Source organism: Rummeliibacillus sp. BSL5 (assembly GCF_052928305.1).
This window is the reverse complement of record NZ_JAVGCV010000006.1, coordinates 57,672-98,629: the sequence shown is the minus strand read 5'-3', so window position 1 is coordinate 98,629 and position 40,958 is coordinate 57,672. Positions and strand designations below refer to the sequence as shown.

The following is a 40,958-nucleotide window of genomic DNA, read 5'->3' as shown; positions in this document are numbered from 1 at the left end:
GACTTGCATGTATTAGGCACGCCGCCAGCGTTCGTCCTGAGCCAGGATCAAACTCTCCATAAAAGTGTTTGATTGCTCAAAATTTCACTAGCGCATCATCTTTACGATGATGACTTTAAAACTAACAATTGTTAGTAGTTTAAATGATTAACATCTTGCTTGTTCAGTTTTCAAGGTTCATGTTGCGTCGTCATCTTAACGACTTAATTAGTATATAATACTATTAAAAGATTGTCAACGCTTTTTTAGAATTATTTTTTCAATATAATTAATTGCTTTTTAGAGGCAACTTAAATAGAATACGCCAAATAGATATCAAAGTCAACACCTTTTTTAAAAAGGTAATTAATCTCTGTTCACTGAATAAGAATGTGTAACTCGATCTAAAGAATTGGATTTAGCCAAGTGTTTTATAGACATGGCCATACAAAAAGAACTGCAATCAAACTTAGTATAGTTTAATTGCAGTACTATGTTTTTCAATAGCTATGTTTATTTAATTAGATTCATTAATTATTTAAAATTAAACGTTCAATATATATATTTCTATTTTTAGATAGATCAACAATTTGTTCTGTTTCATACAACTTAATGACAGGCCTTACTGGTGACGTTTTATTAGCAAAGATAATGGTCCCTTCTTCACCATTTGATAATTCTACACTTGTACCAAGAGAAAGATTTGCTACACAAGTATTAAGAGCCTGTACAACTTCTATATTAAACTTTCCAAAGTCATTTTCTCGGATCATTTCTAACACTTTGAATGGAGATTCTTTGGAACGGTAAATTCTTTCACATGTCATTGCATGGAAAACATCTGCAACCGCAATGATATGGGAGTGAATTAATACCTTACTACCTTTTTCTCCTTTTGGATAGCCGCTGCCATCTAACCTCTCATGATGTTGGTAGATCGCTAGTTTCATTTCTTTCTTTAAGGTAGATATATGATTTACCATCTGAAGACTGTAATATGGGTGCTCTTGAATTTCCTTAAACTCATATTCTGACAGTGGACCATTCTTTTCACGAATTTTTTTATTAATTTTTGCCATACCAGCATCCGCTACTGCCGCTGCAATTGCTATTTGTGTGATATCTCCTTTAGAGTAATTCATTTTTTGAGCAATAACCGCACTAATTAAACTAATTGCAATTGAATGATGGTAAAAATAGTCCTTTGTTGTCGAATATTCATTTAGGATAAATATCTTTTCTTTATTCAATAATACTTCATCAATTAATGGCAATATGCTTTCACGAACTTTTGAAATATTTACATTGCTACCAGCATCCCAATTTAAAAATTCCTGTTTAAATTTTGCTACTGATTCATTGTATTTTCTTTCAAAGGAGTTTTTAAACGTTTCTTTTATGGTTTCAATGGATGATGACACACTTTGAACTTGCTGTGCTTTATCTGCTTCTTTTATATCAACGATAGGTATCTTTTCAATCTGAAAAGCCTTTAATACTGGAAAGTGTTCTCCTGTAATCTTTGTATTTTTGTATAGAATAGGATATTGTGTGTTAGCCATAATATCTTTAGCAACCATAGCGCCTAACTGTAGATCAGACAACTTAACTAATTGGTAATCCACTTGTAACCCCCCCTTGCATTCAAATGAGTTTCTCTCCTGTTTCTTATGAAGAAATTGAATCTATAGTTATTTTATCTCAATTTTTTTGTCCAAGGTAAACTTTTTTATAATTTTCCATAAAAAAAGCCCCAGATTATTTCCGGGACCTTTTTCTCTTATTCTATTGTTCCATCAGCAGGAGATTCAGTTGAATCAGTTGAATCAGTATTTTCTTCCTCTTCGCTGATTACCTCCGCTTCAATTGCTTCTTCTTTCTTAACTTTCGCCACTGTTGCTACATGTTCATCTTCCGCTAGGCGGATTAAACGAACACCTTGTGTGCTACGACCAGTAACCGAGATATCCTCAATATCCATCCGTATCAGCATACCATTTACTGTGATAAGCATAACATCTTCTGATCCATCAACTGCCTTAACAGCAACAAGAGGACCGTTCTTATCAGTGATTTGGCATGTTTTGATACCAATGCCTCCTCGGTTTTGTAAGCGATACTCTACTTCAGGTGTACGTTTTCCATAACCTTTTTCAGTAACAACGAGGATTTCTTGATTTGGTTCAATAATCTCCATACCTACTACATAGTCATCGTCTCTTAAACGAATGCCACGTACGCCCGTAGCGGTACGGCCCATTGACCGAATATCATTTTCATTAAAGCGAACGAGCATACCTGTATGAGTACCAATAATGATTTCTTGTTGTCCATTTGTAAGTCGGACTGATATCAGTTCATCGTCTTCTTTTAAGGAAATTGCAATTAAACCGTTTGTTCTTATATTCGCAAAGTTGGATAGCGGTGTACGTTTCGCCACTCCAGTACGTGTGGTAAAGATAAAGTAAGCATCTTCTTCGTATGAAGCCACACGAATGACAGCCGTTACCTTTTCACCCTTATCTACATTCAGTAAGTTAACAATAGGAAGCCCTTTTGCTGTACGACCAAACTCAGGGATTTCATAACCTTTTGCTTTAAATACCTTCCCTTTTGAAGTAAAGAAAAGAATGGTGTCATGTGTTGATGTGTATAGAAGATGTTCTACAAAGTCATCTTCATGCGTTCCCATACCTTGTACGCCTCTGCCGCCTCGGCGTTGACTTCTATATGTGTTAGCTGGTAGGCGTTTAATATATCCATTATGTGTAAGGGTAATAACTGAGTTTTCACGAGGAATTAAATCTTCGTCCTCAATCATTTCCATGCCACCCGCTGTAATATCTGTACGACGAGCATCATTGAAGCGTTCTTTAATCTCAAGAAGCTCATCATGAATAATTTTTCTTATTTTTGATTCATCTGCCAAAATATCTTTGAGCTCTTGAATTAATTGAAGCAATTCTTGGTACTCTGCTTCAATCTTGTCACGCTCCAAACCTGTCAAACGTTGCAAGCGCATATCTAAAATAGCTTGAGATTGGCGTTCACTCAAATTAAAGCGTTCCATTAAGCCATTTTTCGCATCTTCAGCTGTTTGAGAAGCTCTAATCAAACTAATAATCTCATCGATATGATCAAGAGCAATACGCAAACCTTCTAAAATGTGAGCACGTTTTTCAGCTTTGCTTAATTCAAATTTAGTTCGCCTAGTAATAACGATCTTTTGATGTTCCAAGTAATGGAATAAAGCTTCTTTTAAGCTTAAAACTTTTGGCTGCCCACCAACAAGAGCCAACATGTTAATACCGAAGCTAGTTTGCATAGCAGTTTGTTTATATAAATTGTTTAGGACTACATTTGCATTGGCATCTTTTCGTACATCAATGGTAACCCTCATACCATTTCGATCTGATTCATCGCGAATGTTGGTAATGCCATCAATCCGTTTATCTCGTACTAATTCTGCAATTTTTTCAATTAAACGGGCTTTATTGACTTGGTAAGGAAGTTCATTAATTACGATAACTTCTTTTCCGCTAGACTTTGTTTCAATTTCCACGCGTGAACGAATGACAATTGAACCGCGCCCTGTTTCATATGCACGGCGAATGCCGCTTCTACCCAAAATCAAACCACCAGTAGGGAAATCAGGACCTGGAATAATCTCCATCAACTCTTCCGTTGTAATGGCTGGATTATCAGAAATAGCCAAAACGCCGTCAATTACTTCACCCAATTGGTGTGGGGGAATATTTGTAGCCATACCAACAGCGATCCCCGAAGCCCCATTCACTAGCAGGTTTGGATAGCGAGCAGGCAATACAACCGGCTCTTTTTCATTGCCGTCATAGTTGTTTGTATAATCAATTGTATCTTTATTGATATCTCTAAGCATTTCCATGGCGATTTTAGACATGCGGGATTCCGTATATCGCATCGCCGCAGCCCCATCTCCATCGACAGAACCAAAGTTACCGTGGCCGTCAACAAGCATATACCGGTAGCTAAAATCCTGTGCCATGCGGACCATTGCTTCGTAAATAGAAGAGTCACCATGTGGATGGTATTTCCCCATTACATCCCCTACTATACGAGCTGACTTCTTATATGGCTTATCCGAAGTACTTCCCAATTCCTGCATTCCATATAGGATACGTCGTTGAACTGGTTTTAGGCCATCTCGAACATCAGGCAATGCCCGGGAAACAATTACACTCATCGCATAATCTAAAAATGAGGTTTTGATTGTTTTTGTTATATTAACTCCTTTAACGCCAGAGTTATTTGTTTCAGCCAAAGTGTGGAACCCCCTTCAAAAGGAACTAAATATCTAAGTTTTCTACATAAACAGCATTTTCATGAATAAATTGGCGTCTTGGTTCTACATTATCGCCCATTAATTGCTCAAAAGTACGATCTGCTTCAATCGCATCGTCCAATTCGACTTGCAATAAAACACGATTATCCGGGTCCATTGTAGTATCCCACAATTGCTCCGCATCCATTTCACCAAGACCTTTGTAACGTTGGATACCAGGCTTTGGTTGGCTTGGTAAACGCTCTAAAATTTCCTGTAATTCTTTATCGCTATAGCAATATTCGACATGCTTACCTTGCTGTATTTTGAATAGCGGCGGCTGTGCAATGTACACATAGCCTGCTTCGATTAACGGCCGCATAAAACGGAAGAAGAATGTCAATAATAACGTTCGTATATGAGCGCCATCGACATCGGCATCCGTCATGATAACAATTTTATGATAACGTGCCTTCTCTAAATTGAACTCTTCACCAATACCTGTACCGACAGCTGTGATCATGGCACGGATTTCTTCATTCGACAAAATGCGATCTAGACGGGCTTTTTCGACATTTAAGATTTTACCGCGAAGTGGAAGGATAGCTTGGAAGTGACGGTCACGCCCAGACTTCGCTGAACCGCCGGCAGAGTCACCTTCAACGATGTATACTTCACACTCTTCAGGATGGCGAGAAGAACAATCAGCCAACTTCCCTGGCAAACTTGAAATCTCTAACGCAGATTTACGACGTGTCATCTCTCTAGCTTTCTTTGCTGCAACACGTGCACGTGATGCAATTAAACCTTTATCGACTATTGTTCTAGCAACTGTTGGGTTTTCTAATAAAAAGCGTTCAAAGCGTTCGGAGAACAGAGAATTCGTAATGGAACTAACCTCTGAATTACCAAGCTTTGTTTTTGTTTGACCTTCAAATTGTGGGTCTGGATGCTTTATAGAAACAATTGCTACAAGACCTTCACGTACGTCTTCTCCGGATAAATTTGCATCAGAATCCTTAAGCAGGTTATTCTTTCGGGCATAGTCATTGATCACACGCGTCAACGCTGTTTTAAAGCCCGATTCATGAGTCCCACCCTCATACGTATTGATATTATTTGCGAATGACAAAATAGTAGAGGCAAAACCTGAATTATACTGCATGGCAATTTCAATGGAAATTCCATCTTTTTCGCCTTTTAAATCAATCGCTTCATGCAATGGCTCTTTATTTTCATTAAGCTGTTCTACATAAGATTTAATACCACCTTCATAGTGATAGACATCTTTACGAATTTCTTCATTTCGCTCATCCATAATTATAATCGTAATACCGCGGTTTAAATAAGCTAATTCGCGGATACGGTGTGCTAGAATGTCATATTCATAAACAGTGGTTTCTTTAAAAATGGTTGGATCTGCTTTAAAACGGGTAGTAGTACCATTATGGTCCGTATCACCAATGATGGTAAGCGGCTGGATTGTTCTGCCGCGTTCAAATTTAATTTCATGGATGTGTCCGTCACGGTGTACTTGCACGTCTGTTTCAATCGAAAGCGCATTTACAACAGATGCACCTACTCCGTGCAAACCTCCTGATACTTTATATCCGCCGCCGCCGAATTTACCACCAGCATGCAAAACAGTCATGATAACTTCTACTGCCGGCTTGCCGACCTTCTCTTGAGTATCAACAGGGATGCCTCGTCCGTTATCTTCTACTCTGATCCAGTTGTCCTTTTCAATCGCAACAGTGATTTCAGTACAATAACCAGCTAATGCTTCGTCAATACTGTTGTCGACGATTTCCCATACAAGATGGTGCAGCCCCTTGGAACTTGTCGAACCAATATACATACCCGGACGTTTACGTACTGCTTCTAGTCCCTCTAATACTTGTATCTGGTCTGCATCATAAGCTGCAGGGCTTTTATCTTCAATCGCCATTATTGTTCCACCTACTCTTTCATGGCATTAGTATGCATTATTTGTAAATTTCTTAAACCTTGAAATTTGCGGCTTAAAGCGCAGAATACCTGGCTTTCAACGCAATTAATTAGCAAGGTCAGATTCCCATATTAATAAAATCCGCAAATACTAAGATCACTCAGTATCCACGGAGCCTTGTTTCACATGAAACATTTCTGACTCGCGAATGGTTTCATGTTCTATGCCTTCCACACTTGTCGTTGTGACAAATGTTTGGACTTCACCTTTTATCGTGTTAAGCAAATGAGATTGCCGATAATCATCTAATTCTGAAAGAACGTCATCAAGCAAAAGAATAGGCGTATCATTCACTTCTTGTTTGATCAACTCTATTTCTGCTAGCTTTAATGACAGTGCAGTCGTTCTTTGTTGTCCTTGAGAACCATATGTTTGGACATCATAGCCATTCACAATGAATTGCAAATCGTCACGATGTGGACCAACCAATGTTACGCCTCTTTCCAACTCTCTTTGAGACTGTTCCTTTATTTTTGCAGCCAAGTGATCTGCCATTTGTTCAGCAGACCAATCTACATCCATACCGCTGACAGGGCGATAACGAATCTCCATATTTTCAAGTTCTCGTGAAATTGAATAATGAATTGGCCCTGCCCAGGCTTGAAGTAATTCCATAAAGTGGAATCTTTTTTGGATTACTTTGACTGCTGCTTCAATATACTGCTCTGTATAAACATCAAACATTACATCATTAAATGTTTTTTTCCCTTGATTTTGTTTAAGTAAATGATTCCGCTGTTTTAATAGCTTCTGAAAGGTTAACAGATCATGCAAGTAGACTGGGGAAATCTGGCCAATCTCCATATCTAAAAAACGCCTTCTCGCCTGAGGACTACCTTTTACTACGTTTAAATCTTCCGGAGCAAACATAACAACATTCATTTGCCCTATATAATCGCTTAATCGGCTCTGCTCCAAATGATTTACTCTGGCTTTTTTACCTTTCTTGGAAATAGTTAATTCCATTGGCAAGCGACCATATCTATTTTGGATGTCCCCTTCTATTTTAGCATATTCTTGCCCCCACCGTATCAATTCTTTCTCACTTGACGTACGATGCGATTTTGCCATAGCTAGGACATAGATTGATTCCATTACATTTGTCTTCCCTTGTGCATTTTCGCCAATAAACACATTGATTTTTGGAGAAAAGGACAAATCAAGAGATTCGTAATTACGATAGTCTTTAAGCTTTAAATGCTCAATATGCATGCTACTCCTCGCTTTGTGGCTCTACAAGGTTAAATCTCCCGCAACCAGGTATATTAATCAGGTCGCCAGCATAGAGTTTACGGCCACGTCTGCGATCTACTTCACCGTTCACATATACATCATTTTCTTGTAAAAACCATTTAGCCATTCCGCCTGAGCTAATAGCATCGGCTATTTTCAAAAACTGTCCAAGTGTAACAAATTCACTTTCTAAAATGATATTCTTCACTTCACTTCATCCTATCTGCTCTTATCTTATTCTATTTTACCGAACTTTTGTTCATAAGTAAAAAGGATAGTCGTGCATTTGACTATCCTTTTCGTACAAAAAGACATTTTTAGTACCAGGTACTAAAATATTTGGGAAATAATTTTTAGCGGAAGCTATAGTAAAAAAATATTAGTATGTGCGGACAGGTAAAATTAGTTGCAATATCGCATCATCATGAATTGAACGGATAGTGAAAGGTCGCATAGCACCCGTAAATTGAATTACAACTTCTTGACCGTCAATAGCTTTTAAAGCATCCATCATATACTTCGCACTAAAAGAAATTTTAAGTTCTTCCCCTTCAAAAGAGTCGATTTGAATTTCTTCTTCCACCTTACCAATTTCAGGTGAATTGGATGAAATCTCTACTGTGCCAGTATCAATTGTTGAGAAGCGTACAACGTTATTCCGATCTTCTCTTGCAAGAAGTGAAGCACGATCAATACCTTGCAATAAAGCTTTCCCATTAATTGTAACAATAGTAGATGATTCTTCCGGAATAAGGCGTGATGTATCCGGATAGTTACCTTCCAACAATCTAGAGAAAAATAAAACATCAGGAGTTTTGAATAAAACTTGCTGATTTGTCATAAAGATATCTACAGGGTGTGGTGAATCACTAAGGATTTTACTTAATTCAGTTAAGCTTTTCCCTGGAATGACAACATTCATTTCTTCAGACGGCAATTGTTCAAGCGTTACTTTCCTTTGAGCTAGACGATGGCTATCTGTTGCAATACAGACTAAACTGTTGTCTTTAATTTCCCACTTTACACCTGTCAACACGGGACGACTTTCAGTGGTTGATACAGCAAATACAGTTTCGCGAATAATCGTTTTCAATAAATCAGCAGGTAGTGTAATTTGACGATCCGCTGAAATATCAGGCAACAAAGGATATTCAGATGCATCCGAGCCAATAAGGTGGAAATCCGATTTACCAGATTGGATACGTGTTTGTAATTGTTCACTAACCTCTACTACTACTTCGTTTGTTGGCAGCTTACGGATAATTTCGTTAAACATCCGTGCTTGTAGAACAATTGAACCTGGTTCTTTTACTTGGACGATTTCTTTTCCATCTTCTTCAACAGGAATAAAGGTTTGGATTGTGATGTCTGCATCACTACCTGTTAAAGTCACTCCTTCAGAAGAAATATCAATTTTGATTCCAGTTAAAATTGGAATGGTTGTTTTTGAACTTACAGCTTTCATTACATCATTCAATCCATCTAACAAACGGTCCCTCATGATACTAAATTTCATTGTTACAAACCTCGCTTATATATTATTTATTATTTATTAAATATTAATAGATATAGTAATAGGGCCTGTGGATTTGTGGATAAGCCCTCTCTAGCCAAATAAAATCAGTCTATCCACATGTAGATAGACTGTGTATAAGTTTGTTGTTAACATTTCGTGTTATCCACAAATAGATTACTTGCCTAGCATACTTTTTATTTGTTTAATATCTTGCTGTAAACCCTGATCACTTTTCAAAAGAGTAGAGATTTTTTCATGCGCATGGATAACGGTCGTATGGTCTCGACCGCCAAACTCATCGCCAATCTTAGGAAGTGAACAATCTGTCATTTCACGCGATAAGTACATAGCGACTTGTCTTGGAAATGCAATTGACTTTGTCCGCTTTTTAGCAGAAAAATCTTCGAGTTTAATGTGAAAATGCTCACCAACAGCTTTTTGAATGTCGAGAATAGTCAACGTGCGTGGAGAGGCATTCGGTATGATATTTTTTAATGCTTGTGCAGCCAATTCTGCAGTGATGTCCTCATTAACGAGTGAGGAATAAGCGACAACACGAATAAGCGCGCCCTCTAGCTCGCGTATGTTGGAATCTATTTGGTTAGCAATATAAAGCATCACTTCGTTTGGTATATCAAGATTATCTGCTTTAGCCTTTTTTCGTAATATAGCGATCCTCGTTTCAAGATCTGGCGGAGCAATATCAGTAATTAAACCCCACTCAAAGCGTGAACGCAAGCGGTCTTCCAGCGTTGGGATTTCTTTAGGCGGACGGTCGCTGGAGATAACAATTTGTTTAAATTCTTCGTGTAACGTGTTGAATGTATGGAAAAATTCCTCTTGTGTTGATTCTTTTCCAGCCAAAAATTGAATATCGTCAATTAGAAGGACATCAACACTTCGGTATTTATTGCGAAATTCCTCTGCTCGGTTATCACGAATTGAATTAATAAATTCATTTGTAAATTTTTCAGATGACAAGTATACAACTTTCGCTTTTGGATTATGCTCTAATACATAATGGCCAATCGCATGCATCAGGTGAGTTTTTCCTAGCCCCACTCCCCCATAGATAAATAATGGATTATAAGCTTTGGCCGGCGCCTCTGCTACGGCCAAGGATGCAGCGTGTGCAAAGCGGTTGCCCGAACCAATTACAAATGTATCAAATGTGTTTTTTAAATTCAGCATTCCAGAAGGTGTTTCGGATTGCTCTTTTGAATTCCCTGAAATGGGTGGTGTCGGGATATCAAAGTTCTCTGAGTTCGAATCTTGCTGAACAACAAAGCGAATATGCAAATCTTTCCCTGTCAGTTCAGCTAAAATAGCCGCTATTAGGTGTACGTAGTGATTTTCAAGCCACTCGCGGCCGAATGAATTGGGCGCTGAGATTGTCACAGTATCACCGTTATAAGCCAATAGTTTCGTTGACTTCAACCAAGTTTCAAAGCTCGGTTTGGATATTTTTTGTTTCGCTTCAGAGAGTACTTTGTCCCATAATTCTTCAATATGTTCCAAGGCGCTTCTCCTTTTCTAAAATACTGGTCTATGATATTTTTCATTTTTTCAAGATAGTAGTTTTCTATGAGTTAAAAATAATAACGAATTAAGTAGATTAATGACATATTAATCACAGTAAACACATCCTGTGGATAAACACTGTCCTGATAGCGTGGATATCATTATCCACAGGTTATTAACATTTGTGGATAAAATCTGACGCTATAAATTTATCGACAGAATGAAGCACAACAATTGTAGCAAGAAAAATGTTGTCTGACAAGTGTTTCTAAGATGTTATCCACACAATGTATAATTATGCATAACACTTTATCCACACGGTTTGAACTTGTGAAAAAGTTGTCAGTAAGTGTTGTGGATAAAATTTAGCGAAAAAAATATGTTCACAGGGTTGTTTGAGAGAAGAGGGATAGAACTGTGGATAAATTTAAGCAGAGAAATAAAACAGATGAGATTAAGTATTTACAGAAGACAGTTGACAAAGTTGGCTGCTAATAGCTATAATATGCAAGACTGTCTGTAGTATTGAATTAATAGACTTTCATCAGGAGGTGTCATATAATGAAACGCACATACCAACCAAAAAAACGTAAGCATAGTAAAGTACATGGCTTCCGCGCACGTATGGCTACTAAAAACGGTCGTAAAGTGATCGCTGCTCGTCGCCGTAAAGGAAGAAAAGTATTATCAGCATAACCATGAGTCCACTGAATAAACTCAGTGGTCTTTTTTTCTTTTATTATACGTAGGAGAAGAAAAAGAGGAATAAGCAGGTGAAAAATGAAAAAACGCCGCAGAATTAAAAAGAATGAAGACTTTCAAAAGGTATTCAAAAAAGGAAAGTCATTCGCCAATCGGCAGTTTGTCGTTTACTTCCTTGAAAAGGAAAAGCAAACTGAGTTTAGGATTGGTTTATCCATTAATAAAAAAGTAGCAAAGGCAGTCACAAGAAACCAAATTAAACGTTATGTCCGCCAAAGTTTTTTAGAACTAGATGGTGAATTGCAGCAGCATATGGACTACGTCATTATCGCCAGGAACCCGGCGGCCGATTTAGATTTTCATGAAACAAAGAAAAGCCTAATGCATGTATTAAAAATTGCAAAGGTAATGAAGAGAAGCAGTAGAGACCAAAAGAAACCGCATGGTAGAATAAAGTAAATCATTCAATTTTGCAGGGATTTCTGCTAATGGCCACATGGCGAAGAGCTATGTTAGTGAGCTTTTAGCACATCAAACAAAGCCTGCGAAGAGGAGGAGCCCAGATATGAAACAGATTACGCAAACAGGCGCAACTGTAGAGGAAGCACTTTTGCTTGCCTTGCATGAGCTTAACCTTACCCGTAAACAAGTAGATGTTGAAATTCTCCAAGAAGCAAAAAAAGGTTTTTTAGGTTTTGGTTCTAAAAAGGCGCAGATCCGAGTCACAGAAAAGCAAGCACAAAAACCCTTTGCTGTACAAGAGGCTGCAGAACCGCTTCAAGAAAAAGCAGAGCTGGTTGAGAATCTTGAGAATAGTCAATCTGAAGTGGCAGAACCGCAGATTGGCAGTAGTTTAAGTACTATTGAAGAAAATCTCGAAATGCAAACAACCAGCGAAAATGCAGAAGTACCGTTTGAACGCAATGATTATGAACTAGCTATTTCTAAAGTAGAAGAATATCTATCCGATATTTCTAAGCAGCTTTCCATCTCTGATCTCCATATAGAGACAGTACAACAAGGCAAAGTGATACAATTTAATTTATCAACCAACTCAGCTGCATTGCTTATTGGTAAAAGAGGTAACACATTAAATGCTCTACAGGAATTGGCACAATTAGTTGCCCACCAGTATGTCAAACGCTTCATTATGGTGAAACTGGATGTAGGGAATTACCGTGAAAAAAGAAAGCAATCATTAGAAGTATTGGCGAACAAAATGGCCGATAAAGCAGTCTATACAGGCAAAAGGGTAGAACTAGAGCCAATGCCTTCAAATGAGCGTAAAATTATACACCATATTTTGGCAGACCGTTTAGACGTTGAAACCTACTCAAAAGGCGAAGACACCAAGAGACATTTAGTCATTGAACCTATACGAGCTTAACTTAAGGATTGTGAAAGAGTCCTTCTCCCCAGACGAGAAGGACTTATTTTTTTGCACTTTTATGGTAAGATTAAGTGCTAGAATAGAAAAATAAAATTATCCACATGTGGATAATTTTTATCGGGCATAATCAACGAACTGTTCAACTAATACGCTGTGGAAAAAAATCCACAGATTAAAGTTTTATTATATAGGAGGTTTGTTCACTAATGGAATTTGATACTATTGCAGCGATTTCGACTCCGATGGGAGAAGGAGCGATCGCCATTGTTCGATTAAGCGGTGACCAAGCGGTAGAAATTGCAGACCGGATTTTCAGTTTGCCAAGCGGTAAAAAGTTATCCTCAAAAAAATCCCATACCATTCATTATGGGCATTTAAAAGAGGTAGAGACGGGTGAGGTAGTAGAAGAAGTTATGGTCTCGCTCATGAGGGGGCCAAAAACCTTTACACGTGAAGATGTAGTAGAAATTAATTGCCATGGGGGATTAGTCTCAGTCAATCGAGTCTTGCAACTTGTTCTACGTAATGGTGCAAGAATGGCAGAACCAGGCGAGTTTACAAAACGGGCATTTTTAAATGGCCGTATCGACTTATCGCAAGCAGAAGCTGTGATGGATTTAATTCGTGCTAAAACAGACAGAGCGATGAACGTAGCGCTAAATCAAATGGATGGTAAATTATCACGATTAATTAACCAATTAAGACAAGCATTGATTGAGGTATTAGCACAGGTAGAAGTAAATATCGATTATCCCGAATACGATGATGTAGAAGAAATGACCATTCCACTAATGTTAGAAAAGGCCACATGGGTAAAGAGCGAAGTCGAGAAACTTCTTCAAACTTCGTCACAAGGAAAAATTTTGCGTGAGGGTTTATCGACCGTTATATTAGGGCGTCCAAATGTGGGAAAATCTTCTCTCTTAAATAGTTTAGTACAAGAAAATAAAGCTATTGTCACTGATGTTGCAGGAACAACACGTGATATTATAGAAGAATACGTCAATGTACGCGGCGTTCCATTACGCTTGGTAGATACAGCAGGGATACGTGAAACAGAAGATATTGTCGAACGTATCGGAGTAGAAAGGTCGAGACAAGTTTTAAAAGAGGCAGATCTTATATTGCTCGTTGTCAACTACCATGAGGAATTGACCGAAGAAGATAGACGTTTATTTGATACTATTCAAAACATGGATTATATTGTTGTAGTCAATAAAACAGATTTGACTCAAAAAATAGATATAGATGAAGTAAAACAACTTGCAGGAGAAAGAAGAGTTGTGACGACTTCATTGTTGCAAGAAGAGGGTGTAGCAGAACTAGAGGAAGCAATTGCAGCACTATTCTTCGAAGGTTCTGTTGAAGCAAATGACTTAACGTATGTATCGAATGCTCGCCATATTGCATTGTTGCATCAAGCACTTGATCGTATTCAAGATGCGATTACTGCAGCAGAAGCAGGCGTGCCTGTCGATATGATTCAAATAGATGTAACACGAGCATGGGAGATTCTCGGCGAAATTGTCGGGGATACGGTGCAAGATAGCCTAATTAATCAGCTTTTCTCTCAATTCTGCTTAGGAAAATAACGCCATAGCAAATACGACAGAGAAAGCATCAAACTAATTCTTACTATAGAAAGGAAGTAACGAGCATGCCAACAAATTATGAAGCAGGCACGTTCGATGTTATCGTCATAGGCGCCGGTCATGCAGGTGTTGAAGCAGCATACGCTTCCGCTCGCATGGGCGCTAAAACATTAGTATTAACGATCAACTTAGATATGATTGCCTTTATGCCATGCAACCCATCAGTAGGAGGACCGGCAAAAGGTATTGTTGTCCGTGAAATCGACGCAATGGGCGGAGCAATGGGCAAAGTAATTGATAAAACGCATATTCAAATGCGTATGCTTAATACCGGTAAAGGTCCTGCTGTTCGTGCATTACGTGCACAAGCAGACAAAGTCTTATACCAACAAGAAATGAAAAAGCTATTAGAGGAACAAGAAAATTTGACAATTCACCAAGCTATGGTTGATGAACTGATTATTGAAGATGATGAAGTAAAGGGTGTTATTACACAAGTAGGTGGAATTTATCGCGCTTCGACTGTCATTATTACAACAGGAACTTTCTTGCGCGGTGAAATCATCATTGGCGACTTAAAATACTCTAGCGGACCAAACAACCAACAACCATCTATCAAACTTGCGGATAACTTGCGAGAAATTGGTTTTGAAATGGTACGATTTAAAACAGGTACGCCACCGCGTGTGAACAGCAAGACCATTGATTACAGCAAAACGGAAATCCAACCTGGAGATCCTGAACCACGTGCATTCAGCTATGAAACGACAGAATTCATAACAGATCAAATTCCATGCTGGTTAACTTATACAAGTCCGGAAACGCATCAAATCATTAATGATAATTTAGAACAATCACCAATGTTTACTGGCGTGATTACGGGGACAGGCCCACGTTATTGTCCGTCAATTGAAACGAAGATTGTACGCTTCAATGACAAACCACGCCACCAATTGTTCTTGGAGCCAGAAGGACGCAATACACAAGAAGTCTATGTACAAGGACTATCAACAAGCTTACCTGAACATATCCAACGCAAAATGCTTGAAACCATACCAGGGCTTGAAAAAGCAGAAATGATGCGCGCTGGTTATGCGATTGAATATGATGCAATTGTACCAACACAATTATGGCCAACGCTTGAAACAAAGCGCATCCAAAATCTGTACACTGCTGGCCAAATTAACGGTACATCTGGATATGAGGAAGCAGCAGGTCAAGGTTTAATGGCCGGCATTAATGCAGCTGCAAAAGCTCTTGATAAGGAAGAAATGATTCTAGGCCGCGCAGATGCTTATATTGGCGTGCTTATAGACGACTTAGTGACAAAAGGGACAAATGAACCTTATCGCCTTCTTACATCACGCGCGGAATATAGATTGCTGCTTCGCCATGATAATGCTGACATTCGTTTATCAGAACGTGCTTATCAAGCAGGTCTTATCTCTCAAGAACGCTATGAACGCTTCTTAGTTAAAAAAGAACAAGTGGAGAATGAGATTGCAAGATTGCACGATATCATTATAAAACCAAATGAGCAAACTCAAGCTGCTCTTGCAGAAATAGGCAGCAGTCCATTAAAAGATGGCATCCGAGGAACAGATTTATTAAAACGTCCTGAAGCAAATTATGCATTCGTTTCAGCCTTTGCACCATCTGAAGTGGAACTGAATGAAGAAGTAAAAGAACAAGTTGAAATTCAAGTGAAATATGAAGGATATATTGAGAAAGCTCTTCAACAAGTCGAAAAGCTGAAGAAAATGGAAGGCAAGAAGATTCCTGAGAATATCGATTATGATGCTATTTCAGGGATTGCAACAGAAGCAAAAGAAAAACTTAAAGAAGTTCGTCCGCTTTCAGTTGCCCAAGCTTCACGGATTTCAGGAGTAAATCCTGCTGATATATCAATTTTACTAGTGTATATAGAACATGGTAAGATAGCAAAAGTATAGATAATAAATCCTAGACATGCATGCCTACTTGGCAGTGCATGTCTACTATTAATTAGATGAGAGCCTTCGCAGCACTATGAAAGGGGAATAACATGAACGAAGAACAGTTTATGCAATCATTAAAAGAGCAAGGAATAGAGTTATCAGAGAAGCAAGTACAACAATTCCATTTATATTTTGAAACATTAGTCGAATGGAACGAAAAAATGAATTTAACTGCGATCACTGATCAACCTTCTGTTTATTTAAAGCATTTTTATGACTCGATTAGTGCTGCTTTTTATATAAACTTTAACGATATCGAATCACTCTGCGATGTAGGAGCCGGTGCTGGGTTTCCGAGTATCCCGATTAAAATTTGCTTCCCACATTTAAAGGTGACGATTGTTGATTCATTAAATAAGAGAATTCAATTTTTACATCACTTAAGCGATGTATTAGAATTAGAAAATATGCAATTCGTTCATTCTCGCGCTGAGGACTTTGGACAAATGGGGCAATACCGTGAAAAGTTTGATCTAGTAACTGCACGCGCAGTCGCACGGCTATCTGTATTGTCAGAGTTGTGCGCACCACTTGTAAAGAATGATGGCATCTTTGTTGCGATGAAAGCTGCCAGTGGTGAGGAAGAATTAACGGATGCTAAAAAGGCAATTCAAGTACTTGGCACTAAATTGATGGATCAATATAAATTTTCACTCCCAATAGAAAATAGCGAACGTACAATATATGTATTCAAAAAGATAAAAAGCACACCAAAAAAATATCCACGTAAGGCCGGTATGCCTAATAAATCTCCAATTCACTAGAAATGTTTCACATGAAACGAAAAAGGAATCTATCGTTTTTGATTAAAAGACACTATAATATAATTGGACATACTTACTTTTTGTATAATGTTAGAAAATATATATAGATAGATAGTCGCCTCTATTCTTCATCCATAATGGATTAAAGAAGGAAATATTGCTAAAAGGTGGTGCCAAGGGATGAAAAGTGCTTTTTCACGTTTTTTTGGAAGTGGTGAGAAAGTAGAAAACACCTCAAAAACCGAGGGTAGGGATAAAGAGACAGTTTCCAATATCCCCATTGATAAGATTAGCCCCAATCGATATCAACCCCGCACAATTTTTGATGATGCCAAGATTGAGGAATTAGCCCGGACAATTCATACGCATGGGGTAATTCAACCAATAGTTGTTCGTAAATACGAAGAAGATAAATATGAGATTATCGCCGGCGAACGACGCTACCGCGCGATGAAATCATTAAACTGGTTAGAAGTGCCTGCTATTATTCGCGATATGAATGACAAGGAAACTGCTTCGGTTGCTTTAATTGAAAACTTGCAGCGAGAAGAACTGACTTCTATTGAAGAAGCTCAGGCTTACCAAAGACTTTTGGAGCTTCATGAGCTAACGCAGGAAGCGCTTGCTCAAAGATTAGGTAAAGGGCAATCAACGATTGCCAATAAACTGCGCCTATTAAAGCTGCCTCATTCGATTCAAGAGGCCATTTTAAAACGAGACATTTCCGAAAGGCATGCAAGAGCACTGGTGCCCATTAAAGATGAAGAATTGCAGCTTCAATTATTGGAAGAAATAATTGAAAAAGGATATAACGTGAGGCAGTTGGAACAAAGAATTATTGAAATTGCCAATCCGGTTGAAAAGGTAAAAAAACCTAAACCAAAACGTAAAGCGATTAGCAAAGATATCCGAATCGCCCTTAATACAATTCGACAATCTTTAACAATGGTAAATAAAACGGGGATTTCCGTGGAAACGGAAGAAGAAGAACACGACGAATTTTATCAAATTACTGTAAAGATACCAAAAAAGAAGAAATAGCCCATCTAAAACTCTTACTCTAGCAATAGAATAAGGGTTTTTGATTATTTAAGCCTTCTTTTACATTGTGAACTCAAACAATAGATTGCAGCCAAGTCCGCTGATAACAGCATATTCCCTTAAAAATTTGCTATAAAAAATCCAGATAATGATTAACTGAGCCTTTTAAATTTTTGCATTTTACTCTTTTAAATTGGAGCCGAACACGTATTTTTTTGATAGAATGTAGAAAAAGGTATGTTTGTTACACTCAATATGTTATTGAAAGCAGGTGCACCATGGGAAGAACAATAGCAATTGCAAATCAAAAAGGCGGCGTTGGCAAAACAACAACATCTGTAAATTTAAGCGCGTGCCTTGCTGAATTAGGAAAAAAGGTATTATTAATCGATATGGATCCGCAAGGAAATGCAACAAGTGGTGTAGGAGTCAATAAAGGGGAAGTAGAAAAGTGCATTTACGACGTACTTATTGATGATGAACCTATACATGAAGCTATTACCCAAACAAAAATGGAAAATCTCTATGTTGTACCAGCTACGATAGCGCTTGCTGGGGCAGAAATTGAGTTGGTTTCTACAATCTCTAGAGAAGTGCGTTTAAAGCATGCCATCGATCAACTGAAAAAAGAATATGATTTTATTATTATAGATTGTCCACCTTCATTAGGTTTATTAACAATTAACTCACTTACAGCAGCAGATGCTATCTTAATCCCCGTGCAATGTGAATACTATGCGCTTGAAGGTTTAAGCCAGTTGTTGTCTACTATACGTTTAGTCCAAAAGCATTTGAATAACAATCTTGTCATTGATGGAGTTTTGTTGACAATGCTAGATGCCCGTACGAATTTGGGGCTTCAAGTAATTGAAGAAGTAAAAAAGTATTTTCAAGACAAAGTATACAAAACAATCGTGCCAAGGAATGTACGTTTAAGTGAAGCTCCGAGCCATGGTGAACCTATCATTATATATGATCGCAAATCACGTGGAGCTGAAGTTTATATGGAGTTGGCGAGAGAGGTGATTAAGAATGGCTAAAGGATTAGGCAAAGGTTTGGGCGCGCTTTTTCAAGAACAAGATTTATCTGAAAGAGATCAAGTAACGCAAATCTCTATCAAAGATATCAGAGCAAATCCTTTTCAGCCTCGTAAGATATTTGATCAATCCGCATTAGAGGAGCTAGCTCAATCAATAAAGGAACATGGTATTCTACAGCCGATTATAGTAAGGAAGAAAAGAGTTAAATATGAAATTGTTGTAGGCGAACGACGCTTCCGCGCAGCTCAATTGGCAGGACTGGTAGAAGTGCCTGCTGTTATCCGTGAGTTAGACGATGCACAAATGATGGAGTTGGCCATTTTAGAGAATCTTCAACGAGAAGATTTATCGCCAATTGAAGAAGCAGAAGCGTACCAAAGTTTATTGGAGGCTCTAAAGCTGACACAAGATCAATTGTCTCAACGATTGGGAAAAAGCCGTCCTCATATTGCCAATCATATACGATTGCTGTCACTACCAAAAGATATTCAGCAATATATCAATGATGGGGCCCTAACAATGGGACATGGAAGAACGTTATTAGGATTGAAAAATAAAAAGCAAATACCTCTTGTGGCAGAAAAGGTCATAAAGCAACATCTTAATGTCCGCCAATTGGAAGAGCTTGTTCAATCTCTTAATGAGGATGTTTCACGTGAAACAAAAAATAAAGGAAAGAAAGATATATTCCTAGAAGAAAAAGAATCGCAGTTACGGGATTATTTTGGCACGAATGTTTTAATCAAAAAAACAAAAAATAAAGGTAAAATTGAAATTGAGTTCTTCTCAGAAGATGATTTAGAACGCATATTAGAATTACTAGAGGATTGAGAGGATGTTCATTGGTATTATTAGGTACATTAGTGGATGCGCTATTAATCATCATAGGAACGATCATTGGTAGGTTCCTGCAAGGCATCCCTGATAAAATGAAAGAAGCTGTCATGCAAGTAATAGGGCTATCGGTAATACTGATGGGCATTCAAATGGGAATTAAAAGTAACAACTTTATTATTGTTATTGTTAGTCTTGTTATTGGCACGTTATTGGGCGAGTGGATTGACCTAGACTTGCAGTTAAATCGATTCGGAAGATGGATCGAAAGCAAAATCAGCAAAAAAGGCGATAATGGAGATATCGCCCAAGCATTTATAACAAGTACATTAATCTTCGCGATAGGCTCTATGTCTATCTTAGGGGCACTCGACAGTGGATTAAGAAACGACCATTCTGTTCTAGTTACAAAGGGAATTATTGACGGATTTACTGCGATATTCCTAGCATCTACGTTAGGTATCGGTGTGATTTTGGGTGCTGTGTCAGTCTTTATATACGAAGGAGTCATCGCCGTATTTGCTGGCCAAATTAGCCGCTTTGTACCCGCTGACGTTTTAGATACATTTGTTCAACAGCTCACAGCTACTGGGGGAGCTATGATTATAGCCATTGGATTAAGCATGATGGGACTTGCTAAAATTCGCATTGCCAATATGCTTCCGGCTATTTTAATTGTGGCTCTCATAGTGACGCTGATGCACTTTTTTTAATGAATGGCGATGCCATGCAAGATACAAGGCACGGGCAATTCGATTGCTCATTTCATAGGTGATATTGAGTCTTGTTGTTTGCAATATAGTGTGTTCCATGAAGCCGCCAAAGTTGACGATTCCCTTAATTGAGACGTCTCCTATTGGTGGCAATTCTTTTTTTACAGCCTTTCCAGGAAGCAAAGGTCCAGGTTGGAAAAGAATTTCGCCGATTCGTTTTTGATCACCAAGGCATGCATCAATTGCTACTACAAAAGGTGGTACCTTGTGATTTTCAAATGAATCTACTGTTTGGGATAAATTCAGTGCGTGAAGCGGTTCTTCTAATGAACCAATGATTTTGTAAGGAAATGATACAAAGTTTGACAGGATACTGCCGGTTAAAGGGCCTAATGCATCTCCTGTAGAACGATCAGATCCGATACAGCAAAATACGAGATTTTCATGATGGAATGGTATATGCTCTAATAGAAATGAACTTAACCGCCAAGTGGCGCCAGAGTCTTCATAATGCAATGCGTATGAGAATGCCGAATTAGATATAGGGAGTGTCATAGGTAATCTCACTTTCTCTTTTTTCAGCAGTATACGTATATTCGAAACTTTTTATACTAAAGGAGACATATAATTGAATATACAAAAATTGTTTAGTCATCCCTCAGAGGAGATAACCAAATTTTTTCATAATGAAAAGCTTTGGACAAGCTTGGGAATAGGTGCTATTCAAATTGTTACAATTGCCCTTTTATCCATGATTATTGTAAGGATTGCTAAAATAGCCATAACTAAGTTTTTCAACCTACGTATAAATGGTCCGATTGCTTTAAATCCTACGGCAGAGCGGAGATATAGAACTATTTTACGACTGCTGCAAAGCATCATCTCATATGCTGTATACTTTTCAGCCATTATTTCTATTCTTTCCGTCATGCAGATTAAAGTAGCCGGTTTGTTGGCAGGCGCAGGGATTGTCGGTTTAGCAGTAGGGTTTGGCGCACAGAGCTTGGTAAAGGATGTTATCACCGGATTCTTCATTATATTTGAGGACCAATTCGGCGTCGGCGACTATATCAAAATTTCAGCTGTTGAGGGTACTGTGATTGAAATTGGACTGCGAACAACCAAAATTAAGGGGGGCGCAGGTGAAATCAATATTATACCGAACGGGACTATTTCAGAGGTTGTGAATTATTCTATCAATAATTCAGTGGCTGTAATTGATGTCAGCATTGCTTATAATAATGATATAGCCAAGGCGGAAAGTTTAATAGAAGAATACTTGAGCAAACTGCCTTCCAATCACGAAGAGATTGTGGTTGAGCCCACGCTGCTAGGGGTCCAAAATGTAGCAGGTGGCGAAGTGACTTTGCGAATTACAGTAGAAACGTTACCAATGCAACATTTTGCTGTATCCCGAATGATTCGAAGAGATATTAAAGAAATATTTGATACGCACCATATAGAAATTCCTTTCCCTAAAATGATGGTTTATGAAAGGAATATGAATAGAACGGAGGAAGGTGAGTAAAAGTGGAAAAAAAGCTATACGAGATGAATGATATAGTAGAAATGAAAAAACAGCATCCTTGCGGGACAAATAGATGGAAGATTATCCGAATGGGCGCAGATATTCGGGTGAAGTGTGAAGGTTGTCAGCACAGCGTTATGATTCCACGGCGTGAATTTGAGAAAAAGATGAAAAAGGTATTAGTTCAGGCGAATCCAACAGAAGCCTATGAAAATTAGACATTTGATAAATGAATATCTATAATAGACAGGTTGAATATGAATTTTTGAACGTATAGGGAAAGGTAGTGGGAAAATGGCTTTAACAGCAGGGATTGTAGGATTGCCAAACGTAGGAAAATCCACTTTATTTAATGCGATTACAAAAGCAGGAGCACTTGCAGCAAACTATCCATTCGCAACGATTGACCCGAACGTAGGGATTGTAGAAGTGCCAGATGCGCGTCTGGATGAATTAACAAAACTAGTCCAACCAAAGAAAACAGTACCCACAGCATTTGAATTCACTGATATAGCGGGTATTGTAAAAGGTGCCAGCAAAGGCGAAGGTCTAGGAAATAAATTCTTGGCACATATCCGCGAAGTGGATGCAATTACGCAAGTAGTTCGCTGTTTCGAAGATGAAAATATTACGCATGTTGCTGGAAAAGTAGATCCTATCAGCGATATTGAAGTAATTAATCTAGAGCTTATTCTTGCTGACTTAGAATCGGTTGATAAACGATATGCAAAAGTAGAAAAATTAGCTCGCCAAAAAGATAAAGAAGCAATGGTGGAAGCGCCGGTTTTAGAAAAAGTTAAAGAAGCTTTCGCAAACGAAAAACCTGCACGTTCAGTTGATTTATCGGATGAGGAATTAAAAATCATCAAAAGTTTAAATTTACTAACGCTAAAACCAATGCTTTACGTAGCTAACGTTTCAGAAGATGAAGTAGCGGATGTAAGCAACAATCAATACGTACAAACAGTACGTGATTATGCTGCAAAAGAAGGTGCAGAGGTAATCGTTGTTTGTGCGAAAATTGAAGAAGAAATTGCTGTGTTGGATGATGAAGAAAAAGCTATGTTTTTAGAAGAACTAGGCATTGAAGAATCTGGTCTAGATCAGTTAATCAAAGCTTCTTATAGCTTGCTAGGCCTAGCCACTTACTTTACAGCAGGTGTCCAAGAAGTAAGAGCTTGGACTTTCCGCAAAGGTATGAAAGCTCCTCAATGTGCGGGCGTCATCCACTCAGACTTCGAGCGTGGATTTATCCGTGCAGAAACTGTTTCTTACGATGATTTAATGCAATACGGTTCTATGAGTGCAGCAAAAGAAGCTGGCCGTGTCCGTCTTGAAGGAAAAGAGTATGTTGTACAAGATGGCGACATTATGCTATTCCGCTTTAATGTATAGTTGATAATTAGAACCATGTGATGCATTAGGCATCACATGGTTTTTTATTTACTTAATCTATGAAGACATGAAATATACACAATAATTCTACTCAATAGTTGTCCAAAGCAATCTCTTGTGGTACAATATATTGATGTGAGTAGTAAATATTACTAACTCCTTGCCAAGTGACATTCATTTGGCCAAAGTCCATAAGGAGGTGCTTATAAATGAGAGCATATGAATTAATGTACATTATCCGTCCAAACATCGAAGAAGAAGCTAAAAAGGCTTTAGTTGAACGTTTCGACGAAATCCTAACTTCTAACGGAGCAGAAATCATCGAATCAAAAGATTGGGGCAAACGCCGTCTTGCTTATGAAATCGAAGACTTCCGTGAAGGTTACTATCAAATTGTAAAAGCTAACGCTGATACAAAAGCGATCGACGAATACACTCGTTTAGCTAACATCAGCGAAGATATCATTCGCCATATCGCAGTTCGCGAAGAAGAAAAATAATTAATTATAAATAAAAAAGCAGAGAAGGGGGTTGAATTCTGATGATTAACCGCGTCGTATTAGTCGGAAGGCTAACAAAAGATCCGGAACTTCGCTACACACCAAATGGTGTAGCAGTTGCTCGTTTTACATTAGCTGTGAATAGAACATTTTCTAATCAACAAGGTGAAAAGCAAGCCGACTTCATCAACTGTGTTGTTTGGCGTAAACAAGCTGAAAATACTGCAAACTTCTTGCATAAAGGAAGCCTTGCAGGGATTGAAGGCCGCATCCAAACAGGCAGTTTTGAAGGTCAAGACGGCAAGCGTGTATACACAACAGAAGTGGTGGCAGATAGTGTCCAATTCTTAGAACCACGAAGTGCAACTGGAGATCGTCCGGCACCAAGCCAATCGTATGGCGGTCAACCGTCTTACGGTGGTGGCAGCCAATATGGCAGTGCTTCTCAAGAAGGGAATTATCAACAGCCATCATATCAACAGAATCACTCACCTAATCAGCAAAACTATACACGTGTAGATGAAGATCCATTTGCGCCAATGAATAACAATGGCGGAGGGAAAGTCGACGTAACAGAAGACGACCTTCCATTCTAGCAAGAGATTACCACACGTTAATACAAAATGATTATGAGGAGGGACTACACAATGGCACCACGTAGAGGAGGCCGCAAACGCCGTAAAGTTTGCTATTTCACTTCTAATAACATCAAACACATCGATTATAAAGATGTTGATTTGCTAAAAAAATTCATCTCTGAGCGCGGAAAAATTCTTCCACGCCGTGTGACTGGTACAAGCGCTAAATACCAACGTAAACTTACATCAGCAATTAAAGTTGCTCGTGTAATGGCTTTACTACCATTCACTGCAGAAGATAAATAATAAATGTTAAAAGACTAGCTTATGCTAGTCTTTTTTTATCGATATAAAGCTTAATTTCTTTATTTGTTTAAGCCGTCTAAGTAGTGCTAGCAAGCCGCTAAAAAATCTTTTGGTTATTATTTATCCAGTTGGGGAACAAGAGGATTCTTACATTTTTTATAAGTGTAATGATTGCTGTTTCAATTAAGGTTGGTGGAGAGCTAGATACCCCTTGTGCTTTTGTTTGCAACCACGAAACATGGTACAATAGTAAGATGAAATAGTAGATTGTCTATAAGAAAAGGAAGGTTATAAATGCCGGAAAACAAGACAAGAAGATTGACACAGGGCGCAATGATGATTGCGTTGTTTACAATATTATTAGCTATTTCAACCTACGTGCCTCTCATCAATATTGTAACAGTTTGGTTCGTGCCACTGCCTTTAGCATGGTATGCAGCAAAGTACGAAAGTAAATTTTCGTTGGCAGCTATTGCAATCAGTATTATTCTGTCCCTTTTAATTGGCGGCCTCTTAGCGCTTCCACAAGCTATTTTATTTGGCATTGTTGCTTTTATAGTGGGATATGGCATACGCAAACAGAAGAGCAAGGGATTCTTATTTTTATCAACTTCTTTAGCATCGTTAGTTGTAATTTCCGTTGAATATGTGATTGCTGTACGCTTTTTTCATATGGATTTTATAAAACAAATGATTGAAACTGCAAGAAAAAGCTATGAAAAATCAAATGAATTGACTAAGGCAATGACTGGACAAGCACCGCTTTCCAGTGAACAGATCGAAACGATGATTAATACAATACAGATAAGCATGCCTACACTAATCATCTTGTGCGTATTTGCATTTGCTTGGTTAATGATTTCGGTTCAGCTACCTTTATTGCGTAGATTGGGCTTAAATGCACCCAAATTTAAGCCGTTCAAAGACTTGCGTTTACCTCGAGCTATGTTATGGTATTATCTTGCTGTCTTAGCAATAACATTGTTTATCAAGCCAGCAGAAGGAACATTTCTTTATGTCATAGTACTGAATCTATCCTTTCTTCTAACCATTTTGTTTTTGATTCAAGGAATATCCTTTATCCATTTCATCATAAATCAAAAAGGTTGGCCGAAGTGGACAGCAGTTGTCGCTACAATCTTGGCTTTTCCGTTGAGTTCATTTGTCACTTTGATAGGAATTGCTGATTTAGGCTTTCAACTGCGCGAGCTAATAAGTGACATGACAAGAAAATAAGGAGTTGGGATTTATGGGTTCTCTTTTTAGAAAAAGACCAATACGTTATCCTCTTTTAATGCTGTCGCTGCTTGGCTTAGCAAGTATAGTTATTTGCTTAATGTGGAATGCATTGATTGGCATCCTTTATGGTTTAATCCTTATCCTTGTTTTTATCCTTGCTTGGAAGGCTGAAATGGATACCTATAAGGAAACAGAAAAGCATATTGAGATGCTTTCATACCGCTTGAAAAAAGTGGGCGAAGAGGCGTTGCTTGAGATGCCAATCGGGATTGTACTGGTTGGGGATGAGTATGAGATAGAATGGTGCAACCCGTATATGCACGAAATTTTAAATAAAGAGTCATTGATCGGAGAAGATTTGTTTTCCTTATCAGATGATTTTTATACATTAATCAAGCATGAGGACTCTAACGAATTAAATTTAACGTTAAATGAACGCAAATACAGGGCTTATTATAGATCAGAGGAAAAACTAATTTACTTCTTTGATATTACGGAACAAGTAGAAATCGAAGAGTTATATAATGAAGACCGCACAGTGATCGCCATCCTTTTTGTTGATAACTATGACGAAATTACACAAGGGATGGATGACCAAACGCGTAGCCAGACAAATTCTCTTGTGACTTCGCTAGTTAATAACTGGAGCAATGCGAACGGTATTTTCCTGAAAAGAATTGCTGCGGATCGTTTTATAGCTATATTGAATGAGTCCATTTTACAAGAACTAGAAAAAAAACGTTTTTCAATTCTTGATGATATACGAGAAATTACAGCTCAGCAAAATTTGTCGTTAACGTTAAGTATTGGAGTAGGGGCAAGCTCGACATCACTTATAGAATTAGGAGAGTTAGCGCAGTCCAGTTTAGACCTAGTTTTAGGTCGCGGTGGCGACCAGGTAGCAATTAAAGAAGCGAATGGTAAAGTAAGATTCTATGGCGGTAAGACGAATCCCGTTGAAAAACGCACGAGAGTCCGTGCAAGGGTTATTTCGCATGCTTTGCGTGATTTAATCCAAGGTAGTGACCAAATTTTCGTTATGGGTCACAAGATGCCCGATATGGATGCGATTGGCGCGGCTATTGGTGTGAGAAAGATGGCCGATATGAACGGGGTTAAAGGATATGTTGTCGTTGATTTTGACAATATAGACAATAGCATTAATCGTCTTATGCAGTTGGTAAAAGAGAAATCAGACTTATATAACCGTTTTATTACACCAGAGCTTGCGATTGATAAAATGACAGAGAAGTCTCTGCTTATTATAGTGGATACACATAAGCCAAGCATGACGATAGAGGCAAAGCTATTAAACAAAACAGACAAAGTCGTTGTGATTGACCATCACCGTCGGGGTGAAGAATTTGTTAAAAGTCCGATGCTAGTCTACATGGAGCCATATGCATCTTCTACTGCAGAGCTAGTGACCGAATTACTAGAATATCAGCCGAAAGATGATAAAATATCTATGTTGGAGGCGACAGCCTTATTAGCTGGCATTATAGTCGATACCAAGAGCTTTACATTGCGTACAGGTGCCAGAACTTTTGAGGCAGCTTCGTACTTGCGTACGAATGGGGCAGATACGGTACTCGTCCAACGATTATTAAAAGAAGATATTACAACCTATATTGAACGCTCCAAAATCGTGCAGACAGCAGAGTTTTACCATGAGGGATTGGCAATTGCTCGTGGTGATGATGATCAAATCTATAACTCTGTATTAATTGCGCAGACAGCGGATATTTTGTTGACGATGAAAGACATTTCAGCCTCATTCGTTATTGCACATCGTAGTGATGGCAGAATTGGCATTAGCGCCCGCTCGTTAGGTGAAATGAATGTTCAGCTAGTAATGGAAGAACTCGGTGGAGGCGGACATCTGACAAACGCAGCATGCCAATTAGAAGCAGATACGATTGATGAAGCAATTGAACGACTAAAAGTAGCTATAGATAAAGTAATAGAAGGGGGAAAAGAATCATGAAAGTGATCTTTTTAAAAGATGTAAAAGGGCAAGGAAAAAAAGGTGAAACAAAAGAGGTGTCAGATGGTTATGCACGTAACGTACTTTTGAAGCAAAAAAGTGCTGTTGAAGCAACTCCAGCTGCACTAGCTCAATTGAATGCACAAAATAAACGTGCTGCCCTTGATGCAGCCCAAGAATTAGAAGACGCAAAAGCATTAAAGGAAAAATTAGAGGGCTTAACAGTTGAATTAACAGCTAAACCAGGAAAAGATGGCCGATTATTTGGTTCTATTACGTCTAAACAAATTGTAGAACAGCTACAAAAAGACTTTGGCATCAAAATCGATAAAAGAAAAATGGAAATGAAAGATGCGATTCGTACATTAGGCGTAACGAAAGTTCCTGTTAAGCTTCATCATGAAGTATCTGCTGCATTGAAAGTACATGTTGCAGAACAAGAATAAGGGAGAGACAGTATGAACGATCCACAATTGGACCGTATCCCACCGCACAATCAAGAAGCTGAACAATCCGTAATTGGCGCTATTTTTCTTGAGCCGCAAGCTTTGATTACTGCTTCAGAAGTACTGTTACCGGAAGATTTTTATCGTACGGCACACCAAATGATTTTCCAAACAATGTTGCGCTTAAGCGACCAAGGAAAAGCGATTGATGTTATTACGGTAACGGAAGAGTTATCTTCGCATAATGAGCTTGAGGATATTGGCGGTATTTCTTATATTACGGAAATTGCGAATGCTGTCCCAACAGCAGCCAATGTCAGCTACTACGCTCATATCGTTTCAGAAAAGGCGTTGCTTCGCCGTTTAATACGCGTGGCAACCAAAATAGTCGAAGATGGCTATACACGTGAAGATGAAGTAGACGCACTTCTTGCTGAAGCAGAGAGCAAAGTTATGGAAGTAGCCAATCGAAAGAATGCCGGTGACTTCAAACATGTCAAAGACGTGCTTGTTGAGACATATGCCAATGTGGAGAAACTTCAAAATCGCCAAGGTGATATCACGGGAATCCCAACAGGTTTCCGTGATTTAGACCGTCTAACAGCAGGATTCCAGCGAGGAGATTTAATCATCGTTGCTGCGCGTCCTTCAGTAGGAAAAACCGCCTTTGCATTGAATGTGGCACAAGCTGTCGGTACCTTAACCGAGGAGAATGTTGCCATTTTCTCTTTGGAAATGGGTGCTGAACAGCTTGTCATGCGTATGCTGTGTGCAGAGGGTAATATCGACGCACAAGTCTTACGAACAGGCGCTCTCAATTCAGAAGACTGGCGAAAGCTTACGATGGCGACAGGTACATTATCCAGAGCAGGCATCTATATCGATGATGCAGCTGGTGTACGTGTAAGTGAAATACGTGCCAAATGTCGTCGTCTTAAACAAGAACAAGGGCTTGGCATGATTTTGATCGACTACTTACAATTGATTCAAGGCAGCGGTGGAGCAGGTCAAAATAGACAACAAGAAGTATCAGAAATATCTCGTTCACTAAAAGCATTGGCACGTGAGTTGGAAGTGCCTGTTATTGCGCTATCCCAATTATCTCGTGGTGTTGAACAGCGACAAGATAAACGTCCAATGATGAGTGACTTACGGGAGTCTGGAAGTATTGAGCAGGATGCGGATATCGTAGCATTCCTATACCGTGAAGATTATTATGATAAAGAGACAGAAGACGCCAATACAATTGAAATTATCGTTGCCAAACAGCGTAATGGCCCGACAGATACGGTGAAGTTGGCATTTAAAAAAGAATACAATAAATTTGTTAGCGTAGATTGGACAGCAGACGTACCTGCTGGCTTTTAGTTGTGAGAGCATTACATTTAATGCTCTTTTTTTTATTGCCAGAATGAGTAGCTAGTCTTGGAGCAAGAAAAGGAAGGAATTCTATGCAAAACGGAACTAACAATCTATTGAGGTAATATTACCCAAAGTCTATAACTTTACTATTAAAAAAACGAACATTGTAGTCTGACTTCTATTACATGTTCGTATATTTTAGCCATCTTGTATTGACTTGGCCTATTTTCGTTGTTACAATAAGTCTGTTTGAATCAGGGTGCAATGAATGTGCCTGACGGAGGTGCTGATTATGACATCAGTTGTAGTAGTAGGAACACAATGGGGAGACGAAGGAAAAGGGAAAATTACCGACTTCTTATCGAAAGAAGCTGAAGCCATCGCCCGCTATTCTGGTGGTGATAATGCAGGCCATACAATCCAATTTGAAGGGGAAACATATAAATTGCATTTAATCCCTTCAGGCATTTTTTATAAAGAAAAAATGTCCATTATGGGGAATGGCATGGTAATCAACCCCAAATCACTTGTTGAAGAATTAAAAGGGCTACAAGAAAGAGGCGTAAGCACAGAGAATTTACGCATCTCTAATCGCGCTCACGTTATTCTGCCGTATCATATTTACCAAGATAAAGTAGATGAGGAAGCCCGCGGTGACCAAAAAATTGGAACAACCTGCAAAGGAATTGGCCCATGTTATATAGATAAGGTACAGCGAATTGGTATCCGTATCGCAGATCTACTAGATAAAAAAGTATTCGAAGAGAAGTTACGTACAAACTTAGAAATGAAAAACCGTCTTTTTGAAAAATTCTATGGTGTAGAACCTTTGAAATTTGAAGATATTTTTGAAGCGTTTTACCAATATGGTCAAGAAATTGCTCAGTATGTAACAGATACATCTAAGATTCTTAGCGATGTGCTAGAAGAGGGCAATAAGGTACTATTTGAGGGTGCGCAAGGCGTTATGCTGGATGTAGACCATGGCACATATCCATATGTCACTTCATCCAATCCAGTTGCTGGTGGCGTTGCAACAGGTGCTGGCGTAGGTCCGTCACAAGTAAACCGTGTGATCGGTGTAAGTAAAGCTTATACTTCACGCGTAGGAGATGGCCCGTTCCCAACTGAACTATTTGATGAAATTGGCCAACAAATTCGTGAAGTTGGACGAGAATATGGTACAACAACAGGCCGTCCACGCCGAGTAGGCTGGTTTGACTCCGTAGTTGTCCGCCATTCTCGCCGCGTATCAGGTATTACAGATTTAGCATTAAACTCAATCGATGTGTTAACTGGTCTTGAAACTGTAAAGATCTGTACAGCGTATGAATATAATGGTGAAATTATTACAGAATACCCTGCAACTCTTCACGCAATTGAAGGCTGCAAACCAATCTACGAAGAGCTTCCTGGATGGACAGAAGATGTCACAGGATGCAAAACGCTAGATGAATTACCTGAGAACGCAAGAAACTATGTAAAACGTGTAAGTGAGCTAACTGGTATCCGCATTGCAACATTCTCAGTGGGACCAGATCGTGATCAAACTAATGTACTGCTTAATGTGTGGGACGCGTAATTCTAACCCAATCATATAAAAGTCAAAAGGCAATCCCATCTTTTCGAGGGATTGCCTTTTATTAATGGATATCTTTCTTCTTAAAACGTCCTCCACGCACTTCAGCAATATTGCCAATTGCAAGAAAGGCATGTTCGTCAAGTTCGCTAACAATCGTTGTGAGCTTTGATTCTTCTAAACGCGTGATCACTGTAAATATTACTTTCTTCGTGTCTCCTGTATAAGCGCCCTCGCCATTTAGATAGGTAACGCCACGGCCCAAACGGTCAATAATTGCTTGCCCGATTTCATCGTATTCATCGCTGATAATATAGACAGCCTTCGATTCGTCGAGACCCTGAATGGTAATATCAATCATTTTGTAAGCAATAAAGTAAGCTAGCCCTGAATACATAGCTTGTTCCCATGTGAATACAAATCCGGCTACTGTGAAGATAATGAGGTTAAAGAACATGATGATTTCGCCTACGGAGAATGGGAGTTTTTTATTGAAAAGTATAGCTAATACCTCTGTACCATCAAGTGAACCGCCTGATCGAATGACAAGGCCGACTCCGATACCAAGGATAATTCCTCCGAAAACAGTGGATAGCAGCAAATCTTGGGTAACGGGTTTTACATGTTCCAAGAGAAGTGTTGCGACAGATAAAGTAGTAATACCGAGTGCAGTTGATAATGCGAATGTTTTCCCAATTTGCTTATAACCGAGGAAAATAAAAGGGATATTAAGGAGGAAAATAAATACGCCTAGTGGCAGATGAGTTAAATGGGAAATAATTATAGAAACGCCGACAATGCCTCCGTCTAAAATGTTGTTGGGAACGAGGAATAGGCTAAGTGCAATAGCAGTTATGCATGCACCAATGATGACCATAATAGTTCTTTGTGCCAGCCTCTTTTTAGACTGTGTTTTCTTCAGTTTATTTACTTCTACGCCCTTTGGCAAAACCGGCTGCTGTTTCTGTCGGTTTGCATCACTCATAAAATCTCTCCAATCTTTTTGTAGAATAATAGTTTAACAAGACTTACAAATAGCAAGATCCTTGGCGAAGAATTGGCTAATCGTAATTTTAAGCCATAGACCTATTCATCCGTAAAGCCCAATTAGTTCCACTAATAACCAAATGAGATAAATTATCATCCTTTTAGCAAAGCGTCACCCTATATCTCTATAATATCGGAAAATTCGGGTTTTAAGAAGTGAAAAGCATGGCTTTGTTAAAACTTTTAAAAAGAAATGCATATTATAGGAGAAATGTAGGGGATAAAATAAGCCCTTATGACCGTTCTAAATCTCAATGAAAATAGCTGAAGTATGGTAAAATTAAATAGGACATATAGTCGATGTGTCGATTCATAGCGAAATTATTCCCCAGGAAATGTCGAAGGGGGTTTTTAAAGATGCAACGCAAACTTAAGAATGGTAGAGTATTGATAGAATAGAAAAAGACCGGAGTAAGGAAGGGGAATATATATTGGATAAGACGATTTTAGTAGTGGACGATGAAAAGCCAATCGCAGATATATTGCAATTTAACTTAATTAAGGAAGGCTATAAAGTTGTCTGTGCATATGATGGAGATGAAGCATTAAAAAAGGTAGAGGAAATTAAACCTGATTTAATGCTTTTAGATATTATGTTGCCAAAAAGAGATGGTATGGAAGTATGTCGTGAAGTACGAAAAAAATATGACCTGCCAATTATTATGCTGACAGCGAAAGATTCAGAGATTGATAAGGTACTAGGTTTAGAGCTTGGTGCTGATGATTATGTGACTAAACCTTTTAGCACACGAGAATTGATTGCAAGAGTGAAAGCAAATATGCGTAGACACCAAACTGTGGCAGTAGCTGAAGAAGCAGTTGAAGAGAACAATGATATCGTAGTAGGATCGCTTGTCATTCAGCCAGATGCATACCTTGTATTAAAAAGAGATGAAGCAATTGAATTAACACACCGTGAGTTTGAGTTGCTTCATTACTTGGCTAAGCATATCGGACAAGTTATGACGCGCGAGCACTTACTACAAACTGTTTGGGGCTATGATTACTTTGGAGACGTCCGCACAGTAGATGTGACCATTCGTCGACTTCGTGAAAAAATTGAAGATAACCCGAGTCATCCAGCATGGATTGTCACTCGCCGAGGCGTTGGCTATTATTTAAGAAATCCTGAACAGGAGTAAAAGAACATGCAAAAGGTCCGTTTTTTTAAATCAGTCCAAGTTAAACTAGTACTGATTTATGTATTACTCATCCTTATTGCAATGCAAATTATAGGGCTTTATTTTGCAAAGGAATTGGAACAAAACTTAAAAAAGAGCTTTGAAACTTCAGTTACTGACCGTTTGACACTTGTTAACTTTAGCGTTAAAGAAGAATTGTTAAAGGAACGAACGGATAGTGATCCAACGCTTGAACAAAGCTTAAAAAGTATTGTAGATTTATCCTCCGATGATATTAAAGAAATTAGAGTTATAGATCCGCGTTACCGAATCCTTGCTTCCTCTGATAAGAGCAATCAGTCTATTGTCGGTCAACGAGAAATGGATTCACTTGTAAGGCAATCTATCACAACACAAACGCGCTATGCCAAAATTGCATTAGATGAAAAGACACGCAAAAGAATTTGGGTAGTGGCCACTCCAATCATGTCAAATGGAAAGGCTAATGGCAAAGAAATTGGAACCGTTTATGTAAAGGCAAACATTGAACGGATTTTTGAGCAAATGAATGATATTAACCAAATCCTTGCAGCCGGAACTGCATTAGCTTTAGCCATAACAATTGTGCTTGGAATTTTCATTGCCAGAACTATTACAAAGCCAATTTCCGATATGCGAAGACAAGCGCAAGCAATGGCCAGAGGAAATTTCTCAAGGAAGGTTAAAGTATATGGCAACGATGAAATAGGTCAATTAGCTATTGCCTTCAATCATTTGACCAATCGTCTTCAAGAAGCGCAGTCAACTACTGAAGGTGAGAGAAGAAAGCTTGCCTCCATCCTTACGAATATGACGGATGGCGTTATTGCGACTGATCGGAAAGGGAAAATTATATTAATCAACTCACCAGCTGAAAAACTGTTAAATAGCGGTCATAATGAGTTAATGGGAAGACCATTGGTTTCCGTATTAGGTTTGGAGAAACAATATACATTTGAGGATTTAATCCACATGAAGGATGCAATCAACCTTGATTTTAGTTTCTCAGAGCGTCCATATATTTGGCGTGCTAATTTCTCTGTAATACAGAAGGAAACTGGCTTTGTGAACGGTTTGATTACAGTTCTGCATGATATTACAGAACAAGAAAAGATTGATATGGAACGGCGCGAGTTTGTGTCTAATGTATCTCATGAATTGCGTACGCCACTTACAACGATGCGAAGTTACTTAGAAGCATTGACAGAAGGAGCTTGGCAAAATAAAGAGATTGCCCCGCACTTTTTGCATGTCACACAAACTGAGACGGAGCGGATGATTCGTCTGGTAACAGACTTATTGCAGCTTTCCCATATGGATAGCAGAGAATATGAGATTAACGCTGACATTGTGGACTTTAATCGATTCTTCAACAGCATTATTGACCGTTTTGAAATGGCAAAATCGAAGAACGTTGAATTTATACGATTATTGCCTTCTGTTTCATACTATGTAGAAATCGATACAGATAAGATTACTCAAGTTATTGATAATATTATCTCCAATGCATTGAAATATTCGCCCGATGGCGGCAATATTCGCTTTGGCATGAAAGCAAATGACGGTATTTTAACTGTCATGATTTCAGATGATGGAATGGGTATTCCGAAAGATAATGTTGACCGTATCTTTGACCGTTTTTATCGTGTAGATAGGGCACGGGCACGATCTATGGGTGGAACAGGGCTTGGCCTTGCTATTTCTCGGGAAATGATTGTAGCGCATGGCGGGAAAATATGGGCAGAGAGTGAAGAGGGAGTAGGTACAACCATTTTCTTCACATTGCCATATGAAGAGGATGAGGCAGGTGAGTGGGATTGAAATATATCGAGCAGATTAAATCACTTTTACTCTTCGTCTTAGTCTTTTTAAGCATTACGTTGACGTTTTCCATTTGGACATACAAACCAGACTATGACCCACTTGAAAAACAAAAACCGCCGCTGAATGTTTCTTTTGAAAAGAAACAACAGCTGGCTGATGTCGTTAAACCATATCGTATGGTCTTCCACGAGAAGGATACGTGGCGCGGCACAGATCGGTATGAAGAAATGAAAAACATGCTAAATCGAATGCATCGTTGGCGTATCTCTAATATGACTTTAGTAAGCAAAAATGCGAATGCCTATAAGGTGAATCAATTAATGAGAGATGCAGATAACTTCACGCTATTTTTCCCTGCTGAAGTGCCCTATGCCATCTTCCAAAATATTTTGCCGACCGTCGATGAACAGCCTAAAAATCTTTCATTTAATAAAATGATTTTAGATTGGGAGCGCATAGACGACTCAGATGAACTTATTGTTTTCTTCGCCAATACTGCTAATGGTCAGCTTTACAAAGCAAAGGTACATGTAGATAGCCAAGATGACTTTTATAAATATATTATAGACAAATCTCATTCTTTTGAACGTTATATTGCGTACGCAAGGGAAAGAGGAAATACACTGTATTTACCTGCACAAGAGGAGAAGGTTATGCAGTATACGTATTTAAGCTCTTCTTCCTCTATTGATAAGTTTAAAAATGCATTATTTACAATGCCTAAAAGAGTTAAAAGCAGTATTGATGATACAAACTTTAAAGAGAATTATACGGATGGCGTTTCCATGATGACGGTTAATACAAGTAAAAAAACATTGGATTACGTTGATGCCAATGCTGTAGACAACTTAGAAAAGACAAATAAATCTAGCCTTATCTTGAATACATTCAATTTTATTAATGAACATGGTGGATGGACAGGCGATTTCCGCTATGAAGATGTTGATACTTCAAACAACAAAATTATGTATCAGCTATATGTGAAAGACTATATGGTATATACTGACGCATCTGTCACCTCTACAGCGATTGAGACTGTATGGGGAGAAACACGGATTGCTCGTTATATACGTCCTTATTACAAGCTTGTCTCTGTCCCTGAAAACGAAACCGTTATGATAGAGAGTGGCGAAAGAGCCATTGAGGAAATAAGCAAACAAGATGGTGTCGATATAAATGATGTGGAAGAAATAAGGCCGGGTTATTATTTATCTACGAATGAACGCCCAAATGTCTTTATACTCAAGCCTACTTGGTTTTACTTTATCAATGGCAAGTGGAAGTCTCTACCTCTAGTGCCGAGTGCAGGAGGTGAGCAAGTTGGATTGGAATAAAGCCAAAACCATCTTTATCATTGTATTTTCTATTTTAAATATATTTTTGTACTATATGTACGTAAATCGTTATAATGAAGCGCAAAGTGTTCCTGTTATTGGCGATACAGATTTTTCTACACGCTTAAAAGATGAAAACATAACGATTAAAAACAAGCCTGCTGCAACGATTAACGTCTCCTATATTTCAGGCAAAATTAAGAAGTTTAATATGTTGGAGCTTGCCCAATTGAAAAATCAAAAGCTCCATATCGGTAATAATGACACAGAAATTGTATCAAAGATTACCAAGCCGATGCCTTTGACAAGTTTATCAGCTAATAATATAACACAATTTGTTGAGAAGAATGTTTATAAAGGAAGATCGTATAGGCTTTGGAAGATAGACAAGTTGAACAAAGTAGCAACATTCTTCCAAGTTTCAGATAATCGAACGATTTATTACAATCAGAATGCAGCTGTAAAAGTACATTGGAATGACGCAAATGAAATCACAAACTATGAACAGAGGATGTTTGATTCACTGAAAAGCTTTGGCGAAAAAGGAACGTTGATTGAACCAGAAAAAGCTATTAAAGCTATTCTAAACAAAGGCTATTTAATGCCGAACTCTACAATTACAAAAATAGAGCTTGGCTATTCAACACTTGTACCTTTAACGCAAATCCAAGTGCTGGCACCAACATGGTATATCCATGTAGAATTGCCAAAGGATAAAAAAGGGATTAAGAATGAAGTGGATTACTTTGTAAACGCGGATGGGACAATCGTAGATATCGAACATAACGCCAAAGAAAGGGAATTACAGCAACAGTAAGGAGTTTTAGCCATGCAGTTTAGTGTGTTAGCTAGTGGCAGTACTGGCAACTCCATCTTTGTAGAGAGCGGCGAACATTCATTAATCGTCGATGCTGGGTTGACTGGCAAAAAGATGGAACAGCTTTTTGAAAAAGTAGGCCGTGATATAAAAAGTTTAAACGGGATATTGGTTACACATGAGCATTCTGACCATATTAAAGGTGTGGGTGTGCTGGCAAGAAAATATCAAATCCCTGTATTTGCAAATGAAAAAACATGGAAGGCAATGGATGGGCTAGTTGGCACAATTCCAACAGACCTTCGTTTTCAATTTGATATGGAAACGGTCAAAACCTTTGGCTCATTAAATGTTGAGTCCTTCGCTGTTTCACATGATGCAAGTGATCCTATGTTTTATTGCTTCCATGATGGTCAAAGAAAGCTAGTGGTCATCACAGATACAGGCTATGTTAGCGATCGGATGAAAGGCATTATAAGAAGTGCTGATTCATTTGTTTTTGAAAGCAACCATGATGTTGGCATGCTGCAGATGGGACGATATCCTTGGTCCGTCAAACGCCGAATTTTGAGCGACTTAGGGCACGTTAGCAATGAGGATGCAGCTGTTGCAATGAGTGAAGTGATAGATCAGAAGCCAACGCGCATCTATTTATCACACTTAAGTAAAGACAATAATATGAAAGATTTAGCACGTATGAGCGTTTCTCAAACATTGCAATCATGTGGCATTATGCCTGGTGAATTCGTCCAATTGTATGATACGGATGCGAATGAACCAACAGAACTGGTCACAGTCTAAATATATAGAAATCCCCCTTTATGAAATGGCTCTGTCCGTTATATTGATAACGAACGAGATTAGAGTCAGTTTAATAAAAGGGGATTTTTTTATGCCGAAATGGGGAAGTTAAGATTAGGAAAACTTTGAGGTGATTTTAAACTTGTTTTCATCTTATTTTAATGTTGGTCAGATATTGTATTACTAACGAAGCAGATAATTGAAGAAAGGGTGAAATATATGGGATATTACGATCAAGATGAAACAAAAACACGTAGAAAAGATGGCAGCAAGGCAGGCTATTTTTTGAGCGGAATTATCGGTGTCATTGTAGGAGCACTTCTTGTATGGCTCTTATTGCCGTCCATGGTGGATTACCTGCCGAATAATAATAGTGCGAGAGTATCGAGCAGCGGCAGTTCCACAGCCAATAAAACATCCACTCCACAGGTGTCTACAGAGGTTTCCACGAATGTAACAGATACTGTTGCAAAAACAAAGGATGCAGTCGTGGGCATTACAAATATTCAACAGACGCAAACTGACTTATGGGGCGACTTACCATTCCAAGATGGTGGCGGCATCACTGGAGGTAATGACAAAAACGATCAGGATTCCAGTGAGCCAGTTGGTAGTGGTTCTGGTGTCATTTATAAAAAAGTAGGTAACAAAGCATATATCGTCACCAATAACCATGTTGTTGAAGGAGCTAAAACGTTAGAAGTTACATTTTCAGACGGCTCTAAAGAACAAGCTAAGCTAGTCGGTACAGATATATGGACAGATTTAGCAGTTATTTCTATCTCAAGTAAAAAGGTAAAAACGGTGGCTACTTTTGGCGACTCTGATAAATTAAAACAAGGTGAAACTGCGATTGCTATTGGTAACCCTCTAGGATTAGACTTCTATGGTTCTGTTACAACTGGCGTTATCTCAGGAACTGATCGTACTGTGCCAGTGGATTTAAATGAAGACGGTACGGAGGATTGGCAAGAAGAAGTATTGCAAACAGATGCAGCAATCAACCCAGGGAATAGTGGCGGTGCATTAATCAATTTGGCTGGCCAAGTCATTGGCATTAACTCAATGAAGATTTCTGAATCTGCTGTAGAAGGATTAGGTTTTGCCATACCAATTAATTCAGCTATTCCTGTAATAGACGAATTGCAACAAACGGGGAAAGTAGTAAGACCTTCAATGGGCGTATCATTAATCGATTTAACAGATGTACCAGCTTACCACCAAAGCCAAACATTAAAATTGCCTCCTGAAGTAACAGCTGGTATCGTTGTTAGCCAAGTTGTAAAAAATTCTTCAGCTGAAAAAGCAGGTATTCAAAAATATGATGTCATAGTCGAAATGGATGGAGAGAAAGTAGACAATTCTATCGACCTCCGTAAGATTCTTTACAACAAGAAACATGTTGGAGATCACATCAAATTGAAAGTGTATCGTGATGGCAAGTTGGTTCAAAAAACATTAACATTAGAAGACAGCTCAAAACTAAAACAATAATTTAGTTTGTGGATAAGTAATGGAAAAGAATTAAATTATAAACAAGCGAGCAAGGAAAGAAAATCCCCTTCTTTCCAGCTCGCTTTTTGTTTGATACAATGAGTTGTGGATAAAAAAAGGTAAATTGTGCATAACTCTGTGGAAATCTAAAAGCAAGAAAGGAATAAATATTTTGACAATATATAGCTGTGAAACCCATATAGGACATGCTTTAGACATGTTTGTTGCAACTGAAAAAAAGATACCGTTAATGGAAAATATCAATGAGGAAGAAAAGTTATCCACAAAGTGCGAGTACTGTGAAGAGCGTGCAACATATATTGTGGCGAACAAATGAACGCCCACAATATATTGAAATGAATTGTGGATATGTGTATAACTTTTGGGGATAAGTTGTTTGTAAATAAAAAAGGTAGGTGGATAACTTGTGGGTATAACAATTATTAGTGTCGGTAAATTGAAGGAAAAGTATTTAAAAATGGGCATTGAGGAGTATGTCAAACGCCTAAATGGTTATACAAAAATGGAAATTGTCGAAGTTCCTGACGAAAAAGCGCCTGAACAATTGAGTGATGCTGAAATGGAAATCGTCAAAAAGAAGGAAGGAGAAAGGATCCTCGCTAAACTAACCCCTGATCACTATGTTATCGCCCTTGCTATCAACGGCAAGACGCGCAGCTCCGAAGAACTCTCAAAAGATATCGAAAGTCTCATGACATATGGCCAAAGCAAAATCGCTTTCGTTATTGGTGGCTCGCTTGGGCTTCATGATGATGTGTTAAGTAGAGCTAACGATAAACTCTCCTTTGGAAAAATGACTTTGCCACATCAGCTAATGAAGCTAGTATTAGTGGAGCAAGTATATCGAAGCTTCCGGATTATGAAGGGTGAACCGTACCATAAGTAAGCACATAGTTATCATTTTGTGAA

Annotated in this window: 39 protein-coding genes and 1 rRNA gene (1 of these 40 only partly in view); 29 read left to right on the top strand and 11 right to left on the bottom strand. The window is 38.5% G+C overall.

Features of this window, described 5'->3' with window-relative positions; genetic code table 11:
• From RCJ93_RS14600 to dnaA, 8 genes are all read right to left on the bottom strand, one after another.
• Nucleotides 1–63, bottom strand: a 16S ribosomal RNA gene (locus RCJ93_RS14600); the annotation flags it as partial.
• Nucleotides 64–509: 446 nt separating this feature from the next.
• Complete coding sequence (locus RCJ93_RS14595; RefSeq protein ID WP_150285293.1) at nucleotides 510–1,604, bottom strand: HD-GYP domain-containing protein; 1,095 nt, start codon at nucleotides 1,602–1,604, stop codon at nucleotides 510–512.
• A 155-nt stretch (nucleotides 1,605–1,759) separates the two neighbouring features.
• Nucleotides 1,760–4,279 (bottom strand): DNA gyrase subunit A, encoded by a 2,520-nt coding sequence (gene gyrA / locus RCJ93_RS14590; protein WP_446739371.1) that lies wholly within the window; start codon nucleotides 4,277–4,279, stop codon nucleotides 1,760–1,762.
• Nucleotides 4,280–4,304: 25 nt separating this feature from the next.
• Entirely contained in the window at nucleotides 4,305–6,227 is a 1,923-nt protein-coding gene (gene gyrB / locus RCJ93_RS14585) for a DNA topoisomerase (ATP-hydrolyzing) subunit B (RefSeq protein WP_147197635.1), read from the bottom strand.
• Nucleotides 6,228–6,383: 156 nt separating this feature from the next.
• Entirely contained in the window at nucleotides 6,384–7,499 is a 1,116-nt protein-coding gene (recF, locus tag RCJ93_RS14580; RefSeq protein ID WP_150285295.1) for a DNA replication/repair protein RecF, read from the bottom strand.
• A gap of 1 nt (nucleotide 7,500) precedes the next feature.
• On the bottom strand, nucleotides 7,501–7,728 hold the full coding sequence (gene yaaA / locus RCJ93_RS14575; protein ID WP_066791207.1) for a S4 domain-containing protein YaaA: 228 nt from the start codon (nucleotides 7,726–7,728) through the stop codon (nucleotides 7,501–7,503).
• Between the two features lie 171 nt (nucleotides 7,729–7,899).
• Nucleotides 7,900–9,036, bottom strand: a complete 1,137-nt coding sequence (dnaN, locus tag RCJ93_RS14570) for a DNA polymerase III subunit beta (protein ID WP_150285296.1) — start codon at nucleotides 9,034–9,036, stop codon at nucleotides 7,900–7,902.
• Between the two features lie 174 nt (nucleotides 9,037–9,210).
• Nucleotides 9,211–10,554, bottom strand: coding sequence for a chromosomal replication initiator protein DnaA (dnaA, locus tag RCJ93_RS14565; protein WP_066791203.1), 1,344 nt, complete (start codon nucleotides 10,552–10,554; stop codon nucleotides 9,211–9,213).
• Between the two features lie 564 nt (nucleotides 10,555–11,118).
• On the opposite strand from dnaA, the gene rpmH reads away from it, so the two are divergent.
• From rpmH to RCJ93_RS14515, 10 genes are all read left to right on the top strand, one after another.
• On the top strand, nucleotides 11,119–11,253 hold the full coding sequence (gene rpmH / locus RCJ93_RS14560) for a 50S ribosomal protein L34 (RefSeq protein ID WP_066791201.1): 135 nt from the start codon (nucleotides 11,119–11,121) through the stop codon (nucleotides 11,251–11,253).
• 84 nt (nucleotides 11,254–11,337) lie between these two features.
• Nucleotides 11,338–11,718, top strand: coding sequence for a ribonuclease P protein component (rnpA, locus tag RCJ93_RS14555; protein ID WP_066791199.1), 381 nt, complete (start codon nucleotides 11,338–11,340; stop codon nucleotides 11,716–11,718).
• A gap of 106 nt (nucleotides 11,719–11,824) precedes the next feature.
• Nucleotides 11,825–12,646, top strand: coding sequence for an RNA-binding cell elongation regulator Jag/EloR (gene jag, locus RCJ93_RS14550; RefSeq protein WP_446739370.1), 822 nt, complete (start codon nucleotides 11,825–11,827; stop codon nucleotides 12,644–12,646).
• Nucleotides 12,647–12,855: 209 nt separating this feature from the next.
• A complete protein-coding gene (gene mnmE / locus RCJ93_RS14545) occupies nucleotides 12,856–14,241 on the top strand; it encodes a tRNA uridine-5-carboxymethylaminomethyl(34) synthesis GTPase MnmE (protein WP_066791195.1) in 1,386 nt (461 codons plus the stop codon).
• A 65-nt stretch (nucleotides 14,242–14,306) separates the two neighbouring features.
• Nucleotides 14,307–16,193 (top strand): tRNA uridine-5-carboxymethylaminomethyl(34) synthesis enzyme MnmG, encoded by a 1,887-nt coding sequence (gene mnmG, locus RCJ93_RS14540; RefSeq protein ID WP_147197627.1) that lies wholly within the window; start codon nucleotides 14,307–14,309, stop codon nucleotides 16,191–16,193.
• A 92-nt stretch (nucleotides 16,194–16,285) separates the two neighbouring features.
• Complete coding sequence (rsmG, locus tag RCJ93_RS14535; RefSeq protein ID WP_150285299.1) at nucleotides 16,286–17,002, top strand: 16S rRNA (guanine(527)-N(7))-methyltransferase RsmG; 717 nt, start codon at nucleotides 16,286–16,288, stop codon at nucleotides 17,000–17,002.
• Between the two features lie 180 nt (nucleotides 17,003–17,182).
• Entirely contained in the window at nucleotides 17,183–18,043 is an 861-nt protein-coding gene (gene noc / locus RCJ93_RS14530) for a nucleoid occlusion protein (protein WP_251648086.1), read from the top strand.
• 278 nt (nucleotides 18,044–18,321) lie between these two features.
• Nucleotides 18,322–19,083 carry a ParA family protein gene (locus RCJ93_RS14525; protein WP_446739369.1) on the top strand — a complete coding sequence of 254 codons (762 nt, stop codon included), beginning with the start codon at nucleotides 18,322–18,324 and terminating at the stop codon, nucleotides 19,081–19,083.
• On the top strand, nucleotides 19,076–19,915 hold the full coding sequence (locus tag RCJ93_RS14520; protein ID WP_150285301.1) for a ParB/RepB/Spo0J family partition protein: 840 nt from the start codon (nucleotides 19,076–19,078) through the stop codon (nucleotides 19,913–19,915). Before RCJ93_RS14525 ends, RCJ93_RS14520 begins: the two co-directional genes overlap by 8 nt.
• An 11-nt stretch (nucleotides 19,916–19,926) precedes the next feature.
• Entirely contained in the window at nucleotides 19,927–20,631 is a 705-nt protein-coding gene (locus tag RCJ93_RS14515; RefSeq protein WP_150285302.1) for a DUF554 domain-containing protein, read from the top strand.
• Here the strand turns inward: RCJ93_RS14515 and yyaC are convergent.
• Entirely contained in the window at nucleotides 20,590–21,186 is a 597-nt protein-coding gene (gene yyaC / locus RCJ93_RS14510) for a spore protease YyaC (RefSeq protein WP_147197617.1), read from the bottom strand. The genes RCJ93_RS14515 and yyaC overlap by 42 nt on opposite strands.
• 73 nt (nucleotides 21,187–21,259) lie before the next feature.
• Between yyaC and RCJ93_RS14505 the strand changes: the two genes are divergently transcribed.
• The 11 genes from RCJ93_RS14505 (at nucleotide 21,260) to RCJ93_RS14455 (ending at nucleotide 31,554) form a co-directional block, all read left to right on the top strand.
• Nucleotides 21,260–22,159, top strand: a complete 900-nt coding sequence (locus tag RCJ93_RS14505) for a mechanosensitive ion channel family protein (protein WP_446739368.1) — start codon at nucleotides 21,260–21,262, stop codon at nucleotides 22,157–22,159.
• A 2-nt stretch (nucleotides 22,160–22,161) separates the two neighbouring features.
• The gene (locus tag RCJ93_RS14500; RefSeq protein ID WP_066791180.1) at nucleotides 22,162–22,377 is read left to right on the top strand and encodes a DUF951 domain-containing protein; all 216 of its coding nucleotides are present in this window, start codon (nucleotides 22,162–22,164) and stop codon (nucleotides 22,375–22,377) included.
• A gap of 76 nt (nucleotides 22,378–22,453) precedes the next feature.
• Entirely contained in the window at nucleotides 22,454–23,554 is a 1,101-nt protein-coding gene (ychF, locus tag RCJ93_RS14495; protein ID WP_147197615.1) for a redox-regulated ATPase YchF, read from the top strand.
• Between the two features lie 209 nt (nucleotides 23,555–23,763).
• Entirely contained in the window at nucleotides 23,764–24,054 is a 291-nt protein-coding gene (gene rpsF / locus RCJ93_RS14490) for a 30S ribosomal protein S6 (protein ID WP_066791174.1), read from the top strand.
• Between the two features lie 41 nt (nucleotides 24,055–24,095).
• Nucleotides 24,096–24,650: a single-stranded DNA-binding protein gene (gene ssb / locus RCJ93_RS14485; protein WP_066791172.1), complete on the top strand. Its 555-nt coding sequence runs from the start codon at nucleotides 24,096–24,098 to the stop codon at nucleotides 24,648–24,650.
• Nucleotides 24,651–24,701: 51 nt separating this feature from the next.
• Nucleotides 24,702–24,938, top strand: coding sequence for a 30S ribosomal protein S18 (rpsR, locus tag RCJ93_RS14480; RefSeq protein WP_066791170.1), 237 nt, complete (start codon nucleotides 24,702–24,704; stop codon nucleotides 24,936–24,938).
• 294 nt (nucleotides 24,939–25,232) lie between these two features.
• Complete coding sequence (locus RCJ93_RS14475) at nucleotides 25,233–26,174, top strand: YybS family protein (protein WP_066791168.1); 942 nt, start codon at nucleotides 25,233–25,235, stop codon at nucleotides 26,172–26,174.
• A gap of 13 nt (nucleotides 26,175–26,187) precedes the next feature.
• Complete coding sequence (locus tag RCJ93_RS14470; RefSeq protein WP_147197609.1) at nucleotides 26,188–28,164, top strand: DHH family phosphoesterase; 1,977 nt, start codon at nucleotides 26,188–26,190, stop codon at nucleotides 28,162–28,164.
• Nucleotides 28,161–28,610 (top strand): 50S ribosomal protein L9, encoded by a 450-nt coding sequence (rplI, locus tag RCJ93_RS14465; RefSeq protein ID WP_066791164.1) that lies wholly within the window; start codon nucleotides 28,161–28,163, stop codon nucleotides 28,608–28,610. The genes RCJ93_RS14470 and rplI overlap by 4 nt, the downstream gene beginning before the upstream one ends.
• Nucleotides 28,611–28,622: 12 nt before the next feature.
• On the top strand, nucleotides 28,623–29,978 hold the full coding sequence (gene dnaB, locus RCJ93_RS14460) for a replicative DNA helicase (RefSeq protein WP_066791160.1): 1,356 nt from the start codon (nucleotides 28,623–28,625) through the stop codon (nucleotides 29,976–29,978).
• A gap of 286 nt (nucleotides 29,979–30,264) precedes the next feature.
• Nucleotides 30,265–31,554, top strand: coding sequence for an adenylosuccinate synthase (locus RCJ93_RS14455; RefSeq protein WP_066791158.1), 1,290 nt, complete (start codon nucleotides 30,265–30,267; stop codon nucleotides 31,552–31,554).
• Between the two features lie 61 nt (nucleotides 31,555–31,615).
• Here the strand turns inward: RCJ93_RS14455 and RCJ93_RS14450 are convergent, their stop codons facing one another.
• On the bottom strand, nucleotides 31,616–32,536 hold the full coding sequence (locus RCJ93_RS14450) for a YitT family protein (protein WP_446739367.1): 921 nt from the start codon (nucleotides 32,534–32,536) through the stop codon (nucleotides 31,616–31,618).
• A 493-nt stretch (nucleotides 32,537–33,029) separates the two neighbouring features.
• Between RCJ93_RS14450 and yycF the strand changes: the two genes are divergently transcribed.
• From yycF to rlmH, 8 genes are all read left to right on the top strand, one after another.
• Nucleotides 33,030–33,740, top strand: coding sequence for a response regulator YycF (yycF, locus tag RCJ93_RS14445; protein WP_066791156.1), 711 nt, complete (start codon nucleotides 33,030–33,032; stop codon nucleotides 33,738–33,740).
• Nucleotides 33,741–33,746: 6 nt separating this feature from the next.
• Nucleotides 33,747–35,579: a cell wall metabolism sensor histidine kinase WalK gene (walK, locus tag RCJ93_RS14440; protein ID WP_150285306.1), complete on the top strand. Its 1,833-nt coding sequence runs from the start codon at nucleotides 33,747–33,749 to the stop codon at nucleotides 35,577–35,579.
• A complete protein-coding gene (locus tag RCJ93_RS14435) occupies nucleotides 35,570–36,916 on the top strand; it encodes a YycH family regulatory protein (protein ID WP_446739366.1) in 1,347 nt (448 codons plus the stop codon). Before walK ends, RCJ93_RS14435 begins: the two co-directional genes overlap by 10 nt.
• Nucleotides 36,903–37,733 carry a two-component system regulatory protein YycI gene (locus RCJ93_RS14430; RefSeq protein ID WP_147197594.1) on the top strand — a complete coding sequence of 277 codons (831 nt, stop codon included), beginning with the start codon at nucleotides 36,903–36,905 and terminating at the stop codon, nucleotides 37,731–37,733. The genes RCJ93_RS14435 and RCJ93_RS14430 overlap by 14 nt, the downstream gene beginning before the upstream one ends.
• 12 nt (nucleotides 37,734–37,745) lie before the next feature.
• Nucleotides 37,746–38,534, top strand: coding sequence for an MBL fold metallo-hydrolase (locus tag RCJ93_RS14425; protein ID WP_147197592.1), 789 nt, complete (start codon nucleotides 37,746–37,748; stop codon nucleotides 38,532–38,534).
• Nucleotides 38,535–38,753: 219 nt separating this feature from the next.
• Complete coding sequence (locus tag RCJ93_RS14420) at nucleotides 38,754–40,028, top strand: S1C family serine protease (protein ID WP_446739365.1); 1,275 nt, start codon at nucleotides 38,754–38,756, stop codon at nucleotides 40,026–40,028.
• A gap of 172 nt (nucleotides 40,029–40,200) precedes the next feature.
• Nucleotides 40,201–40,365: a CxxH/CxxC protein gene (locus RCJ93_RS14415; protein ID WP_392997058.1), complete on the top strand. Its 165-nt coding sequence runs from the start codon at nucleotides 40,201–40,203 to the stop codon at nucleotides 40,363–40,365.
• 90 nt (nucleotides 40,366–40,455) lie between these two features.
• Nucleotides 40,456–40,935 carry a 23S rRNA (pseudouridine(1915)-N(3))-methyltransferase RlmH gene (rlmH, locus tag RCJ93_RS14410; RefSeq protein WP_446739364.1) on the top strand — a complete coding sequence of 160 codons (480 nt, stop codon included), beginning with the start codon at nucleotides 40,456–40,458 and terminating at the stop codon, nucleotides 40,933–40,935.
• Here rlmH and RCJ93_RS14405 read toward each other — a convergent pair.
• Nucleotides 40,907–40,958 carry the end of a recombinase family protein gene (locus RCJ93_RS14405; RefSeq protein ID WP_446739363.1) on the bottom strand. 1,280 nt of this gene lie beyond the right edge of the window, so the window shows 52 of its 1,332 coding nt (coding positions 1,281–1,332); the start codon falls outside the window, past its right edge; its stop codon occupies nucleotides 40,907–40,909. The two genes, rlmH and RCJ93_RS14405, sit on opposite strands and share 29 nt — an antisense overlap.

Bases quoted from the DNA above. Each gene is read 5' to 3' on its own strand.
- RCJ93_RS14520 (WP_150285301.1), top strand. From the start codon at position 19,076: ATGGCTAAAGGATTAGGCAAAGGTTTGGGCGCGCTTTTTCAAGAACAA.
- RCJ93_RS14420 (WP_446739365.1), top strand. From the start codon at position 38,754: ATGGGATATTACGATCAAGATGAAACAAAAACACGTAGAAAAGATGGC.
- RCJ93_RS14475 (WP_066791168.1), top strand. From the start codon at position 25,233: ATGCCGGAAAACAAGACAAGAAGATTGACACAGGGCGCAATGATGATT.
- yyaC (WP_147197617.1), bottom strand. From the start codon at position 21,186: ATGACACTCCCTATATCTAATTCGGCATTCTCATACGCATTGCATTAT.
- rpmH (WP_066791201.1), top strand. From the start codon at position 11,119: ATGAAACGCACATACCAACCAAAAAAACGTAAGCATAGTAAAGTACAT.
- rsmG (WP_150285299.1), top strand. From the start codon at position 16,286: ATGAACGAAGAACAGTTTATGCAATCATTAAAAGAGCAAGGAATAGAG.
- ssb (WP_066791172.1), top strand. From the start codon at position 24,096: ATGATTAACCGCGTCGTATTAGTCGGAAGGCTAACAAAAGATCCGGAA.
- rplI (WP_066791164.1), top strand. From the start codon at position 28,161: ATGAAAGTGATCTTTTTAAAAGATGTAAAAGGGCAAGGAAAAAAAGGT.
- RCJ93_RS14450 (WP_446739367.1), bottom strand. From the start codon at position 32,536: ATGAGTGATGCAAACCGACAGAAACAGCAGCCGGTTTTGCCAAAGGGC.
- dnaN (WP_150285296.1), bottom strand. From the start codon at position 9,036: ATGAAATTTAGTATCATGAGGGACCGTTTGTTAGATGGATTGAATGAT.
- mnmE (WP_066791195.1), top strand. From the start codon at position 12,856: ATGGAATTTGATACTATTGCAGCGATTTCGACTCCGATGGGAGAAGGA.
- ychF (WP_147197615.1), top strand. From the start codon at position 22,454: ATGGCTTTAACAGCAGGGATTGTAGGATTGCCAAACGTAGGAAAATCC.
- jag (WP_446739370.1), top strand. From the start codon at position 11,825: ATGAAACAGATTACGCAAACAGGCGCAACTGTAGAGGAAGCACTTTTG.
- recF (WP_150285295.1), bottom strand. From the start codon at position 7,499: ATGCATATTGAGCATTTAAAGCTTAAAGACTATCGTAATTACGAATCT.
- rnpA (WP_066791199.1), top strand. From the start codon at position 11,338: ATGAAAAAACGCCGCAGAATTAAAAAGAATGAAGACTTTCAAAAGGTA.
- RCJ93_RS14525 (WP_446739369.1), top strand. From the start codon at position 18,322: ATGGGAAGAACAATAGCAATTGCAAATCAAAAAGGCGGCGTTGGCAAA.
- rpsR (WP_066791170.1), top strand. From the start codon at position 24,702: ATGGCACCACGTAGAGGAGGCCGCAAACGCCGTAAAGTTTGCTATTTC.
- gyrB (WP_147197635.1), bottom strand. From the start codon at position 6,227: ATGGCGATTGAAGATAAAAGCCCTGCAGCTTATGATGCAGACCAGATA.
- dnaB (WP_066791160.1), top strand. From the start codon at position 28,623: ATGAACGATCCACAATTGGACCGTATCCCACCGCACAATCAAGAAGCT.
- RCJ93_RS14455 (WP_066791158.1), top strand. From the start codon at position 30,265: ATGACATCAGTTGTAGTAGTAGGAACACAATGGGGAGACGAAGGAAAA.
- RCJ93_RS14470 (WP_147197609.1), top strand. From the start codon at position 26,188: ATGGGTTCTCTTTTTAGAAAAAGACCAATACGTTATCCTCTTTTAATG.
- RCJ93_RS14425 (WP_147197592.1), top strand. From the start codon at position 37,746: ATGCAGTTTAGTGTGTTAGCTAGTGGCAGTACTGGCAACTCCATCTTT.
- rpsF (WP_066791174.1), top strand. From the start codon at position 23,764: ATGAGAGCATATGAATTAATGTACATTATCCGTCCAAACATCGAAGAA.
- mnmG (WP_147197627.1), top strand. From the start codon at position 14,307: ATGCCAACAAATTATGAAGCAGGCACGTTCGATGTTATCGTCATAGGC.
- noc (WP_251648086.1), top strand. From the start codon at position 17,183: ATGAAAAGTGCTTTTTCACGTTTTTTTGGAAGTGGTGAGAAAGTAGAA.
- walK (WP_150285306.1), top strand. From the start codon at position 33,747: ATGCAAAAGGTCCGTTTTTTTAAATCAGTCCAAGTTAAACTAGTACTG.